The organism is Gimesia alba (assembly GCF_007744675.1).
In the GTDB taxonomy this organism is placed as follows: domain Bacteria; phylum Planctomycetota; class Planctomycetia; order Planctomycetales; family Planctomycetaceae; genus Gimesia; species Gimesia alba.
This window is the reverse complement of the sequence record NZ_CP036269.1, coordinates 6641761-6699431: the sequence shown is the minus strand read 5'-3', so window position 1 is coordinate 6699431 and position 57671 is coordinate 6641761. Positions and strand designations below refer to the sequence as shown.

The 57671-nt window shown below is 49.7% G+C and carries 41 protein-coding genes and 1 tRNA gene (2 of these 42 only partly in view); 26 read left to right on the top strand and 16 right to left on the bottom strand.

The genetic code is table 11. The features are described 5' to 3' along the window. Both Pan241w_RS24925 and Pan241w_RS24920 read right to left on the bottom strand, forming a co-directional pair. Nucleotides 1–732, bottom strand: the 5' portion of a protein-coding gene (locus Pan241w_RS24925) for a transketolase family protein (protein WP_145221141.1). 222 nt of this gene lie to the left of the window's left edge; the window shows 732 of its 954 coding nt (coding positions 1–732); the start codon lies at nt 730–732; its stop codon lies beyond the left edge, outside the window. A 104-nt stretch (nt 733–836) separates the two neighbouring features. Then, nucleotides 837–1679: a transketolase gene (locus Pan241w_RS24920; RefSeq protein ID WP_198000136.1), complete on the bottom strand. Its 843-nt coding sequence runs from the start codon at nt 1677–1679 to the stop codon at nt 837–839. A 468-nt stretch (nt 1680–2147) separates the two neighbouring features. Between Pan241w_RS24920 and Pan241w_RS24915 the strand changes: the two genes are divergently transcribed. Next, nucleotides 2148–2567, top strand: a complete 420-nt coding sequence (locus tag Pan241w_RS24915; protein ID WP_145221138.1) for an anti-sigma factor — start codon at nt 2148–2150, stop codon at nt 2565–2567. Between the two features lie 18 nt (nt 2568–2585). On the opposite strand, the gene Pan241w_RS24910 is transcribed toward Pan241w_RS24915, so the two are convergent. After that, on the bottom strand, nt 2586–4181 hold the full coding sequence (locus Pan241w_RS24910; RefSeq protein WP_145221135.1) for a sulfatase family protein: 1596 nt from the start codon (nt 4179–4181) through the stop codon (nt 2586–2588). A 164-nt stretch (nt 4182–4345) separates the two neighbouring features. Further along, nucleotides 4346–5053 (bottom strand): LON peptidase substrate-binding domain-containing protein, encoded by a 708-nt coding sequence (locus tag Pan241w_RS24905; protein ID WP_145221132.1) that lies wholly within the window; start codon nt 5051–5053, stop codon nt 4346–4348. Between the two features lie 135 nt (nt 5054–5188). Between Pan241w_RS24905 and nth the strand changes: the two genes are divergently transcribed. Both nth and dcd read left to right on the top strand, forming a co-directional pair. Beyond that, the gene (gene nth, locus Pan241w_RS24900; RefSeq protein WP_232107268.1) at nt 5189–5890 is read left to right on the top strand and encodes an endonuclease III; all 702 of its coding nucleotides are present in this window, start codon (nt 5189–5191) and stop codon (nt 5888–5890) included. Nucleotides 5891–6031: 141 nt separating this feature from the next. Continuing rightward, nucleotides 6032–6604 carry a dCTP deaminase gene (dcd, locus tag Pan241w_RS24895; RefSeq protein WP_145221129.1) on the top strand — a complete coding sequence of 191 codons (573 nt, stop codon included), beginning with the start codon at nt 6032–6034 and terminating at the stop codon, nt 6602–6604. 56 nt (nt 6605–6660) lie between these two features. Here dcd and Pan241w_RS24890 read toward each other — a convergent pair whose 3' ends face one another. Both Pan241w_RS24890 and Pan241w_RS24885 read right to left on the bottom strand, forming a co-directional pair. After that, the gene (locus Pan241w_RS24890; RefSeq protein WP_145221126.1) at nt 6661–7683 is read right to left on the bottom strand and encodes a 2-oxoacid:ferredoxin oxidoreductase subunit beta; all 1023 of its coding nucleotides are present in this window, start codon (nt 7681–7683) and stop codon (nt 6661–6663) included. 77 nt (nt 7684–7760) lie between these two features. After that, the gene (locus Pan241w_RS24885; protein WP_145221122.1) at nt 7761–9632 is read right to left on the bottom strand and encodes a 2-oxoacid:acceptor oxidoreductase subunit alpha; all 1872 of its coding nucleotides are present in this window, start codon (nt 9630–9632) and stop codon (nt 7761–7763) included. A gap of 236 nt (nt 9633–9868) precedes the next feature. Between Pan241w_RS24885 and Pan241w_RS24880 the strand changes: the two genes are divergently transcribed. Next, nucleotides 9869–10324, top strand: a complete 456-nt coding sequence (locus Pan241w_RS24880) for a hypothetical protein (RefSeq protein ID WP_145221118.1) — start codon at nt 9869–9871, stop codon at nt 10322–10324. 42 nt (nt 10325–10366) lie between these two features. Here the strand turns inward: Pan241w_RS24880 and Pan241w_RS24875 are convergent, their stop codons facing one another. Then, nucleotides 10367–11449, bottom strand: a complete 1083-nt coding sequence (locus Pan241w_RS24875; protein WP_145221114.1) for a class I SAM-dependent methyltransferase — start codon at nt 11447–11449, stop codon at nt 10367–10369. A 779-nt stretch (nt 11450–12228) separates the two neighbouring features. Here Pan241w_RS24875 and Pan241w_RS24870 point away from each other — a divergent pair. Together Pan241w_RS24870 and Pan241w_RS24865 are read left to right on the top strand one after the other, a co-directional pair. After that, the gene (locus Pan241w_RS24870) at nt 12229–12855 is read left to right on the top strand and encodes a hypothetical protein (RefSeq protein ID WP_145221111.1); all 627 of its coding nucleotides are present in this window, start codon (nt 12229–12231) and stop codon (nt 12853–12855) included. Between the two features lie 55 nt (nt 12856–12910). Next, on the top strand, nt 12911–13681 hold the full coding sequence (locus Pan241w_RS24865; RefSeq protein WP_145221108.1) for a hypothetical protein: 771 nt from the start codon (nt 12911–12913) through the stop codon (nt 13679–13681). A gap of 137 nt (nt 13682–13818) precedes the next feature. On the opposite strand, the gene Pan241w_RS24860 is transcribed toward Pan241w_RS24865, so the two are convergent. Next, complete coding sequence (locus Pan241w_RS24860) at nt 13819–14550, bottom strand: RraA family protein (protein ID WP_145221105.1); 732 nt, start codon at nt 14548–14550, stop codon at nt 13819–13821. Between the two features lie 112 nt (nt 14551–14662). Here Pan241w_RS24860 and Pan241w_RS24855 point away from each other — a divergent pair, with 112 nt between their 5' ends. The 4 genes from Pan241w_RS24855 (at nt 14663) to Pan241w_RS24840 (ending at nt 22302) form a co-directional block, all read left to right on the top strand. Then, nucleotides 14663–15376: a FadR/GntR family transcriptional regulator gene (locus Pan241w_RS24855; RefSeq protein ID WP_145221102.1), complete on the top strand. Its 714-nt coding sequence runs from the start codon at nt 14663–14665 to the stop codon at nt 15374–15376. A gap of 67 nt (nt 15377–15443) precedes the next feature. Next, a complete protein-coding gene (locus Pan241w_RS24850) occupies nt 15444–17003 on the top strand; it encodes a glycoside hydrolase family protein (protein WP_145221099.1) in 1560 nt (519 codons plus the stop codon). Between the two features lie 20 nt (nt 17004–17023). Then, entirely contained in the window at nt 17024–18715 is a 1692-nt protein-coding gene (locus tag Pan241w_RS24845) for a glycoside hydrolase family protein (protein WP_145221096.1), read from the top strand. A 278-nt stretch (nt 18716–18993) separates the two neighbouring features. Next, complete coding sequence (locus Pan241w_RS24840) at nt 18994–22302, top strand: DUF4838 domain-containing protein (RefSeq protein WP_145221093.1); 3309 nt, start codon at nt 18994–18996, stop codon at nt 22300–22302. Nucleotides 22303–22879: 577 nt separating this feature from the next. On the opposite strand, the gene Pan241w_RS24835 is transcribed toward Pan241w_RS24840, so the two are convergent. Continuing rightward, complete coding sequence (locus Pan241w_RS24835) at nt 22880–24301, bottom strand: sulfatase (protein WP_145221090.1); 1422 nt, start codon at nt 24299–24301, stop codon at nt 22880–22882. Nucleotides 24302–24590: 289 nt separating this feature from the next. On the opposite strand from Pan241w_RS24835, the gene Pan241w_RS24830 reads away from it, so the two are divergent. The 5 genes from Pan241w_RS24830 (at nt 24591) to Pan241w_RS24810 (ending at nt 31587) form a co-directional block, all read left to right on the top strand. Beyond that, nucleotides 24591–25139 (top strand): hypothetical protein, encoded by a 549-nt coding sequence (locus Pan241w_RS24830; RefSeq protein WP_145221086.1) that lies wholly within the window; start codon nt 24591–24593, stop codon nt 25137–25139. 584 nt (nt 25140–25723) lie between these two features. Beyond that, nucleotides 25724–26017: a hypothetical protein gene (locus tag Pan241w_RS24825; RefSeq protein ID WP_145221083.1), complete on the top strand. Its 294-nt coding sequence runs from the start codon at nt 25724–25726 to the stop codon at nt 26015–26017. Nucleotides 26018–26159: 142 nt separating this feature from the next. Continuing rightward, nucleotides 26160–26519, top strand: a complete 360-nt coding sequence (locus tag Pan241w_RS24820; protein ID WP_145221080.1) for a BlaI/MecI/CopY family transcriptional regulator — start codon at nt 26160–26162, stop codon at nt 26517–26519. Nucleotides 26520–26581: 62 nt separating this feature from the next. Then, a complete protein-coding gene (locus Pan241w_RS24815; protein ID WP_145221077.1) occupies nt 26582–30769 on the top strand; it encodes a M56 family metallopeptidase in 4188 nt (1395 codons plus the stop codon). 152 nt (nt 30770–30921) lie between these two features. Then, nucleotides 30922–31587 carry a hypothetical protein gene (locus tag Pan241w_RS24810; RefSeq protein WP_145221074.1) on the top strand — a complete coding sequence of 222 codons (666 nt, stop codon included), beginning with the start codon at nt 30922–30924 and terminating at the stop codon, nt 31585–31587. On the opposite strand, the gene Pan241w_RS24805 is transcribed toward Pan241w_RS24810, so the two are convergent. Then, nucleotides 31541–32812 (bottom strand): sialidase family protein, encoded by a 1272-nt coding sequence (locus Pan241w_RS24805; protein WP_145221071.1) that lies wholly within the window; start codon nt 32810–32812, stop codon nt 31541–31543. The genes Pan241w_RS24810 and Pan241w_RS24805 overlap by 47 nt on opposite strands. 237 nt (nt 32813–33049) lie before the next feature. On the opposite strand from Pan241w_RS24805, the gene Pan241w_RS24800 reads away from it, so the two are divergent. Beyond that, on the top strand, nt 33050–36169 hold the full coding sequence (locus Pan241w_RS24800; protein WP_145221069.1) for a DEAD/DEAH box helicase: 3120 nt from the start codon (nt 33050–33052) through the stop codon (nt 36167–36169). A 107-nt stretch (nt 36170–36276) separates the two neighbouring features. On the opposite strand, the gene Pan241w_RS24795 is transcribed toward Pan241w_RS24800, so the two are convergent. Next, on the bottom strand, nt 36277–40707 hold the full coding sequence (locus Pan241w_RS24795; RefSeq protein WP_145221066.1) for a PVC-type heme-binding CxxCH protein: 4431 nt from the start codon (nt 40705–40707) through the stop codon (nt 36277–36279). 312 nt (nt 40708–41019) lie between these two features. Next, nucleotides 41020–41104, bottom strand: a tRNA-Ser gene (locus Pan241w_RS24790). A gap of 512 nt (nt 41105–41616) precedes the next feature. Here Pan241w_RS24790 and Pan241w_RS24785 point away from each other — a divergent pair. The 8 genes from Pan241w_RS24785 to Pan241w_RS24750 all read left to right on the top strand — a co-directional run bounded on the left by Pan241w_RS24785 (nt 41617) and on the right by Pan241w_RS24750 (nt 52098). Next, the gene (locus Pan241w_RS24785; protein WP_145221063.1) at nt 41617–45240 is read left to right on the top strand and encodes a tetratricopeptide repeat protein; all 3624 of its coding nucleotides are present in this window, start codon (nt 41617–41619) and stop codon (nt 45238–45240) included. A 66-nt stretch (nt 45241–45306) separates the two neighbouring features. Then, on the top strand, nt 45307–46353 hold the full coding sequence (locus Pan241w_RS24780; RefSeq protein WP_145221060.1) for a tetratricopeptide repeat protein: 1047 nt from the start codon (nt 45307–45309) through the stop codon (nt 46351–46353). A gap of 164 nt (nt 46354–46517) precedes the next feature. Beyond that, nucleotides 46518–47420, top strand: coding sequence for a MotA/TolQ/ExbB proton channel family protein (locus tag Pan241w_RS24775; RefSeq protein WP_145221057.1), 903 nt, complete (start codon nt 46518–46520; stop codon nt 47418–47420). Nucleotides 47421–47492: 72 nt separating this feature from the next. Next, a complete protein-coding gene (locus tag Pan241w_RS24770) occupies nt 47493–47963 on the top strand; it encodes an ExbD/TolR family protein (protein ID WP_145221054.1) in 471 nt (156 codons plus the stop codon). A 61-nt stretch (nt 47964–48024) separates the two neighbouring features. Next, a complete protein-coding gene (locus Pan241w_RS24765) occupies nt 48025–48537 on the top strand; it encodes an ExbD/TolR family protein (protein WP_145221052.1) in 513 nt (170 codons plus the stop codon). Between the two features lie 858 nt (nt 48538–49395). Beyond that, a complete protein-coding gene (locus Pan241w_RS24760; RefSeq protein ID WP_145221050.1) occupies nt 49396–50415 on the top strand; it encodes a PIN/TRAM domain-containing protein in 1020 nt (339 codons plus the stop codon). A 39-nt stretch (nt 50416–50454) separates the two neighbouring features. After that, a complete protein-coding gene (locus tag Pan241w_RS24755; protein WP_145221048.1) occupies nt 50455–50868 on the top strand; it encodes a (deoxy)nucleoside triphosphate pyrophosphohydrolase in 414 nt (137 codons plus the stop codon). 168 nt (nt 50869–51036) lie between these two features. After that, nucleotides 51037–52098 carry a GNAT family N-acetyltransferase gene (locus tag Pan241w_RS24750; protein ID WP_145221045.1) on the top strand — a complete coding sequence of 354 codons (1062 nt, stop codon included), beginning with the start codon at nt 51037–51039 and terminating at the stop codon, nt 52096–52098. Nucleotides 52099–52129: 31 nt separating this feature from the next. Here Pan241w_RS24750 and Pan241w_RS24745 read toward each other — a convergent pair whose 3' ends face one another. Both Pan241w_RS24745 and Pan241w_RS24740 read right to left on the bottom strand, forming a co-directional pair. Next, nucleotides 52130–52525 (bottom strand): outer membrane protein assembly factor BamB family protein, encoded by a 396-nt coding sequence (locus Pan241w_RS24745; RefSeq protein WP_145221042.1) that lies wholly within the window; start codon nt 52523–52525, stop codon nt 52130–52132. A gap of 22 nt (nt 52526–52547) precedes the next feature. Then, the gene (locus Pan241w_RS24740; protein ID WP_145221039.1) at nt 52548–53996 is read right to left on the bottom strand and encodes a tetratricopeptide repeat protein; all 1449 of its coding nucleotides are present in this window, start codon (nt 53994–53996) and stop codon (nt 52548–52550) included. A 204-nt stretch (nt 53997–54200) separates the two neighbouring features. On the opposite strand from Pan241w_RS24740, the gene ispG reads away from it, so the two are divergent. Next, nucleotides 54201–55346, top strand: coding sequence for a (E)-4-hydroxy-3-methylbut-2-enyl-diphosphate synthase (gene ispG, locus Pan241w_RS24735; RefSeq protein ID WP_145221036.1), 1146 nt, complete (start codon nt 54201–54203; stop codon nt 55344–55346). A 71-nt stretch (nt 55347–55417) separates the two neighbouring features. Next, complete coding sequence (gene zwf, locus Pan241w_RS24730; protein WP_145221033.1) at nt 55418–56977, top strand: glucose-6-phosphate dehydrogenase; 1560 nt, start codon at nt 55418–55420, stop codon at nt 56975–56977. 28 nt (nt 56978–57005) lie between these two features. Here zwf and Pan241w_RS24725 read toward each other — a convergent pair whose 3' ends face one another. Both Pan241w_RS24725 and Pan241w_RS24720 read right to left on the bottom strand, forming a co-directional pair. Next, nucleotides 57006–57413, bottom strand: coding sequence for a VanZ family protein (locus Pan241w_RS24725; RefSeq protein ID WP_145221030.1), 408 nt, complete (start codon nt 57411–57413; stop codon nt 57006–57008). A 68-nt stretch (nt 57414–57481) separates the two neighbouring features. Continuing rightward, nucleotides 57482–57671, bottom strand: partial view of a pyridoxal phosphate-dependent aminotransferase gene (locus Pan241w_RS24720; RefSeq protein WP_145221027.1) — the end only. Its footprint extends 1073 nt past the window's final position; the window shows 190 of its 1263 coding nt (coding positions 1074–1263); its start codon lies beyond the right edge, outside the window — the gene reads right to left on this strand; it ends in the stop codon at nt 57482–57484.

Sequence of the window (57671 nt, the reverse complement as noted above, 5' to 3'; positions counted from 1 at the left end):
TTTCTGAATTGCATCCGCGTCGATCGGTTTAACAGTGTGCATATCAATCACACGGGCACTGATGCCTTCTTCTGCCAGTTTGGTCGCAGCATCAATGGCGCCGGCAACCATCAGTCCATTGGCAATAATGGTCACATCGTCGCCTTCTCGCACAGTGTTGGCTTTACCGATTTCGAAGGTATCTCCTTCGGAATAGATTTCTGCTACGTTTGGCCGACCCAGTCTGAGGTAGACAGGACCTTCATGTTCGATCATCGCGGCGGTTGCGGCTTTAGTCGAAACCGCATCAGCGGTCACGATTACGGATACACCCGGCAGGCTGCAAGCTAGTGAGACGTCTTCAATTCCCATCTGCGAAGGACCATCTTCACCAATCGAAATTCCGGCGTGTGTCCCTACGAGCTTGACATTCATGCCGGGAAACGCGATCGACATTCTGATCTGATCGTAAGCATTGCATAACAGGAACGCGGCAAAGCTGGCCACGACAGGGATGTGGCCGGTTGAAGCCAGGCCACCGGCAACGCTGACCATGTTACTTTCAGCAATGCCGACATTGAAACCACGTTCGGGGTAGGCTTTCGCAAAGACTTCCGTACGTGTTGAGTTTCCGACGTCACCATCAACGGTCACAATTTGAGGGTATTTGTCCCCCAGTTCTTTTAATGCATCACCAAACGCATCGCGTGTGGCTTGTCCGACTTTCAATCCACTGATTTCACCTAAATACATAATGATATGTCTCTTTTGTCTGTGTGTTGGACTTTTTAGATATTGATTTGACTCGAGCTGCTATCAGGTTTTCTCAGTTTCGAACTGAGAATCAGGAGCAGGTCCTAACTGAGTAACGCAAGTGCTTTTTCTGCCAACTCTGGCGAAAGCGGTTTGCCGTGATAGTTGGTATCTCCGGCTGCTTCGAGTACTGGCAAAATCCCATACCCTTTTTTGGTCTTCGAAATAATTGCTTTGGGACGATCGGTCACTTTCGCTGCGATTTCCAACGCTTCAACAACCGATTCCTGGCAGTTACCATCGATGGTTTGAGTGTGCCAGCCAAACGCGGCAATTTTTTCTTCGAAGGAACCCAGATCGAGTACTTCTGAGGTGGCTCCGGTTTGCTGATAGCCATTCTGGTCGATGATGGCAGTCAGGTTGCCCAGTCTGTATTTTTCAGCGGCACCCAGAGCTTCCCAAACCTGGCCTTCGCCCATTTCGCCATCGCCAATCACGACGAAGACATTGGAGCCGTTTTTATTCAAACGTGCGCCGAGAGCCTGGCCGATTCCCAATGAAAGTCCCTGTCCCAGAGAGCCGGTGGAGGCTTCAATACCGGGAAGGCGTTTCATGTTCGGGTGACCTTCAAACGGGCTCCCCAGTTTACGAAGCGACATCACGTCTTCTGTTGAGAAGTAGCCTGCTTCTGCCATCGCGGCGTACAGCACAGGCACGGCGTGGCCTTTGCTCAAGATGAAACGATCGCGGGCGTCCCAGGTCGGGTTTTGGGGATCATATTTCATGAATCCACCAAACCAGAGTGCGTTCACCACTTCCACAGCAGACAGGCTGCTACTGGGGTGTCCGCTACCGGCTTCGGTCGTCATACGGATGATCAGACGGCGAAGGACTTTCCCTTTTTCCTTCAATTCTTCCATTGATAAGGCATTTGCTTGAGCAGCCACTTTGTTTCCTTCAATTTCTTCTAAACAAACAAATAAATTTGCCACGCTCTCTACGATGATCCATCAATAATCTTTTACGTGTTGACTTCAACATGACTGATAGATGGGTGCGACCTGATATGGTACGCATGAATCCGAGCAGTGACAGCATTCCGGCGCCACCAGGCGCAACTTAAGCGCGTCAATTTCTAAGGGTATGCTAACGAGCAAACCTTCCAGCGACAACCATCCCGGCAATAGAAACCGTTTTGTCTCAGGGGAAAAACGCCCTGCCTCGCTCCTTTTTTTACTAAATTCACCGATCTCTCAAAAAAGTTTCATACCTGAGTGCTTTGATCTGCGTTTCTCTCAAAATACACAACTGTTTACAGAAAGAGTCTTTAAAGCCCGTTCTGCATGAGCAATAATGGGAAAAGGCGTTTCAGAATGTCCTTTATTTATCTTTGAGTTGATTGAGGCTCCCCACTGATGGAAGAAAGCCCTTTTACCGATCAGGAATTACTGGCTTATCTGGATGAATCACTCTCTATCGAGTTGATGTCTGAGATCGAAGCCACATTGAGGCACTCCGATGCGCTGCGCGTGCGTCTTGCCAGTCTGTCTCGTCAGCGGAATGAAGGCGTGCATTCAGTGGGTGAAATCTGGAGACGCAATCGTCTGAGTTGCCCCTCGCGAAGCCAATTGGGAGGGTATTTACTCGAAACGCTGTCTCCCGACTATCTGAGTTATGTCGAGTTCCATCTGAATCAGACCGGCTGCCGGTATTGTTCGGCGAATCTGGAAGACCTCAAAGCCGGCTTATCAAAAGCCTCAAATGAGACGGAACGCCGGCGACAGAAATATTTTCAGTCGTCCGCCGGATATCTATCGGCGAAAGAGGAAGACTGACTGAATCGTCGACTTGCCTTAGTCGAGTGGCCCGGATTCAAAATCGGATTCGTTGACCCATCCCGCTTTCGGCGCATCGCCTTTTTTGTACCGCTGGTAGAAATTACGCGTGCGGGGATCTGAGTACTGATATTTCTCAAACACAGAACCATTGCCCAGAACGCGCGGGTCTTTCTGTGCGGTCAGCTCGGCGTGCATTTGTTCTTTCAGCGCATGCTTGACGGCCTGATATTTTGGCAATGCAGCCAGATTCTGCATACATTCCGGGTCGTCCTGAATTGAGTAGAGTTCTTCCGCAGTCCGTTTGCCGAATGCCCACTGCCAGAACTGTTCCTGTTTTCCGTCGCGGCGGAGTTCCAGAATCGCCGTCTTGGTCGGACTGCCGTCACAATTCAAATATCCGGTTTCGGGATTGCCGGCAGGCCAGCGTCCCGGTTCATCATTCTTCAGATACAGCATGCCGTCTTTGACAATGCCACGAATCGGATAACCCCAGTCATGCGGTCTGCCGATATCGTGGCGTTCTTTGCCGATGAGCACATGATCGCGTTTTGGATTCACGATTCCCGATTTGTCTGATTCAAAAATGTCGGTCAGGCTGCGTCCCGCCGCGGGTTGCATGCCCGTCTGTTCCCACTTTAATCCGGCGGCTTCAACAAACGTCGGCGCGAAATCGATGAAGCTGACATAATCATCGATCACGCGATCTCCGGTCTTGATGCCCTGCTTCCACATGATCGCCAGCGGCAAATGATTCGAACGTTCGTACTCCTGCCCTTTCACGCGGGGAAACGGCATGCCGTTGTCGGCGGTGACGACAATGATAGTGTTGTCGAGCTGGTTTCGCTCTTCCAGCGATTTGAGCATTCGCACCAGGTGCTGATCGAAGTGTTCAATCTCAAACGCATAATCGAGCATATCATTGCGAATGACTTCGTTATCAGGCCAGTATGAGGGAACGCGGTCGATGTCGGAGATCTTCTTGCCTGCTTTTTTGACGCCGGAACCGTATTCATAACGGCGATGTGGTTCGAGTCCGCCGTACCAGAAACACCAGGCTTGATCCTGCGGGCAGGTTTTCAAGAACTGATCGAAGTTGGCTGCGTAATCGATGGGAGAAATGCCAGTGGCCGGCGGTTTCGCTTTTCGCTGATTGAACGCGGGACCTGCCAGATCACGGCGTTTGCCGTTGGCATCCACGGCGATCCCCGGTGCCCAGCCTTTGGCGGTCTTACCGACAACGTAACCGGCGTCTGCCAGCGCTTCGACATACGTTTTAAATTCGGGAGGGAAAAAGGCCATATGGTTTCCGGCTTCTTTTAACTGCCACGAATTGCGGCCCGTCAGAATGCAGGCCCGCGAAGGAGCGCATTTGGCGTTCGGAGTGTAGGCGTTGGTAAACAGCAGCCCTTCCCGTGCGACCCGGTCGAAGCCCGGCGTCTTGACCCACGAACAGCCGTACGCGCCCATGTGGGGAAAGGAAGCATCGTCGGCGATACAAAACAGAATATTAGGACGACTTGCTTTTGAGGTTGTCGACTCTGCCTGTGTGGTGCGCTCAGAAACCAGCAACACCAAAATGGCACACAGTAGAAAAACAGATTGCTTCTTCATTGCAGCGCGTCCTCAGCAGAAACTTCAAAGGCAAAAATCGGGCTGCATCAGGAGTCAGGCAGCCATTCAACAGAGAACCTTATCTTAAGTCACCGAGAGTGCTGTCACAAGGAGTTTCGCCAAAACGGAGGTAAGATCCGTCCGACCTGCATCCTGCCTTCTGTTCAGTTCCGACTGAATTCCAGCGAGCGTGCACCGGCGAATGGATTGCGCTGTTGTTCGCGTAATTTTGCTTTCAGAAAGCTCAGCAGGAGGTCACTGCGCAGGTCGACATCGTGTTCCTGCAGGATCAGCTGAGAGAGGACCGGCTCCAGATTGATCGTGCCGGCGAGAATGTCACATAGTTTGCCGAGTGTAATTTCACGCTGCAGCATGTGATAATAAATGGGATCATTTGCCTGTTCCAGAAAGATGCTGGCGTATTGTTGCAGTAATTCGAACTGGCGATGTTCGCGTTGAATGACTGGCTGATCGACATAAAAATCGGGTTTCAGTTCGAGAATTGCTGTTCGATACGGGCGATCTGAGTTTTGCAGTGTGACCGATTTCGCGCGGCAGATGCCTTGCAGGAGCAGAGAATAATCGCCCGACTCCAATTGGCAGGGCGCCACAATGGAGGCCAGGCAGACAGACTCAATTTCAGCGGAAGCGTTTTTGTTTGTTCGCGGATCGTAGCTTGTTCGTTTCAGGGAAACAGCGACCAACGCGTCTGCCGCCAAAGCTTCTGCGATCAATTGGCAATCAGCGGCTGCCGTGATTCTCAGTGTGAGCACCGATTCCGGCAGGAGCACACAATTCTCTAATTCCAATACGGGAACAGTTCCCGAAAAGGTTTTAAGATGTTGCTCTAAAGGATCGCTAAATGCTGCCATTGTATATTTCTATACTTCATTCATTGAAAAACAAACCGTGGTCCCACATACTGAGACGCACAACGAAACACGGCTGAGTGGAATCAGATATGCCAGTCAGACTAGCACTCCAATTTGGGAATTGTCACGGAAAATATGGCGAAAAAACAATCACAGTCTGCGAAGACTTCCGGTTATATCGGCTCACTTGATGACAAAAAGAAACATGCCCGCACAATCGCGCGCGGTCTTGCTAAATTATTCCCTGAACCGGAGTGTGCGTTGATTCATGATTCGCCGTTTCAACTGTTGGTAGCGACGATTCTGTCGGCGCAGTGCACTGACGAACGTGTGAATGCGACCACGCCGACGCTGTTCAAGAAATACCCGACCGCCGCCAAACTGGCTGCCAGCAAACAGGCGGATGTCGAAAAGATTGTTTATCCACTTGGTTTCTTCCGCGCCAAAGCAACGAATATCCGCAAGATGGCCCAGGCTTTGACGGATGAATATGCCGGCGAAGTTCCCCGCACGCTCAAAGAGCTGGTGGCGCTGCCCGGCGTGGGACGCAAGACGGCGAACGTGGTTTTAGGCACGGCGTTCGGAATTCCGAGTGGCGTCGTCGTCGACACGCATGTGAAACGCATCTGTAATATCTTCGGTCTCACCGCCAGCAAGAATCCGGAAATCATTGAGCGTGATTTAATCGAAGTCCTGCCCAAAAAAGAATGGATCGCGTTTTCGCATCGTGTGATTCTGCACGGCCGCGCCACCTGTGTGGCTCGAAAGCCGCGCTGCACCGAATGTGCTTTGTTGAAAATTTGTCCGCGAATCGGGTTGAAGCCTCTCAAAGAGTAGAACATCTATGTTACGCAATTCAGAGTACTTGGTACTGTTTCTGAAAACATCCGTCTAAACCGTTGAAAGCCACATCTCTGCGGTTTATGTTTCCTGTATGCAGAACCTATTTTCTACTTCTTCGCAGTTAATGAGAACCCCATGATTCTGACCGGGAAAGAGATTAAAGCACGCCTGGGAAACGATATTGTCATTGAACCTTATCATGAAAAGTATCTGAACCCAAACAGCTATAACCTGTGCCTGCATAACGAGTTGATGGTCTACGAAGAAATCGTGCTGGACATGGCGCGTCCCAATCGTCTGGGAAAATACATCATTCCGGAAGAGGGCATGGTGCTTTACCCGGGCCAACTCTATCTGGGGCGAACCATTGAGCGGACCGAAACACACAATCTGGTGCCGCTGCTCGAAGGTCGGTCTTCGATTGGCCGCCTGGGGATTTCTGTACACGCGACCGCCGGCGTCGGCGATATCGGCTTCTGTGGCTATTGGACGTTGGAAATCACCGTGGCACAGCCGGTTCGCATTTATGCAGGCATTGCGATCTGCCAGATCATTTACAATGTACCGGTTGGCGAAATCGTTGAATACAACAGCGACAAATATCAGAACAACAAAGGTATTCAGCCCAGCCTGTTGTTTAAAGAACTGGACCCGACAGAAACTCGCCAGATGCGACTCTCATTCGGTGAAGAAGAATCGGCGCAATAAAAAGACGTCACCGCAGAAAACGGTAACGTCTTTTTTCATGTCTTTGATCAGAACGCTTAAACGGTCCAGGTATCGCCGGTATTAAACAGCGCTTCCAGGTCCCCTTCTCCGCTGCGTTCGGTCGCGGATTCGACCTGCTGGTAAACCGCATCGTTGTAGGTTGGATGATCAACGCAACGGAAGACGCCCATCGGTTCGGGCATTTCCGGATGACGCATGCTGGCCAGGAGAAACGCCAGGTTCATGTCTTCTGACTTTTCATCGTGGAACAGCAGATCGTCTTCGGTGACTCCTTTACCCAGTTCAACGACTTCCGGTTGATCATGGCTGTTGAGACGAATCCCTTTATCCCGTTCTTTGCCGAAGATCAGCGGCTTGCCATGCTCCAGGTAGATCACGTTCTCTTCTTTTTTGCCTTTCTTGGAAGCAAATTCGAAGGCACCGGAGTTGAACACGTTGCAGTCCTGATAGACTTCAACGAATGCAGATCCTTTGTGCTTGGCAGCGCGTTCGAGTACGCTGCAGAGATGCTTGATGTCGACATCCACCGAACGGGCGGCAAACGTAGCACGGGCACCAATGGCGACCGACAGCGGGTTCAACGGACGATCAACCGAGCCGAACGGCGTACTTTTGGTTTTCGTTCCCATCGGGCTGGTGGGCGAGTATTGCCCTTTGGTCAATCCGTAAATCTGGTTGTTGAACAGAATCACTTTCAAGTCCACGTTACGACGCAGGACGTGCATAAAGTGGTTTCCGCCGATAGACAGCGAATCGCCGTCGCCGGTGATGACCCAGACCTGAAGATCCGGGTTTGCCAGTTTGACCCCGGTAGCGACTGCAGGAGCGCGACCGTGAATACTGTGCATTCCGTAGGTGTCCATGTAATACGGGAAGCGGCTGGAGCAGCCAATGCCCGAGACAAACACGAATTTCTCTTTAGGAATGCCCAGAGTCGGCAGAACCTTCTTCATCTGGGCGAGAATCGAATAATCGCCGCAGCGCGGGCACCAGCGGATTTCCTGATCGCTGGCAAAATCTTTAGGCGAGAGGACAGGCAGTGTGACGTCTACGCTCATTTTTTTCTATCCTTAAACGCAATAACTTGTTTCGTAAAGGGTCATGTTATTTGTAGGAGATCTGATGGAATCGGAAACTATTTCTCTTCAATCATCTCTCTGATTTTCTGTTTAACTTCACTGATCAGGAACGGTTTTCCCTGGACCTTATTCAAGCCGACGGCGTCAGCCAGATAAGTGCCGCGAATAATCATGCGTAATTGCCCGGTATTTAATTCGGGAATCAGAACTTTCTTGTATCGCTTGATCAGATCGCCCAGATTTTTGGGGAACGGATTCAGGTAACGAATGTGGGCGTGGGCCACAGATAAACCTTCCTGAATGGTCTGTTTAACCGCAGTACGAACCGCACCATAGGTTCCCCCCCAACTGATCACCAGCAGATCACCTGATTCAGGTCCTTCCACAGTCTGTTCGGGAATAAAGTCGGCAATCCCCGCAATTTTCTCTGCCCGGAGTGTGGTCATGTACTGGTGATTTTCGGGAGAGTAATTCACGTTGCCGGTCACATCTAATTTTTCCAGACCACCGACACGATGTTCACAGCCGGCCGTGCCGGGCACGACCCACGGACGGGCTTTCTTTTCATCCCGCAAATATGGCATGAATGGTTCATCGCCCTGTTGTTTATTCTCGTGAGAAACTTTGATTGGCTTCAAACTGGAAATTTCAGGAATCTGCCACGGCTCGGCTCCGTTGGCGATATAACCATCGCTGAGCAGCAGTACGGGTGTCATGAATTCGACGGCGATGCGTAATGCTTCTTGTGCCATCTCGAAGCAGTCGGCAGGTGAAGCCGGTGCGACCAGTGGCATGGGACAGTCGCCATTCCGACCAAACATGCACATATACAGGTCGGACTGTTCTGTTTTGGTGGGTAGACCAGTACTGGGACCGCCGCGTTGCACGTCGACGACAACCAGCGGCAATTCCATAATCGCAGCCAGACCCATGCCTTCGCCTTTGAGAGCAATTCCAGGTCCACTGCTGGCAGTAATCGCCAGGTCTCCCGCATAAGAGGCACCCACGACACTGGTAATCGCCGCGATTTCGTCTTCCGCCTGAAATGTGACGACGTCGAAATTTTTCAGTTTGGAAAGCTCGTGCAGAATGTCACTGGCGGGAGTAATCGGATATCCGCCGTAAAAGAGCTGTTTGCCAGCCAGTTTCGCAGCCGTCACAAAACCGAATGCCAGTGCTTCGTTTCCAGTGACCTTACGGTAGTTACCGGGTGGCAGATCAGCGGGGTCGACGCGGTAATGCACGGTGATCGCTTCGGTGGTGAGACCGTAGTTAAAGCCGGCGTGTAATGCTTTGAGGTTTGCGTCTACCAGTTCTGGTTTCTTGGCGAACTTGGTTTTGACCCATTCTTCGGTGGGTGTGGCATCGCGTTGGTAGAGCCAGTAGACCAGCCCCATCGCGAAAAAGTTTTTGCAGCGTTCGGCTTCACGCGGCGAAAGCCCCAACTCCGCGACGGCATCTCGCGTCAGGCTGGTCATCGGAACTTTTTGAACCTGATAGGGCGCCAGTGATTCTTCATCGTCGAGCGGATTACTTTCGTAACCGGCTTTGGAAAGGTTGCTTTTTTCAAAAGCGTCTTCGTTGACAATCAGAGTGCCGCCCCGTTTGAGGTCAGCGATATTAGTTTTCAAGGCAGCCGGGTTCATGGCAACCAGCGTGTCGACTTCATCCCCGGGAGTGAAAATATCACTGCTGGAGAAACAGATCTGAAAACCACTCACGCCGCCCAGTGTGCCGGCGGGTGCGCGAATTTCTGCAGGGAAGTCAGGTAATGTGCTGACGTCATTACCGAACACAGCCGACACATTCGTGAACTGCGTGCCGGCTAACTGCATTCCATCGCCACTATCTCCACAAAAACGAATTACAACAGCATCCAGCTGCTCGCTGAGTTTGCCATTTGCACCAGGCACGTCTGTGGTCGCCATTCTGTTTTTTACTCCCCGGTAGTCGCCTCAATTCAGGCGGTACAGTCTCAGTTGATTGAAAATATAATTGTTTGTTTTGGTGATCGTTGCGCCTGTTTTCCCTTTGACGGAAACTCAGGTCCCGAAGTCTGGCCCTGTTAACTGATAACGGAAAACCAGACAATCAATCACTGAAAATATGAAACCATGGAAAACGCGAGGTGTTCTCTCAGACATGATTCGAGTCACGTTTTACCGTGGCCCGCAAGGAGGGAAAGACGCAGGAGTATTTCACACTTGGTTTTCACAATTTAATGAATCGTTTCGTCTGGAAGGGCGATTCCCTCTCAAACACCATTTTGGAGATTGAGATTCCAGCTTCAGACGTCCGTGTTCTCCACTACTGTTTGTTCACCATTGCTCCGTCAAACGGTAAACTCAACGCAATAGAATTATTCCTTATAATCGGCATTCTTGCAGCAAAATCAACACCTGGAAAGGCCTTAAATAGCACATTCTTCAGTGATTCTCGAGATTTTTTCTCTTCCAAGACACGATTGTCTCAACTTACTGAGATTATAGGCATCGGCGTCTCACATCCAATTAAAAGTCTACATGAATATCCCATTTTAATCGCAATCGATTTTTCAGTTCAATCGGTGGCCGCTGATTTCAACGAAATTCCAAACAAACAGGGAGCAGAAATCGTTTAATTTCTGCTCCCTGGGAAGACACCGAATAAGGGGATTCGGTCATCACATTTTTGTCATCACATAAAAATAATTCATAATGTCGTGAGGTAGTTCCTGTACATCGATATTATTGAAGCCCGCCTCTTCCAGCATCTGGCAGGCGAGTTCTTTGCCCCAGCAGGTTCCCAGCCCCGCTCCACCCTGTGCCAGTGAGACGGTCATGCAGTGCATGGTTGAAATCGTATAAAACATCGGCCCCAGCGGATTATCGATGTTTTGCTCCACATGACTGGATGCAGCAATATCCTGCATCAGGAACGTTCCGCCCGGCTTCAGAGCGGCGTTGACTTCACGTAACACCTTGTCTGGTTTGGCCTGATCGTGAATCACATCAAAGGCAGTGATTAAATCGAAGGAGTTCGCCGCGTTCATTTGCGAAACATCCTGCACCTGAAACGTCACATTCGAGACGCCCCGCTCTGCAGCGAATTTTTGGGCCCGTCCAATCGATTCTTCCGAGATGTCAAAGCCGGTAAAGCGACTGTTGGGATATTTGGCTGCCATTTCGATCAAAGCCAGACCGCTGCCGCAGCCAATGTCCAGCGCATCAATGCCGGCTCTCAGTTTGTCTTCCAGTCCGGGTACCAGTGGTAGAATATGTTCGAACAGACCGCAGACGACCGTATTATAACTATCCTCCGCCATGACTTCATGGAAGCGGGCAAACTCGGAATAGGGAACGCCGCCTCCTTCTTCAAAGCAATTCAGAATTTTGTCTTCGACAGTTCCCAGCACGGAAAACCACTGCATCGTTGTGGCAAAATTATTGGAACCCGCAGCTCGCGTCAAAAGTGCTGCATGCTCTGCGGGTAGAAAATAGGTTTTTAATACCGGGTCGTATTCCACGATTCCGCCAGTGACCATCGCGCCCAGCCATTCGCGAACATAACGTTCATTTAAACCGGCCTGCTCCGCGATTTGTTCGCTGGTGGCGTGTTCCATCTCACTCATAATGTCAAACAGTCTTGCCCGGTGCCCCAGTGAAAGCATCAGCGAGATGGCGCTGTTGTTCACAATCTGCAACAGTTTCTGTCCGAATTCATCCGTGCGTTCCGCATCGATATTCAAATTACAGTTATTACACATCGTTAATCCCTCTCTCCTAAATTAGATCTGGCTTGAACAGCAAATTATATTTCCATAAACAAAGAGGCCCGCTGAACCCGCGTCTGAAGTACTGAGCGTAAAACGCGGCCAAATGTTACCACCTTTTCATCAGAAATCGAAGGATGGTGGACAAATAGTCGTAAGCAGCTTACGACAGACAACTTAGAACCGAGAGGTCTTAATTTCGAACGGAACCTGACACCTGCAGAATAACTCTGCTGCCTTGGACGCTTATTGACGAAACGATGACTCTGGTGGACGAATTGGTTCTTCTGAGCAGTTTCAGTCAGTCCAGGGCGCTGCACGTCTGGGCAAATTCGACGCAGCACGGACAGCGCTACAGCGGGCACAGATCGAAAAGCTCACAGGTACATGCCACCACACACTCTTACTTACAAAAGGCAACACCCTGACTGCTGCGGATAGAAAACAGAAAGTGCTGCAAACATTCCAGCAGATCGTCGATGATCCATCAGCCGCAGAACGACACAAGGCCGAAACCCGCGCAAATCGAACGGTTACAATAGATGTGAATGTATCATCATCCTTTTGCACTCCGGAAAACCAGGAACGACCTGAATCTCACTTACCCTGCTCGCTGTTAGTTCAGAATAATATTCACAGTACCGAACCTGCTTAGCCTTTTTCTGTCTCTACGAATTGGTGATCTGTCTCTACAATGGTTCGATGCTTTGTAAGCATCAAATTTTGAATCATGCAATGAAAAACTGGTTTTACCATTCATCGAAGAGCCGTCCATGATGCATCCGTTATCTCAAGATCAAAATCAAGCGATTGCTAACTCGCTGGATGGTATACGGGCCGCATACAACCAATACAATGTTGAGCCATGCCATTTCACCGGAATCCCAGATGATTTGTCATCTCTTGATTACATTCCCTATGAATTAGGCTTGTCGGGGGAATACGCTGATGGCTCGGTTCCGTTTAGCGTTGCTTGGGGGAACGTGTTAACGACTTCATTTGGTTTCTCGTGGGTGACTGATATGGAATGTGTTGACCCTCGATATTTCGCAGTTCGACACGAAAACCCTGCTGTATTGATTTTTCCATTCTACCGGCTGCTTGAGATCGTTCTGTCGTCGGGCCGTAATGACTCCCCTGCCGAATCTCTCTGGTTCGATACGATTCGATATTTTGATGTTTCTTCAAATGTCCCAGATGGCTGGCATCCGGTTTTTGATGCTGTGGAGTGTCCCGAGAAATCAGGCTGTCCCCCTTCTCTGACCAAGTCGTGCCAGAGACTCATCGATGTAATGCCAGAATTTTATTACATGATGAGCACCTACCCCTATTGCTGGTCACGAGAACAAAAGTGGAAAGAGCTCCAGAATTATGTAGATGAGCTAGTAAACTACCATTGACTTCGCAAGTACTGACTGGCTGCATAACAACGAAAACAACGGCACAGAACAAATCATGAAATCGCGTACTAAAAAAATTGTGTCTATTTCAGGCACGCTAATGCTCTTAGCGATGATGGCGTATGTATGGGTACTCTATTACCCGCAAGCCCTGTTTCAACATTCGCTCACCCATCGAAACATCACAGTTTATTCAGAAACAAAAATTGATTCTCGGTGGAAAAATGTAATCGATCAAAGTCTCTCGCTTATTCAAGATTCTGAGTTGATAGAAACTCAGCCCAAGATCAATGTATTTTTGGTTGCCAATTCAAAATACCGTCGTTTGGAAAGTCTGCTGGCCAGACCGGTCTTGGCAAAGGCTTCACAGAATAATGTCTTTCTGAATGGAGACATCTACTTGAATCGGATACGAATCAGGGGGCCTGTTCTGGAAATGCACCTGATTCGTACGCTAGCTCATGAGATGACACATTGCCTGGAGAATGCGCGTTATGGAATGAGTAGTACAGCTCTGGACTGGAAAAGAGAAGGATATGCCGAGTACATCTCGCACCTTCGAGATCGGACCGCACCTGATTACCGTCTTTCCACACTCCTGGAGCAGTACGAATCACATATTGCTGACTCAGGCAGCAGTTCGGAATGGATGAAAATTTCTGACGGAGTCCTTGTTCCGCCGCTCTATGTCCGCTGGCGTCTGTTGGTCGAATATCTAATGGACGTCAAAGGTATGTCGTATGATCAAATTAGAACGACCAGCGTGTCAGATGCTGAGGTCTATTATGAACTGCGGCAAATGATAAAACAAAAGAACGGGAAGTAGTTCACCATTGATACACGACCACTTCGTAAGGTTCATTGCGAGAGTTGCGAGTATTTTCAGGTATCACAACTCTTGGTAGAGGCTCTCTGTGCAGAACAGACTTTCATTTGTGTACCCGCTGTGATGTGATCGATTTTTCAGGAATTCAAACGGTTTTGTAATTCCACTTTGAGATCGTTGAGCCGCCGACTCATTTCCTGCAATGCCCGTTGATGCCCTGAAAGGTCGGTCTTACCCGCATGTAGACGATCGAGAACAGTGGCTTCGTGCTTGAGAAACTGTTCGCACGCATAAGGAACATCGGCTGCAATCTCAATCGGAATCGTGACGACGCCATTACAATCACCGTGCAGTAAGTCGCCGGGGTTGATCATTAAGCCGCCTACTTGTACGGGAATATTGAGGGATTCAAAATGACAGAATCCGTGGCCGCTCATGGTGCCGTGACTGAAGCAGGGAAAGTCAAGTTTCCGCACATTATCCAGATCACGGGCTGCGCCTGAAGTAATCAAGCCCGCAGCCCCGAACGTCTTGTAAGTCAAACACATCCCATCGCCAAAAGTGGCCCCTGCAGGCGGATGATCCAGATCCTCAAAGACAACAACTGCAGGTCCTGGTAAATCAGCAAAAGACTCCAGTTGTCTGAAAGACAGATTCGGATCGACGTCACTTTTGGAAGCCGGGGCAGACGAACGAAAGGTTGTTGTAACAGCGTAACCCACCATCGGCGCCAGCGCGGGAAAGCAGGCGGTTATCTCCCGGCTCATATAACCCGCGGCGGGCGAACGAACCTCGAATAACTCAATGGCATTACAGATTGTTGGTGTGTCAAAACGTTGCAATTCAGAAAGATCGGGCATCGAATTCATGATGGTTCTCAAAAATTGATTGACAGCAGAAAATGCAATAGATACTATTTATTGATAGAAATATTGTATATTTTAGATGTAAATAGCTTATTTTTACAAATAAATGGTATTTATGGCAACAGATATTCATAATCAAAGTACCCAGCCTGATGATCTTGCCGAGCGGTTACGTGCGCGAATTCAGTCCGAAAGACTGGCCGACGGCGCGTTTTTTATGACCGAAGCGGATCTGGCTGAGGAATATGACGTCTCGCGGACGGTAGCGCGCGAAGCGGTTGGCCGATTAGTGGCGCTCGGATTGCTTGAAGGTCGAAAACGCATCGGTCTGATTGTACGCCGTCCCGACCCGCTACGGCTGCTGAAACTCGGACTGCCGTCGCTCGTCGATTCGCAACAGGACGTTTCTGAGCTGGCGATGCTGCGCTATGTCATCGAAATGGGAGCCATTGATCTGGCAACCCGTAACGGGACCGACGAACAATGTCAGCAACTGTGTGAACTCGCGGATGAATTTGAAGCCGTCATTCGAAAAAAAGAGACCACCCGCATCTCTGAGTTGGATATCGCGTTTCACTCTCACTTATTGCAAATGACCGGATCAAAGCTGATCGCGGGCATGCAGCGCGTCCTAGTGAGTTTTTTTGAATCCGCCTATCACGATTATCAGTCCGACGAAATCAGTGGCGAACGCATGATCTGGGAGCATCAAGAACTGGCAGCCGCGATTCGCGATCGCGACTCCAACCGCGCCCGTACTATGATGCAAATGCAATCCCAGGACTGGCTGATTTCAACGGAAACAAAAGAGAAGCATGAACAGGGCTAATTCCACTTGCATCATCGTCAGCGTTGAGAGAACAATTCACGGTCACCGATGAGAGATAATATTTAATATGGTTCAGATCATATTCTTCAGCAGAACTGAAAACCGCTGGTGGAAACGAATCAGTCGAGTAGGATCATTGATTCTGGTTTTGCTCTACGGGGTTCCGCTGCTCGTCGCGCGCGACATTCATGTCGACCCGCAGCAGGGAAACGACGCTTCCACCGAGGGCCCCGTCAAAACGATCAAACAGGCCATTCGCATCGCGGAACCCGGCGATATGATTCATCTGCAGCCCATAATTTATCATGAATACGCCGGCTTTTATGGCAAAAGTGGCGCACCGGGAAAACCGATCACCCTGGATGGACACGGCGCAACACTGGAAGGTTCCGACCCGCTTGATCCCCGTCAATGGGTGGATAAAGGCGAAGGTTTATTTGAGTGCGACCAACTGCTGCCTCAGTTGAACGATGCCATCATTCAGCGCTGGTTTTTTCTCTGGAACGGTAAGATGGTTCACATGGGGCGGACTTCCAAAGGCCCGAGTGAACCACTCAAACAACCCGAGGCGCTGCAACCGGGCGAATGGACGTTCGTCAAAAACACAGACATCAAAATGCCAAAACCGTCACAGATTTCTGGTACGTTTTATTTAAAACTCCCCCCCGGCCAGAAACTAGACGAGCAAAATATTCGCGTGCCGACGCGCTCTGCCGGTGTGCAGTTCAGTAATTCGGGAACCAGGCACAACGCCCATTTAGTGATCCGCAATTTAACTGCGACACACGCTTATAACGATGGATTTAACATTCACGGACATTGTGAAGATGTGTTGTTCGAGAATATCCGGGCGATTGAGTGTGGCGACGACGGCATCAGCGCGCATGAGACAGCCCAGTATCGCGTCGATGGTTTTGTTTCGATCGGCAACTCGACGGGGATCTGCGATACGGGAGCCAGTGAAACCAGCTACAACCGGGTTCTGATCCGTGACTGTCTTGGTTTCGACCTTTATTTTCTTGATACGGGCCGGTATTCGCTCAGCAATTCGATAGTCCTCTCTTCCGCAGCGAAGACATTGTATCTTACAGGCCGCTCACCTCCCGAACGTCCCTGTTCGCTGAAACTGGATAATGTTTTCATTCGGCGCATGACCGGCAAAAACGAAGTCCGTATTTCAAAAAACTGTCGCTTTGAAGCGCGGCGCGTGACTTTCATGGGGCTCAACTTCCAGGCGACCGGAGGCGCAGTGCAGTTGAATGATTCCATTATCGCCAGCGCGCCAGCTCTGCCCGACTATCCCGCGGTCTATGATTATCTCGCAGCAATCAAGTATCCGCATGAGACGCTGGTTCCTGAAATACTCTTATGGCGCGATGTAAAATGGACCGCTGATCATAATCAGTACGAATTAAAGAGTCTGAGACTCGACAAAACATTTTATAACGCAGACCACTTCGGCCAGTTTCAAAAACAGACAGGTCAGGACGCCCATTCGCGCTGGGTCACACAAGTATTGAATGGTCACACATCTGGTGCTGATCTGGAACAGTTAAAAGACCTCATCATTCCCGAGAGTAAAACAAAAAACAACATATTGAATTCCCTCCTCCCGAAATGGGAGTGAACTGAAACGAAAGAGAAATCATGCTTTCATTAATATCACGGCGCCTGCGATCGACTTCTCTGGTGGGAACTTTGGCATTGGTCATTTACTGCCCGCTTTTTGTTTCCACGTTAATCGCTCAGGACGCCGTTCCCATCAGGCAGAGATCAAAGTCGGCAACGCCGCCTGCTTTGCCTGAGTCGTCCGGACGCGTCTCTGTATCCCGCGGCCCTGAAGTAGAGGAAGCGGTATTTTTTGCCTTCGACGATTACGCGATTCCCTGGCGAGACAATCTGGAATTCACGCCCCTGCAAGCGACAAAACATCCCGCGAACCCGGTGCTCCGTCGCGGTCCGAACGGGGCTCCCGATCATGGGCATGCGATTCTGTATGGCAGCGTAATACACATCAACGGGAAATTTCGCATGTGGTATCTTGGCATGTTCGAAACGGAAGTCAAAAGCGGGCAGGCCCCTGGCTGGTGGCGGCCGATGTGCTACGCCGAAAGTGAGGATGGCATTCATTGGACGAAACCGCAGTTGAATCTCGTTGACTTTAATGGCAATACAAAGAACAACATTTGCCTGATCAAATCTCAGGTTCCTGCCCTGGCAAAAGTGAATGATTTTCTGACAGTCCTTTATGAGCCCCATGACCCCGACCCGCAACGCCGTTATAAATGTGTTTATATCGCGCACCCTCCATTCGATGATGTGCGCGGCGGACGAAGTAAAATTGGACCGAATGAACGCAGATGGGGTGCCTTTATCAGTGCCACCAGCGCCGATGGTCTGACCTGGAATGTGGTCGGCGACCGCCCGATGAATGCCGGCGGCGAACGTTTCGAAGTCTCAGGTTTATATCGCTTCGGAAATTTTTACTACGCGAACGGCCAATTAATTTCTCCCTGGACCTGGCGCATGGATGGTAGTGACGTCGGTCGCGTAATGCTCTCTTATCGTTCCTCCGACTTTGATCACTGGTCTCGCGCAAAAGCACTTTCATTTGCGCGTCCAGGTCAGTTGACGGCCACACCTGTTACCGGTCAGCAAACACACATGGGAGCGGGGTTCTGGAATCGTGGTAATGTATTGGTGGGTCTCTACGGCATGTGGCAGGACGCAGAGAAAAAACCTGCCGATGGGAAATACTGGAACGAAGGTGTTTCAATTGATCTGGGCTTAATCGTCAGTAACGACGGAATTCATTTTCGTGAACCGGTCCCCGACCACAAGGTAATCGCGCGTGGCAGCAAAGGTGAATGGGACGACATCGCATTACTGCAGGGACACGCCTTTGCCAATGTGGGCGATCAAACGATGATGTGGTATTCACACTGGGATACTGGCGGGAAATTGAAGGACATGGAAATTGGTCTCGCGACCATGCGGCGGGACGGCTTCGGGTTTCTCTCGCGCAAAGTACCCGGTTCCGCCGCGCATTTTGTGACCGCACCGTTTGAAACACAGGGTGAGCTGAAATTGTTCGTGAACGTGGAAGGTGTCACACCCGCTGCGCCACTCACTATCGAATTACTCGACGAAAATGACAAACCGCTTCCCGAATTCTCAGGCACCAACGCAGCACAGATCTCCAAAGCCAGCACCCGCAGCCCGGTCATCTGGCCTGCACGGAAACGCAGTGCGATGCCTGATCAGCGAAAGCTCGCGGTACGAGTCAATTATCCCGACCAAGGCAAACCAAAGGTTTTTGCCGTCTACGTGGGAAACTAAAACAACCAGGAGGCATCGAAGGCTCTGGTCTGACTTTTAAATTCCCTGCTTTTTTCTGTCCTGGTAGTCATAAGTGACAAGTATTACTAATCTTAGGGTGAATGAAATGGTTTGTTCCTGCGGGGAGGCAATCGGCCTGATTTCGATTTAGGTTTCGTCTACAGGAGTTCCTCACAAGATTGAAAGCGTCTTTTCTCAACTCGGTTCTTGTACTCTTGCTGGTAGGGCTTCAAAATGAATGGCGCCAATTTCTCTTCCCTTGAAAAGTGAGACGCGCCATGATCAAACATGCTCTGCTGGCTGGTATTCTCTGTTGGGTTTGTCTTCACGCGGCACCCTCGTCTACCGCAGAACGTTTTCTGGTGGAACAGGGGCAGCCGCGCGCGGAAATTATCATTTCCAGCAAACCGCCGCGAACCACACGACTCGCGGCGCAGGAACTGCAGACTTATATCAAAAAAATATCGGGCGCGAAGTTGCAGATTGTGACGGAGCCCAGTGGTACGCAGCCAGTTCACATTTTCATCGGCCGCAGTGCGCATTTGGATCAGCGGGGGATTTCGGACGAGGGGCTGAAGTTTGGCGCGTATCGGATTGTCTCCGGAGAGAACTGGCTGGCGTTAATCGGCGATGATACCGACTTTATTCCCACCGAGCCCTGGCCACGCAATAACAGAGATGTTGTCAACGGGAAAGCACAACAGGCGTGGGATAAGATCACCGGGAAACACTGGGGATACCCACATTCTCAAATGTACAAGCATTACACCGGCCCTACGCAACTGTTCGGCACTCCGAAAGAGCAGCAGCTCGACAAAAACGGAAACGTGAATGTCTGGGGATTTGACGAGCGTGGTTCTTTCAACGCTGTCTGCGGTTTTCTGCGCGGCTTGGGGGTGCGTTGGTATCTGCCGGGCGAGTTGGGCGAGATCGTTCCCACAATGAAAACCATCCCCCTGCCCGTGATTGACGAGAGTGTGCATCCCGACTTTCCCTTGCGGGCCATCAATTATCGGTTTGGTACTTACGGTCGGGAGGCGGCGATGTGGGCCATGCATCTGGGAGTGCGACAACCATTTGGACGGCAGGCAGCGCATGGTCTGGATCATATGACACACAACGCACAGACGTTGAAAGATCATCCTGAATGGTTTGCTTTGTACGGAGGCAAGCGAGATACGCAGCCAGGTAAACGGCTCAATCAACTCTGTTACTCGAATGAAGAACTGTTCCAGGAAGCGGTCCGTTATGCGCGAGCGCAATTCGATCACTATGATATGGACGCCGTTTCGATCATGCCCCCCGATGGCTACACCGCCATCTGCCAGTGCGAAAAATGCAAAGGGAAAGACACTCCCGAACGCGGTTATCGCGGTGCCTTCTCAGATTATGTCTGGGAGTTTGTCAACCGCGTGGCAAAAGAAGTTCGTAAAACGCACCCGGATAAGATGATTTCCAATTGTGCGTACGGAACGTACACGCAGCCGCCGCTCCACATCGACAAGCTTGAGCCGAACGTGCAGGTCATCATTGTCGGCGGCCGTCGTCCTACGAATGCCAACCGCGACGAGATTCGCCAGCTGCGCGCGGACTGGGTCAAGAAGACCGATAACCCGCTCGTGATTTTTGAGAACTATCCTTTTACCGGTCGCGGATTTTATCTGCCCGCTTATATTCCCCGCACGTTAGGCGAAAGCATCAATGAGACCAAAGGCATTTCAAAAGGGGAAGATATCTGGCTCACGATGAACTTTCGCGAGGATGCCGTTGGCTTTAATCACTTTCTGATTTACTTCACCGCGCGGATGTACTGGGGCGGCAAGGATCAGAATGCGGTCGCGATGTTTGATGAATACTGCCGCCTGTTTTACGGACCCGCTGCGAACGAAATGCAGGCATTTTTCAGTTACTGTGAAGCGCACTGGCGCGAAATGGAAAAAGAAGCCGACAAAGCCAGTCGCGCGCTGGAACTGTTTGCGGTTGCGAAAGCGAAAGTCGGTGATAACTCGGTGTATGCCCAACGGGTGCAGTTGATTGATAACTACCTCAACGGACTGCGCAACAAAAGTCAGCAATTGGCACAGAAACGGGGACCGGTGCCCACACTCAGGCTGGTCGGTGATCCCCGGGGTGAAATTGTGATCGACGGGAGGCTCGACGATGCCCTCTGGCAGAAATGTCCCACCGCCTCGACCGGTCGACTGCGCGAACTGCAAACCGGTCAACAGCCCATCTATGGGACTTCGATTAAATCGACGTGGATTGGTGGCAACCTTTATTTCGCGATCCGCTGTGAAGAAGCACCGGGAGAAAAGCCCAATATTACGACTGCGAAAAATGGGGACCAGGCCCTCTGGTACGGCGATGCGATCGAAATTCTACTTGCAACCGAGTCGCACAACTATTATCAGATCGCCGTCAATCCTGCCGGCGCACTGGAGGATCTGGATCGCGGAACCGACAAGAACAACTGGTTCCGCTGGGACTCGCAGGCCGAAGTTGCCACGCAGATCGCCGACGATCACTGGACGGTTGAGATTCGCATCCCCATCGTGCAGGATGAAAACGACCCCCTGCATCAGGTCATCGGGCACAAGCCGACCGTCAGCCTGCCCTGGTTTATCAATGTCTGTCGCCAGCGCATCCGCGAGAACGGCACAGAGTATTCTGCCTTTGCGCCGACGGGGGCCTCAGGTTTTCACAAGCCGCTCAAGTTTGCACACTTTTATCGGGGGCTGTCACATCAGTTTGAAGCGGATCCGAGTGTCACCGATTATCTGATCGCCAACCGGGCTGCGGAGAAATTACTGCGACAGCGCAAAACGAAAGCCGCGCTGACCGCATTCCTCGCCTTAGCAGAACAGAAAAAAATCACAGACTTGCAGAAGGCAAACGCGTTGCAGCAAGCCGCCTTGTGTGCGCGCAATTTGAAGGACTATGAACAGGCTGCTGAAATTGCTGATCAGATTCGCCTGGATGCCGTCAGGAAAACGGTGCAGATGGAGAACCTGCTGGCGCAACGCGAATTCGAAGAGATCATCAATCAGTTCGGTGGAGAGAATTTTGTGGAGTGGCCGTTCTGGCAGAAGGGAGCCGTCGCTTTTGCCCGGGGGCGGGCTTATGTCGGTTTGAAAGCCGGTGAAAAAGCGGAAGCCGATTTAACCACTGCGCTCGAGTTCACGTCTGACAGTCGGCGCCGTACGAGCATTCTGCTCACTATGGCGATCAACCGCGAACGCAATCTGAAGGATGACGACGCTGCACTCGACGCGTATCGAAAGAACTATGAAACGGCGGGACGCGTTGGTTCTTCTGAGCAGTTCCAGTCTATCGAGGGGGCGGCTCGCATTCTGACGCGGCAGGGCAAATATGCTGAGGCACTGGCGGCTTTAGAGCGGGCCAACATCGAAAAACTCAAAGGAGTCTGGCGCGATACGATGCTATTATCCAAAGCCAGAACCTTGGCAGCCGCCGATCAGAAAGCCGCCGCCAGGAAACTGTTCCAGCAGATTCTGGATGACCAGTCCGCCGCCCCACGTTTCAAAACCGAAGCCCGCGAGCAGCTGGAACGATTGCCAGAGAAATAACGATGTCTTCGACGTTCCTATGTGCATTGTCGTAGGGGTAGACCTATGTGTCTACCCGCAGGGTTCGCGTTGATCTGCGTTGTCGTGTTCGAACGATGAAACTAGTCCCAATTGATCGATAAAGAGTCTGTCGATTTTCGCCAGGCGGGTGGGCACACAGGCACCACCCCTACCTTTCAATCACTGTGTCACAGTGAATTAGATTAGAAGCCCAGGCAAGCTGATCCGTGTTTTTTGAAGAGAGTTTCTTTTGTTTTAACTACCACGAAACCACACGAAAATATCAGAGAATGAGTGTGTGAAGTTATTGCATGTTCCTACTGATTTATGCTTGCGTGTGCCACCGTCGGCTTGACCGACGGTGCCGGTTTCGTTCACCCAGACAAGGTGACACAATGAAGTGAGCGGGTCGGTGCTAGCCGCCGGTTTTGTGTCAGGGTTCCTGGTTCAAAAACGGTGGCTAGCGCCATGCCGCTCATGTGTTCGAGGATCGCAAGTCCGTTGTCCAACGTCACAAGAATGAAGCACGCGAATAGATTGAGCTGCTGCAACTAAAGCGAAAAGCGTGAGACGCAGCTTAGTTCGCGGGTTTATAACCGGGATTGGGAACCGGCATTTGCGCTCCGACTTGTTTCAGATGGTCCTGCAACTGTTTCTGAAGCCGCGCGGTGATCTCTGGTTTCTCTGCTGACAGATCATGCGTTTCACTCAGGTCATGAGCCAGATCGTATAACTCGCTGTGATTGTCTTCGTAAAAGTGGATCAGCTTATAGTCGCCCGCCCGGATAGCACTATAGGGGACGCCGATGAAAACATTGTAATGCGGATAATGCCAGTACAACGCTTTACGGTCGAGTGAGGCTGCGGGATCTTTCAACAACCGAACAAGTGAGACGCCATCGACATTTTTATTGTGAGCTGCGTTTCCTTCGGCCCCGGTGATATTGAGCAGCGTCGGATAAAAGTCCATCGTGATGATCGGCTCAGAACAGACAGAGCCGGACTGTGTCACGCCAGGCCAGAGCACGATGGCAGGCACTCGCGTGCCCCCCTCCCAATGCTGTCCTTTTTCCCCGCGCAGGGGAACGTTGCTGCTGGTCTTGCGACAGACACCGCCATTGTCGGATGTAAAGACAATCAGCGTCCGGTCGGCGATGCCGCTCTGTTTCAGCTGTTTACGAACGCGGCCCACTGCTGTATCGACAGACTGAACCATCGCCGCATATTCAGGGTTTTTGTGGTGTTCCCCTTGGGGCAGCTGTTTATATTTCTGTACCAGATCGGGACGTCCCTGGATCGGTGAGTGTACCGAATAAAACGAGAAGTAGAGAAAGAAAGGGTTGTTCTGTTGCTGCTTGATCAGCGTCACTGCTTCATCGGTCAGCCGGTCGGTAAGATAACGCCCTTCGCGCTGTTCGACCGTCAGTCTGCTGTCCCACTTCAGAGCATCGCCACCATAGGGAAAGTGATAACTGCGTGGCAGTCCCCGCTTGGTGCCGGCAATATTAACATCAAAACCGTGATCCTGTGGAAGATTTCCTGCCCCGCCGAGGTGCCATTTGCCGATGTGCAGTGTTTTGTAACCAGCGTCGTGCAATGCTTCGGGAAGACTCGTATATTTTTGATCCAGGTGCTGCTTCCACTCCGGTGGTTTCAATGGAAAATCGCGGTATTGTTTCGCCCAGCCCGGAATCCAGTCAGTCAGATGCGTGCGGGCGGGATACATGCCGGACATCAAGGCGCCGCGTGTGGGCGAGCAGGCATTGCAGGCCGCATAGTTCTGCGTGAATTTCATTCCCTCAGAGGCGAGTCGATTGATATTAGGCGTCTGGTAATAGTCGCTGCCATAACAACCAAGATCCGTCCAGCCCAGATCGTCTACGAGAAAGAAAACCACATTCCACGGACGCTCGGCTGCGTTCGCCGGCGTGTTATAGCTGCCGCCTAACACCAGCAGGATTACGGTTGAACAGACAACACGTTGCAGCAGACCGATCATGGCTATTTCCTCGGGAGAGTAAAATGATCCCCGTTGAGTTTCAGAAGGACTTGAACAGGAAGCCGAGTCATCTATGATAGCAGGACCATGTCGCAGAAGATACGCTTCTGGCCTTTCCCCAATATCTCCTGCTCGCTGCGCTCGGCCCGGATAATATCCGAGCCCATCTGTCGCTTGAGACAGATGGGAAATGAGAATGTTGAGACTTGCTGCTATTGCAGAAATGTAAAGCAAGCCGGTTTCTTAAAAAAATAATCGAGTATTCATTTAATTTCTAGATTTGAGAAAAATGTTCAAAAATGCCATACGGGATTTGATTCAACTTATTCCCCCTTCAAATCATCAATCGAAGGGGGAATATGGACACTTTCTGAATCAGCAATTGGGGGGACCACTCAAGCTACCGGATGATTATATTGATTTCTTGAACCATTATTCCAGCGGTGCTTTTACAGAAGAAGGCTATCCTGCCTGGAAAATCTTGGATCTGGTTACGGATCAGGGCATTTCTTTCTCAAACGATTTCTTGTATGTGGCCAATGAAACCTGCTTATACGCTCCTGAAATTATATCTGCTGTCTACCCGACACTTCCTGGTGCGTTGCCATGGGGATCTTACGACCAGGGTTTAACATTTTACTGGTGGGTTAATGGGGATCCGAACACATGGGAGATCATTGTGGATACTCGTAGTGAACCAATTTGTTACCAGTTATCTATGACTGAGTTTTTAGTCGCGTTTTTTTCAGGGCAATTGCCTGAGCTACTTACGAGTAGTCACATCAGTGAGATCAAAATTGGGTTTATGACCTGGGATGAATTTTATGGTGCAAAGTAAGGTAAAGCGTTTTACAGAGTCAAATATGAGGGTTCCTGAAACCTTAAATCATTTTTTGCGATTCTATCGCTGGGTATCCGTGAACTACTTTTCACGGCCGGACAAGCCGGGCCGTGGCACACGGTGAGTATTCTATGAAGAGTGTTCTCTCTTGTTCCTTTTTGCTACCACGAAAAACACGAAACCTCACGAAAAGATCAGGGAATGAGTGTGCGAAATTATTGAATGTCCCTATTGTATTATGCTTGCGTGTGCCATTGTCGGCGTGTTCGACAGTGCTGGTTTCGTTCACCCAGACAAGGTGATACAAAGAGATGAGCGGCATGGCGCTAGCCACCGTTTTTGAACCAGGAAGCCTAACACAAAAACGGCGGCTAGCGCCGACCCGCTCACATTGAGGGACACAACCAGTGCGCATTGTTCATCTCTTGGTCTGCGTGTCTATTCGATATAACCTTGGTCGGTAGAGGATGCTTAGTGAATTCGCAGCCCTCTTCTGTGTTGGTTCATGTGATCTCTCATTTTCGTCACGATGGAATTTTCTTAATCGGCGTAGTGAGGTCAAGAGGAAGGATAATTTTATCATGCGTCAGAACGCGAGGAAACGGGTGCGAACGTGTTTGAATCAGAGTCGAGAGCGGTTGAATGCGGGCCGAAGTGCGTTGATGCGTCGGGTGCAGATGAGCAGCGTTTTGAAAAATCGCTCTGAAACCAGTCACTTTGATAGTGCTCCTTTTGAACCGATGCAGATTGATTCAACTGAATCTGTACTGTTCTCGCGCGCGACGCAGATCGGAGATCATCTGGAATGCCGCGGTCGCGTCAAGGGAGCTTTGATCAGCGGGAAATTGTTCCGGAAAGAAAATTTCGCCTTGTGAATTTTCTGTTTGGTGATTCCGGGTGAACTGATTTGAATCAATGTGTGGGAAAGTCACATATTGATCTTGTGTACTTGTGGAAAGTGTGAAAGAATCACAGTTCAGGGTTGTCGAACCGCATTCTATTTTGATCAGAGGCACTATGATGGATCAACCAAATCAAAATGAACTGGAAGTACTGCGTCTGTTATGGGAAGACGCGCCGCAAAAACCGGCTGAAATTCAGGCCGCGTTCGGCTGGGACATTGATAACGGCACGTTGCGAAGTGTGCTCGTGGGCATGGTTGAGCGCGGGCTGCTGACGCGAAAACGCGTCGGTCGTGCGTATGTTTATTCGCCTAAGTTGCGACGCGAGACCCATTTCCGTCAGATGGTGCGGCGATTGGCAGAAGTCTTTACCGGCGGGTCCACTGGGCAATTGCTGATGGAACTGGCTGAGAAAGAACGGCTCACTCCCGAAGAACTCAAACAACTGAAGAAAATTGCTAAAAGCGAGAAGTAAACGAGAAATGAATCACGTTCCTGCCGGTCGCATTGCGTTCTGGCTTTGAAAAGGACACGCAGATGCTGAATTCAATTCTAGCTATCGACATCATGATCCGTCTGAGCATAGTCCTGGCGATCGGCTGGCTGGCACTGCGGATTTCAGCGAAACAAAATCCGCGCTGGTCGGTGTTGATTACCCGCTGCATGATTATCGCCGGACTTGGGTTTCCCGTGGTTTATGTCTGTCTGCCTTCAACAACGCTCGCTGTCTTACCAGCACCGTCGACTGTGATCTCGGAAGACGCACAGACAACGTTGCCATCACCTGTCAAAGTAAATCATGAAGTCCAAGAGGAACCGGGACGTCAACCTCTTGCTCCAACAACAAACGTTATCAGTGAACCAGTCATCGTCGAAACAGAATCGCGCTTGCCAGTGCCTGCCTTGCGTGAATCTGAGACGGCGGTGATGGTTCCACAAATTGAAGTCGCCGACCTGCCTGTTGTTGACAGCGACCCCGTCAGCAATATCAGTGAAGCGTCGCCCGATGAGACACTTGTGAAAGATACAACGGCAACAGTCATTCCTCAGAAAACTCCTGCGACCCACTCGACCGTGTCTGGTTTTCAATGGCTTGGGTTCTGTTGGCTTGCGGGATGTATCCTGCTGCTATTGAAAATCGGGTTCCAGATCAGGCAGGCAAAACAGTTACTAAGGACTTCAGTCGCAGCCTCGGAATCGATTCAAGGCGAATGTGAAATGCTGGCGAGGAATCTGTCTCTGCGATCTATTCCCCGCGTCTGTGTTTCCACCGCCATTAATGGTCCTTGCACGGCTGGACTGCTGCGCCCCAGTATCTTCCTGCCGGATTCGTGGAGTGAGTCGCTCTCGGATGAAGAACGCCGTGCAGTCTTGATGCATGAACTTTCCCACATCGCGGGCCAGGATTCGCTGTGGGATTTAGTGTCTCGCATTGTTGCCGCCCTCTGGTGGTTTCATCCGCTGGTCTGGCGACTGACCTCACAACATCGACTGGCGTGTGAACATATGTCTGATGCACGTGCCGCCGATTCGATTGCCGGCTTTAAAGCCTATCGGCAAATGTTGGCGCAATGGACTTTACGTCGGCAGGGCGCAGAATCGAATTCGGCCGTCCTGGCCATGGCAGATCGATCGTTCATGCTGCGAAGACTAAAGTGGCTCGAAGCACCGCGGTCGTTTGAAACTCTGGGACGTGTCCGCCGTACTGCTTTTCTTTTCATTGCGGTGTTGATTTCCTTCAGTGTGGCTTCCATCAAATTCATTCCTCAAGCCGTTGCACAAAAACCTGAGGACGTCGAACAAACACAGAAACCGGAAGACTCGAAACCGATTTCAACGAAACAAGAGGACGTAAAAAAAGAGAACACAGAGAAAATCAAATCAGGGCAACCGGGACGAATCATCCACGTCAAAGCCGTCGATAGCGAAGGTAAACCACTGAAGGATGCCTATCCCCTGCTGGAACAATCGGATCTCTTTGGTCGCGAATTTAAACGCGACAAAGATCGCGTCGGTTATTTTACTTCGCCGATGGTGAGCCGAGACCGCCGCTGGATGCGGGTCGTTGATGGCAGTGGTGATGGACCGATTCTGTTTAGTGACCTGATCGATGTGACGAAGCCGGAACAGGTCACGCAGGAAGGGGCGATTGTCGCCACTTTGCGTCCCGGAATTCGACTGGAAGGACGCCTTGATGAGAGCGTCCCGCGACCGATCAAAAATGGATGCGTTGAATTATACATCAACGAGGGTGAAACACATCGTATTGGCGGGTGGAGCTGGCAGGATACGGCGTTCGTGCAGGAAGACGGGACCTTTGTATTCGAATCACTTCCCGCGGGCGGGCATGTGCAGCTGTTTGCTCTGGTCGACGGGTACCAGTCCATCAGGCGGTCTGAAGAAACTCTGGCTGAGTATCTGAGACTGCAAAACGCCGGCGATGTTTCATTACTGGAAGCGCTCAGCAAAGCTCCGAATGCGTTCCGGCCTCAATTGTTTCCGCTACCCAAAAGACAGGCAAAAACAGAAATCGTATTGCCGTGCACGCGTTCTGCTGCTCTGGATGTGACGGTGTTTTATCCGACGGGTTCCCCAATACGTGGAGCGGATGTGAAATTTAATCCGAGTGGTCTGTTTCTCGGCGGGAAAGAATTTTTTCCGACCCACGAAGTCATGGCCAAGGCATCGCTCGTCAGACATCCAGATCCGACGCAGGTGCAGCGACTACATGACTGGGCCAATTCCACCTTCTTAGAGGCGAAAACCGACTTCAATGGCGTCGCTCAGGTTCGAAATCTGCCGACCCAGGGGCGCCACAAATTTCGTGTCTGGGCCCCTGGGGTAAACATGCCTGCATATCCTACGATCGACACGCCTGCGTATCCCGTGATAGACATCCCGTTTACCAGTCGCTATGCCGAGATTGATTTGTCGGCGGATACAACACTACAGCGCACGATTACGATGGAGAAGTCGTTGCCGACCGTCTTTCACAAAGTGCTTGTGGTTGATGATCAGGGAAAACCACTTCCTGAGATGAAGGTGACAGTAAGTGAAATCACGTTTCAGAACGCACCTGACAACTGGCATGTCTGGTCGAAACAACGATTTGGATCGGTCCCTTCTGGAAAGACTGATGTCAACGGGCAGGTCAGTCTCCGCCTGCCTCTGAGAGTGTATAATCAAACGGTGACCCGGATGCGCGTGATATTGAAAGGCGACATCAGCCAGGACGTCCCGATTTACAAGCACTTGACGGTTCCCCTCGATTCTGACAAGCGAATTTACCTGTTGATCGTTTCCAAACCGCTGTTTAGAGAAATCCAGAACCTACACGATGTGGAAGTAGAAGTTGTGCCCTATGACAAATTTGGCGGTAACTCTTCTCAAAAAGTGATGCAACATTTTCTCAAATCGCCGTCGCTAGTGATACTCAACAAGCTTTTGGAACTGGCAAAGTTTGATGCAGCGACGCCGCTCCGGATTCGAAGACAAATGAATTGGCAGGCGAGAGCCACACGGAACGCAGCGGAGCGGGATGCATTGTTTTTCTCACTGAATCATATGAATTGGGACGAATTGAATAATCGAAAAAAATTAGGACAGGTTTCCTTTCTCCCCATGCCGAGATTTGAGAATCAGCCGAAGACTGCCCGGCAAACAGAAAAGGAGATGCCATCCTATCGTTTGATTCACACTGACCAGGGAGAACGCGTGGTTGTTCTCTGTGATGTACGTTCCAGGCATGCGATCAGGAAAGAGAAACCGAGCGATTTTTCAGCACCGGTTGCGGCGTTCATCTTTAATGTGTTAGATGGTTCGCTGATCCGAATGCTGGGAGGGAAGGGATCTTCAACTGAGAGTGAGAACGGCCCGATACTGATTTGCATGGGAGGCACGGACGACTTTTTCCTTCTCACTACGGAAAAGGAAAATTACGGTCCTTTTGACCAGACCCTGCGCTGGTATCGGATTGGGTTGGAAAACGAACCGGCGTTGACCGTGTACAATCACAAACACGCGATAGGTTGGTCTGGAACATTCAGCCCCTCTTCACCGCTGGCTGAATATGGAGAAGTCGATTATCGATTGAGTAGTGCTCTGTTGAAGGGCAAACCATTTGACCGAACACGTGGTGGCACATTGCCCGATGGGACACAGGTTCCTCGCAAAATGTACTGGGATGGAACTCGTAATCAGTTTATGAGCCCCGTGACGCAGAGTTATGACGGTCAGCCGCTGTACCAGGTTGTGCCGGAAGAGTCAGCCGAGTTCAAACCACTTGATGTCCAATCGGACGACCTCATCGTGGCCGGCGGTCGAACTATTTCTCGGAATTGGCATTCTTGGGACGTTGTGATACCTGCCGGGAAAACCGCTCAACTGCGATTGTTTTCTGTCGATGAAACAGGGAAGGAATCGGTTGAAACAGAACTTCAGACTCAAGACTTGTCTGCAGGCGTGCATAGTCTACGGATCAGGTTTAGATACAGTGGCCAGTTCAGATTCAACAAACAGAATGAACAAGTCACTGAGATTGATATGCGCGTTGATGAGTTGAAGCCAAAAGAGGTTACCATTCCCTACGTTCAAACGGACAGCGTTCCCTCCGTCAAAAATAAACCAGTGGTTCGCACATCGAAAACGACTTTGGATTTGCTCCACCGCGAAACGGTTCAGAGCAAACAGCGGCTCGTCTGGCGGGTGGAACTCAAATCCGATTGAGGTTTGTACGGATCCATTTACTAACAACTTGCAAAATCGGGGTGAAAATTTCAATCCGATGCACGCTTTGTTACGTTCTCACAGAGAAGACGGCATTCAAATGGTTCAATCCATGGATTACCTGATTGATCTTTTCTGAAGAGACAATTCCGATGAAACTCCTGTTAATCATTCTTCTGATCACCTTTGTGGCTTTGTGGCTGGTGAATATGATACTGGGGCGGATCTGGGGATTTTATGAACCGTTTGAGTGGTCGTCTGGTGGGAAATCAAATTTTGTCTCAGAACTTGCAATGCTTGTGTTTTTCTCCAGTTGTCTTCTGGGGATGGCCTTGAATTCTGAACTTTTGCCAATTTGTTTTACTTTTGCGGTTCCTGCCTGGCTGATCGGATTTATGTCGCAGGAACGAGCTCGGAAACGATTCCAGCTCAAAGAATCAGAATTGTATGAGGCAAACAAAAAAGAGCATCCCGGCATTTTCGACAGTCTGCCACCGGAGAATCTCGACGACTTTGATGATGAGATTTTCGATCTATATGATGCCGGGATCGCGACTTACCTGGGAACGATCAGCCGGGGTGACTTGCAGATTCTCATCAGTCGTTTTGAACTTGATGGAGAACAGGGGCCTAATGATATTTTTGTTTTCTATGAAATGGTCGAACTGGCTAAAGAAACTGGGATTTCGGATGAGCTGGAGGCTCTGCTCTATCAGGCACTGGAAAAACGTGATGCGCTCTATCTGCGGTGGCTTCCTCAGCTAAGCAGCCTCAACTCACAAAGGGAGGCAGATTGCGATTCGGTTGGTTCCATTTGATCCGACCGAGCAGCAGGTTTCCTTTTGCTCCATCGCGAGGCAGCCATTCGCCGACGGTGACGCAGGACTCCGCCGGACTGAGGTTCGTGACATCGAAGTTGCCCATCAGCGCGACCTTGTTGGGATCATTCACGCCGTCACCCACCAGCGGCAAGACCACGCGTTCTGTTTCGCGAATCAGACACAATTTCTCTGGATCGACTTGCGCGACCCACAACGGCGAACGCCAGCGGATCACGTTTTTGTTCGTCGCATCTTTGCGTGTATAAACCAGAAATAGACCGTCGGAATGGGTGAGCCAGTGCTGTTGAGTGGTCGACATGCCGATCGGCGTACCATCGTCAAACGCCCACGCCGTTTTTCGATTGTAATTCAAACCATCGAGGCTGGCGGCGACATAGCCGTGCCCATCTTCGGCACGGATCGTCATGAAGAACTGATTCTGGAAACGGGTGATCGAAGGTTCCAGCAAACCCCGGCCGACTTTATTCTTCAAAGGCGGCCCGACCTCGCGGATTTTCAGTTCCGACCCATCAAACGAACAGCGGACGCCGGCCACCATTCGCGGCTGTTTGCCGGGGCCGAACGTGAACGACATCAGAATATCGCCGTCGGGCATCACGAGCCGTTGACCGCAGTTATTGGTATAGATCTCCCCACCGCGGGGATCGTCCCATTGCAGAATCTTCCGTTTCGACCACCGGCCATCTTTCTGCCGTGTGACATAGACCGGATAACGGGCCAGTTGATCTCCTTTCGCAAACCGGGGACCACGATAAAAGACCACATGCCCCAGTGCGAGCACCGTCCCGGTCTGTGGATGGTATTGCGGCGTCACATCACACACGCCCGCTTTCAATCCCGGATGTTCTTTGACTGCATCGCGGCCCAGTGCAGCGATCGGCTTCGGTGGACTCCAGGTTTTGCCTTGATCCGTCGATTCGGTCCAATGGACCTGACCAAAATAATCAGAGCCCCCAATCTCCTGCAGGTTCATGAGAAAGGTCGACTTACCACCCACGCCGGGAACCAGGCATCCCCGCGGATGAAACCAGGTCACCCCGGAACCATCCCGATTCCGAAACAGCGTCTCTTTAGAAATCGACTTGATCAGCGGCCGTTGAGCCGCCTCAGCCCGTGCAGTTGAAACACCAGAAACCGCCGCAAGGGAACAGAGGGATGAGTGGAGGAAATCACGCCGGGTGAGGGGATGTTGATGTGACACCGAATCAACTTTCTATTTTATGACAAAGGAAAAAGTTACTACTAATGATATAAAAATTCATCATCAAATTCCAGAATTGATTCTCTGCGAAGCCATTTACTTCGTTTCTCAAACAAGACATTATCAATTTGTCCTTATGATGACATCACCCTAGTAGTCTTTTGGTCAAATTCTGTTTACAGTGATGCAAGAACAATTGAGAGCAGGCACCGAAGTGAAATAAAATCAGGACCTAAAATGACTGAAAACAACCAGCCGGGGTTGTATGAACAATTGCTGACGAATACCCTGCAGCGTCAATTAGAACAGTTGAGTGATCCCAGGCTTTATTCCACAGCGAGAGTGGATGCCGATGATGCGCATACTGCAATCTCGCAATTCCTAGAGCACGCACTCGCTTCTGGGCTGGCGAGTTTTCGTGGTGTTGAGGCAGTTGAACGACAGAAGAGAGTTGTAGATCGAATTCTATCAATTCTCGTTGATGAGCTGGGGCAGGATTGGGAACACCAATTTGATATTACGACGCCATTGCGTAGGCTGCTTGCAATTCACCGTACATCGGAGCAACCATTCGATCAGCGCCCTGATACACCACTATCGCGTTCGGCTCTGTTAACGGGAACACGACTCGATCCCAGTTTGGGAAGCCAGTTGAAAAAGGAGATCGCAACAGCAGATTCTGTTGACATACTTTGTTCGTTTATCAAGTGGAGTGGGCTGCGCGTGATTCTGGATGAATTACGAGCATTGGCCGAACAACCAGCTGACAATGGTCCAAGGATTCGTGTGATCACAACCAGTTATATGGGAGCCACTGATCCCAAAGCAATTGAAGAATTAAGCAAACTTCCTAATACCGAAATTCGAGTTAGCTATGACACGAAACGAACACGACTGCATGCTAAGGCTTATCTTTTTCATCGCTTGACGGATTTTGGTAACGCTTATGTTGGTTCTGCGAATCTTTCCAATGCCGCGTTGTCAGAAGGATTAGAGTGGACGACGAAAATTAGTCAGTACGAACTTTCGTATTTATGGGGAAAAATTACAGGGACATTTGAAACGTATTGGCAAGATGAAGAGTTTCAACGATTTACGGGAGCAGACCCGGAACGATTACGCCAAGCGATACACAGAGAGCGTTCGTCAGCTTCTGATCCTGAAATAAACGTGAAGTTTGACCTACGTCCTTATCCATTTCAGGAAGAAATATTGGACATTCTTAAAGCAGAACGGGAACTACAAGGTAAAAGACAGCATCTGGTCGTTGCTGCGACGGGGACTGGAAAAACTATGATTGCTGCGTTCGATTATGCCCGCGTCTGTCGCGAAAAGAATCGCCAGCCTTCGTTTTTATTCATTGTACATCGCGAAGAAATATTGAAACAGGCACTCGCATCATTTCGTGCCGTCTTAAGAGACCAGAATTTTGGAGATTTGCTAGTAGGGGGGAGAGAACCTGCACAGAATACCCATCTATTTTGTTCCATTCAAAGTTATAACTCTCGCGAGTTAGGTAAAAGTGCGGCAGATGCATATGAATATGTTGTTGTTGACGAATTTCATCACGCTGCAGCACCTAGTTACCGACGCTTGCTAGACCATATTCGCCCAGACATTTTACTCGGGCTCACTGCGACACCAGAACGATCAGACCAACTCGATGTCCTACAAAGGTTCGGTGGACGAACGAGTGCAGAAATCCGTTTGCCGGATGCTATCAACCGGAAATTGCTTTGTCCGTTTCAATACTTTGGTGTAGCAGATTCGGTAGATCTAGATGGTCTCACATGGCAACGTGGCGGTTATAGCATTGAGGAACTCGATCAAATCTATACTGGAAATGACGTGCGGGCTCGGCTAATTCTCGACAAAACACATCAGATATTATTACATCCTTATCAAGCACGCGGTCTCGGGTTTTGTGTGAGCAAAGCTCATGCTGAATTTATGGCGCGTTACTTTAATGAAAGTGGAATTTCCGCCGCCGCATTGACGGCAGACTCGTCTAATGAATTGCGGCGAGCGGTTCAAAATCAGTTACGCACGCGTGAAATCAACTTCATTTTTGTCGTCGACCTTTATAATGAAGGAGTCGATATTCCTGAGGTCGATACGCTGCTTTTACTCCGACCTACAGAAAGTATGATGATCTTTCTGCAACAGTTGGGGCGTGGCATGAGACTGCATGAAGAGAAAGAATGCTTGACAATTCTCGATTTTATTGGTGCACAGCGGCGTGAATTTCAATTTGCGTCCCGTTTTCGAGCGCTAAGTACCAAGCCTGCGCAACAGCTTGATCAAGAAATAGAACACGGATTTCCCCATTTGCCCAGTGGTTGTGTTATCCAGTTAGAACGCGTAGCACAGCAGCGAGTACTCGAAAATGTTAAAAATACAATACGACTACACAAGTCTAGAATAATTTCCAGTCTGCGTGAAATGGGGATTGGTTTTGGGTACGTACCAACTTTAGCGGATGCTTTGGACTATTTTAGTACCAATCTGGATGAATTGTTGAAACGAGGCCTATGGTCAAGTCTGTTAGCTGAGGCAGGGTTAATTGAACCCATGGACGATCCTGACCAAAAGCAGTTAGCAAAAGGACTTCGTCGAATCAGTCATGTAGATTGTGTATATCAAATTGAACAATGGCTTCAGCATATTGATCAAGTCGAGATTTCTAAAGGTGAAGATTCTCGGATATTTGAAATGTTGCATGTGAGTCTATGGGGAAAACAAAGTATAGGTTGGTCGATTTCAGAATCTCGAAAACGGTTGCTGGAAAATACGGGTGCTTGCCAAGATTTGAAAGCGATTTTAAATCATCAGCGGCAACGAGCTCTTACACATGAAGCGGGTAGATTACCTTCAGTCTCAGGTCCTTTGACGATCCATGCCCAGTACACTCGTGATGAAATTTTAATTGGTTTGGGGCATTGGTCTCTCAAAGATCGGCCCGACCAACGTGAAGGTGTATTGCATCTCAAGGATGCAAAAGTCGATGCGTTTTTTGTTACATTGCAAAAAACAGAAGCAGATTACTCACCGACCACCATGTATGAAGATTATTTGATATCACACAATTTGTTTCATTGGCAGTCGCAAAGTAATACTTCAGTATCCTCACCCACCGGACAGAGATATATCAATCATCGATCTATGGGGTATACACCACTTTTATTTGTACGTGAGACCAAAAAGCGAGCTTCGGGACTTACCACGCCATACTATTACCTTGGTCCTTGTGAATACGTTTCGCATTCTGGTAACCGTCCCTTGAATATAATTTGGAGACTTACTAATTCTGTACCAGCAAAGATTTACAGGCAAATGGCTCGGCAAGCTATAGGATAAGAAACAGGTAGACGTTTCAATTAACTTATTGAGTATCAAAAAGCACTTGGAAAGGGAATCTCTGCCCTCGTTGTTTTCCCTGATTTTGTGTACTGTCAGATTTGCTTCTAGCGTTCGATGGTCACGGCCATGACGATGGGGGCGGTGTTGTCGGTGCCTTTGATGAGTTCGATGTTTGTGATCTTGTCCTGACGCTTTGGTTTGACGCCGAGGTAACGTATTTGCTGGCCTCTCAGCATCCAGGCGAATTCGCTTTCCGGTACGTCGACGCGGCGGATGTAGTCGGCGAAGTGGGCTCCGTTGAGGAGCCGGTGATCTTCCGTCTGGCCGTCGGCGTAGTGCAGACGTACGATCATTGAAACCGACTTCTCTCTGCTGGCCGGGAAGCTCCAGCCGCCGACGCCGCTCAACAGGTGAATCGTTTTGGCTCTGGAATTGCACGGCAGGGAAACGGCCTTCGGCATCTTGGGTGGCAGGGGGCCGAAAGGTCCGTTGAGTAAAATTATATTGGGGGTCGACTGGCCGCGGGGATCAGTCAGGACAAAGGGAATCTCTTTGAAGGTTTTGGGTTTCCAGTCGGGGAAGATCATCTGATCCGGTCCGTTTTCGCCGTCGTGAAATAACGGTTTGGTGCTGACAGCGGTGGCGTAGCGGCCCAGTGGAATGGGTAGAAAACGCCCCTTGCTGGTGAGGAATTCCAGCAGGTCGGTCAGTTGCTGTTCGGTAATCTGCTTTTCAAATCCTTCGGGCATCACCGATTTGCGTGACGCGATCAGTTCGTCGATGTCTTCGCGGGGGACATCGAATTTCTTTGCCTGGGAATCTACGATCGTGATGCTGGTCCGGCTTTCACCCGCCAGCATCCCATTGATGATCTTGCCATCCAGCGTCAAAACTTTGTAGAGCCGAAAATTGCCTTCCACATTTCGTGACGGATCGAGAATGTGTGTCAACAGTTCGGCTTTAGGGTGAACGGCCATGCCGGTTAAGTTTGGTCCAATCGAATGGCCCAGCTCACCATGCTGATGGCAGGCCGCACAGACCTTTTTAAAAATTTCTCGGCCGGCATCAGAGTCACCTGTGACCTTGGTTACGTGCATTAACGACTGCAGTACTTTCTCACGATTGGCATCCGGAAGTCCTCCCCCCATTGCAAGAAGTTTCTCTGCTTGAAGACGAAGTGTTTCGTCTGGAAAAGATCGCAGTGCCTGCTTCTGTTCAAGCGATAAATCGTTCAGATCGAATTGGCGCTTTGCAGCGGCGTTCAACAACGATTTGGTCCAGGCAGGTTTACTGAGGATGATATTGATCGCCGTCGATTTCACTCTGGGGGTCAGCGTTGATAACGTTTCCACGATTACTTCTCCCGCCAGCGGCGATTGACTCCGTCCGATTACTTCAAAGAGCTGGTCCGCCACCTCGGGGGGCGTCTGTGCATGAATCTGTTCGATAATCTGGCTCACGACGTCGTCATCATTGACGCGAAAGCTGACCAGGTCGCGGGCGGCGGCCACACGCATTTCTGGTTTTGTGTTTTCGCTGCTGAGCTGATCGACGAGCGATTCTATCATTTCTTCAGCATAGTGAGCCAAGGCGTCGGTATGACACTGATTGGCAAGTTGGAGCAGCTTGAACCTGCTGGCAGGATCGATCCGTTCAAAGGCAGAAATCAGAGTCGCATCCAGTGAGTCAGACTTGGCAAGCGTAAACTTTGCTGGCAGACCCTCGGTCAAGCCGTTCAGAACGGCACTGACGATAGCAGGATTGGCCTCTTGCATCCCTGAGATAATGGATTGCAGAGTTTGCGCATCGGGTTTTCCGCGGCCAATATGCTCGGCGATGGTACGTGCGATCTGAATATTAGCATTCGCAGCAGGACGTGCCTTCTGTGAAGTGACCGATTGCAAAAAGGGAATGGCATGCGTCGCTGCGGCAGACGTCAAGCCATCAATCAAAATGCCATCGGTTTCTTTTGCAGCAAGCTCGGCGATCAGTTTACCTGCCTGGTCTGAAGCAGGCATATCAGCAAGTGTCAGAATCGCCTGCAAGCGTATCTGGACATCGCGGTCATCAAACAAACGGCGATGCGCCAGCAAGAGATCTAAGCCATTTTCGTCTGTCGGTAAAACGGCGATCGCATTTCGCCGGACTCCCGCTGACGGATGAGTCAGACCGTTTTTGAGACAACGAGTCACAAAGCCGGCAGCCTTGAACCGCGTATCAAGTTGAACGTATCCCAGGCCTTTCAAAGTGTGGAGTGCGTGGATGGCTCCCACGTTGAGGTCCACTTGATCAACGGCCTGATCAGCGGCCAGAGCAACTAACGGTTGCAGGACATCGTCTGCCTTACGTTCAATGAGCAGACGTTGTGCCTGCAGACGCCAGACGAAGGAGGGGTGCTTGAGTACTTCAATCAGTTCTTTGTTCGATTTATTTGCAAGGCTGTCAGCGTCGTGAAGATTGTCGCCTTTTTTTGAAACAGGCACGACGCGATAAATTCGCCCATGTTTTTTGTCTCTCAAATCACTTTCGTAGGCCCTGCCCTTGCCTGTTTTGAAGCCATGAGGCGTCGGGTTGTGTTGGACAATGTAGTTGTACCAGTCGATCACCCAGACCGCGCCGTCCGGGCCGACTTCTGCCAGGACGGGCGCACTCCACTCATCATCACTGGCAAGCAAATTGACGGGACTGGTCGATTCATAATTCGCACCATCGCGGCGAAGCACATATGTGCCGACGAGATGACCAGTCGGACCGCAGACGAAGGCGGTCTTGTTCCACCATTGCTGAGGAAATGTGCGGGCTGTGTAAAGTGCGTGGCCTGCTGCAGCCGTGTATCCGCCGTGGTGATCCACCTGGCGAATTTTGTCTGTGATCGGTTTGAAGAGATGAGAGTCTGCAATCGAATGCAGGGTCGAAGGCGCCCAGCCGCGAACCCGTTCATAGTACCGATTGGGAACCGGCATAAACATGCTGGGGTTTCCATTCGCAGTGGAACCAAAGATCAGACCTTCTTCGCTGATCCCCAACCCCCAGGTGTTATTATCACTCGAACGAATAAACTCCAGATCGGTGACTTGTGGCGGATCCGTCTGTGAGAGTTTGAAACGCCAGAATCCCTGTCCGAACGATTGTGTGGCCTGGCCGTTGAATTTGGGGGTGCTTTTGTTGTAGCCCTGCATCGCCCAGATCCAGTTATCCAGCCCGTAGCGGAAATTGCTGACGCCGCCGTGCGTGTCTCCCAGTGTCCAGTTTGAAATGAGTGTTGTCTGTTGATCGGCAACATCATCGCCATCGGTGTCTTTTAAATAGATTGTCTCCGTGCCATTCTGTACGACCGCGCCACCGCGAACAATGACGATGGCGGTGGGAATACTCAAGCCTTCTGCGAATACCGTGAATTTGTCAGCCACGTGGTCAGCATCAGTATCCTCACAAATTCGGATGCGGTCGCGATCTTTTCCTAACTCATTGGGGTAGTCGACGGTCTCGCAAACCCACAGACGACCTCGCTCATCCCAGGTCATTGCGATCGGTTTGGAATGAAAATCACGCTCGTCTGCATAACGCCGAACTGCTATGCCCTGGGGTGTGACAAAGTGCTTGATTGATTCTGCAACAGACAGTGGCTTCTGCATTAAGTTGCGTGGTGCGCTCTGAGTGCCCCATTTTTTACCCGGGGTGTAGTTGGGGATTTTTGGACCGACATCGACGTACTCGAATTTCTTCAGATCACGGCGGAGTTCTGTCATTGGGGGAGCGGTAAAGCTGTTGGGATCGCTGAACGCGGGGACTTTGGTGGGGTCATCGCCACACGCCCAGCGAATGCCACGTTCTACCAGATTTTGGAAACCGGGATTCTTAAACGTGCGCTGGTCATGCCCCCATGCGGTGTAAAAGACACGACCTTTACCATGTGTTTTAATCCACGTCCAGGGTTCGCGTTTCTTGCCTGCTGCCTGATCGCCCTGGACTCGGTATTCGAGCACGGTTCGATTTTTTTCATTGTGCAGGTGATGAATATAAGTCTCATCCCAACTGGTGAAGCTGTTGTAGCCCTGCATAATCGGGTGATTCGGGCGTGCGATCTCTGTGGTAAAGACCTGTCCGCCATGCTGTTGAAACTGAGCGCCCATCAAGGCCACGATTTCTTTATTGTTCCGCCAGCAATAACTCGCACAATGCAGCGGAATGAAGCCGTGTCCCTCCGCTATATAATTGAGCAACGCTTTCGCCTGCGCATCTTCAATGCGATCAATGTTCGCATACAGAACCAGCCCGTCGAATTGGGAGAGTGTTTCTGGATCGATGTTCTCCATGCGATCGGTGTATCGCAAGGTAATCCCGCGCTCTAAGAGTGCGGGAGCAAGTTCCTCGAATCGACGTGAGGGCTGATGATGCCCGTTGTCGCCGATAAACAACAGATCGAGTTTCTCAGCTGAGGCGGTTGTTGACGAAATCCCCAGCAGAATGAAAGCAACGAGGCAGGCAAAGAGACGAATGGTATTTCGGATGTAGAATGATAATGCGAGCGGCATAATAGATTCTCTGTCAATTTCAAAGAAAAGAGTCGATCCTGGAGACAGGATCGAGAGAAAAGGAACAGCTCGAATGAAGCTGTTTCCCATTTCATCTTAACATGACAGGAAACAAAGTAGATGGGATTTTGCGTATTTTTTCCTGCGATATTTTACCAGCTACCTGCTGTCGCAGTTTGTTACACTCCCGTGAGCGCAGCTCTCGTTTGCAGAACTGCAGGAAACAATTGACTCACGAACGGAAATCCAGCGGGGATAAAAAACAAGCTGAACCGCAGGAAACGATTCAGCATGTGTTTGATTCAATATAAGCGGAGAGAGGGGGATTCGAACCCCCGGTACCTTGCGGCACACCGGTTTTCGAGACCGGCACATTCGGCCACTCTGTCACCTCTCCGGTTGAATAGATTGACTGTAATTGATCCTCTTTATATAGACATCAGAGTCCAGCGTCAAATTCGAAGGTGATGCGAATTTTGGTTTGTGATTCTTAATTCCTCGGTATCTCTTTCTGAAGCAGTAAGTAAGTCACTGCCAACTATCTGCCAATGAGGGGCGTAGTAAACTCAGCGGGTCTGCGTTATTCAAACTGGGATTCTATGGTTTCATGGGCTGAACAGTTGGAATTATCAATGATTCCGGGCATCTTTCTTGCAGAGACCATCCCGCCGGGATATGCTGGTATTTATAGACATTTTCTGTAAAGAATGGTTCTCTCTCATCTTTGGAAAATCACCTCTCGCAGAAAAAACTAATCTGTCAGCGAACATTTAGTAAACGAAGTAGGTATAATGTATGCCAAGGTGTGTCCATTCTGTGTGGCTACTTTCGATTACGTGATTTCGTGGGTATAACTCCTTTCTTTCACGATCTTGGTTCATTCGTTCATTAGCGATGGAATTTATAAGTATGCGTCTATTCCATTTTGTTTCGATCCTGAGTCTGTTTACGATTCTGACTTTCGTGACCCCCTCATTTGCCGAAGAGCAGTATCTTGAGTTTATCGAGGGACTACGGGACAAAAACTATCACGATACCGCTCTGGATTATCTGAATCAAATTGAGGCAGACAAAGAAACACCCAAAGAAATTCGAGAGCTGATTCCCTTTGAACGCGCGATGACGCTGATGATGTTCTCGCGAACTCAGAAACTTCCCCAAGATCAGGAGGAAACGCTGAATCAGGCGCTGGCACAACTTGAGTTGTTCACAAAGCAGAGCCCGAATCACCCCAAAGCAGGGACGGCCAATACCGAACGTGGAAAGATTATTCTTGAGAAAGCGGAAGTTGAGGTTCGCAAAGCGCAGACTTCTGATCAAGTCAAGAAAAAAGAGGCTCAAACAGCCGCCCGCAAACTCGTTGCCCAAGCGCGGGCGATCTTTCAAAAAGCGTATAACCTGCACGAAAAAACCTGGAAATCATTTCCGGCCACATTCATTGATAAGCAGAAAGAGCCGGAAAAGTACGCAGCCCGTGCCAGAGCAGAAATTCAGTTCATGAGTGCCCAGCTCGACCTGGCACAGTGTACTTACGAAGAAGCGCAAACCTATGATCGCGGCAGTGCCGATTTTAATCGTCTGTTGAAAAAAGCGTCTGAAGAATATGCCAAAATTCACGAGCGTTATCGCAGTCAGGTGGGTGGGCTCTATGCCCGAATGTGGCAGGGAAAATGCTTTGAAGAGCAGGGAGAACTGGGACGCGCCCTGGGGATTTATAATGAACTGCTGGGCCACCCTGGAAAATCACAGCCCATCAAACAGTTAAAAGATAACATCTTGCAGTTTCGACTCATCTGTTTGAATGATGAAAAGAAAAAAGACTATCAATTGGTGATTAACGAAGCCGAGCAGTGGTTAAAAGAAAACCGGTCTCGAAGTCGAACTGCGATCGGCCAGGGAATTACCTGGGAGCTGGCACGTGCGCAGGAAGCGCTGGCGAATGTCGAGGGAACGAAAAAGAGTGACCAGGAACGTATTCTACGACAGGCGTTGACGAACGCTCGTTTTGTGAATGCCTTCCGAGGAAAGTACCGTGATGTTTCTCGTCTGATGGTGGGCCGCCTGAATGCGAAACTACAGGGCAATTCTGGCGGAGATCCCCAAGACTTTGAGACCGCCTACGGTTTAGGGCAGGATCGTATCAAACAGACCAAGTCCTTAAAAGATAAAGTCGCCGCAGCAAAATCGCCTGCTGATAAAAAGAAAGCACAGGTCGAACTAAATCAGTACATGGAAGAGACGGCACGTCTACTGAAAATTGCTCTGAGACTGGCAGACGGAAAAACCGATCCGAAGGAACTGGATCACGCCCGGTTTTTACTGTGTTACACCTATTATAATCTGCGACGCAGTTACGAGTGTGCAATTCTCGGTGAATACATCGCCAACAATCATCACAAAGACAGCGCCCAGATTGCTTTGGATGCTGCCTATCTGGCGCTGGCGGGTTTCCTGCAAGCCTATAACGATGCGCCGAAAGAGCAGCGGTATGTGGATAACCAGCACATGGAAAGCATCTGTAATCTGATCGCCACCAAATGGCCGGATAGCGACCGTGCGAATGATGCTCGGATTCAGCTGGGGAATATCTACAGCCAGACCGACCGACCAGCAGAAGCGGCAAAATGGTATTCTCAAGTGCCAAAGACGGCACCTCAGTATGTGGACGCACAAATCAGAGCAGGTCAGGCATATTGGAACAGTTATCTGACAGCGATGTCGCGTCGCTCTGAAACAAAGCCTGGAGAAGTGAATGAATGGGCGAAACTTGCTGAGAAGCATTTACGGACAGGGATTGCCGCGACAGAGAAATCGGTTCCACCCACCGCGGCGACGCCGGAAAATCTGACCGCGGCGAAAACATCACTGGCACAGATCGCGCTCAATAATGGCAACTATCAGGAAGCCATCGATATCCTGTCGAAAGACCCGCATTCCGTACTAAAAGCCATTCATCTTGCGAAAGGCAAAAAACGGCCTGCAAAAGGGGTGCAAAGCAGTGATTTCGCAAATCTGGTGTACCAGCTTCAACTACGCGCTTACATTGGCTTACAGCAGATTGACCTGGCCCGGAAAGCGATGAACCAGTTAGAGGAATCTGCATCGGGCACGGGAGGCGAATCGATTACCGACATGTATCGCCAGCTCGGTGAAAAGATCACAGAAGAGATCGAACGTCTCAAAGCCGCCGGGGATACTAAGCGAATCGACGATGTCCGTAAGTCACTGGAAACATTCCTGACGGATATCTTCAAACGGAAAGATCAGACGTACGGATCGCTGGTCTGGATTGGTGAAACCTATTATGGAATGGGACAGGGTGCCAGCGAGAATCCGGCAATCGCCCGGGGCTACTTTGACAAAGCCGCCGCCGCCTTTGAAGAAATTCAGAAACGACAAGACGCCTCCGGAGATTTTATTCCGGGGAACTTCCAGGTCGGAATTACACTGCGATTAGTGAACTGTAAGCGGCAGCAAGGCGAATTTGAAGAAGCGTTGAAACTGATTACACCTGTGCTCAAAGAAAAAGATAATTCTCCCGAAGTGCAGTTTGAAGCAGCTTCCATTCTGCAGGACTGGGCCGGCAGTGGTCAGGGGGACTCCAACAAAAAATATCTGGAAGCGATCAATGGAATGGAGCTTGAGGGGGGAGCCCTGCTTCGAGGCTGGGCTTATCTCACTCGTATCTTACAGACTTCCATTGCTTCCACGGGACGTGATGATTTGAAGAAAATGTACTATGACGCCCAGTACAATAAAATCGAGTCTCGCCGAAAATACGGAATTGCCATCAACGATACCAAAGAACTGGAAAAAGCAAAATTAGAGACCAACGTCTTCGGTCAGATAAGTGTCGATTTGCCAGATGATGTCTGGGAACGGTTTAACCAACTGTATCGACAAATTCAGACTGACATGGGTGAAGATCCTGTCGATCTGGAACGGCGTCAGACTGCGACTGAGACAGTGGCTGCGAATGATGCAAAACAGTTAAAAACAGAATCACCAGCAAATACTCAGCAGAAAGTCGCACAACAGTCAGCGGCTGCAGCAGAGGCACCAGGTGGTTCGAATACGATGTTATTCCTGGCCGTGATTGTCTTGGGGATCGGTGGTGCTGTTGCGTTTTATTTCTTCGGATTGAAGCCTGGGAAAAAAGCACGTCCGTCGTATCAACTTGCTTCAAATGTGACAATGCCTTCGGAGATTCCGGCACCACCAGCGCCAGCTCCCAAAACGAGTCGGTCGGCGTCTCCGAAGTCTGCCATGCCGAATGTGGGCACTGAGAAACCACGCACGAAAGCAGAACCTGAAAAAGAAAAACGGAAAAAAGCACCAGAACAAAGTGGAACTGGTAAAGAGAAACGAAAATTAACACCGGAGCAGATTGCCGCCCGTAAGGCCAAACTGGCGCAGATGTCACCGGAAGAAATCGCAGCCCGTAAAGCGGCGATTGCCAAGAAAAAAGCCGCACAGGCGAAACAGCAAAAACAGTCAAGACCTCGTCCGGAAGGTGAATCCAAAGACGCCTGAGTTTCTCAGGCTGACAACAACATCTATCTGTGATGAGACCAATTATTGTTGAGGAGCAATAAACTGATGAAACGCCCGATCTGGTTAAGTTTGATTCTGTTGGCAGGTTTGCAAGTTCTGACCATTACCCATCTGGAAGCTGCCGACACGATTTATCAATATAACAGCAACAGCCCGCAGTTAGGCGATATCAAAGGCTACACAAAAACGGAACTGACTTTGCAACGGGGCACAAAGAGTGTCAAAATTCCTGCAAATGAAATTCAGCGTGTGCGTTGGAATGGCGAACCCCCCCAATTGAATATTGCCCGAAATCAGGAACAAAACGGGAACTATGCTGCCGCCTTGGATGAGTATAAAAAAGCGCAGGCTGGCGCCAGTGCCAATCTCAAAACAGACCTGCAGTTTATGATTGCCCGCGCTACGGCCAAAAGTGCCCAGTCAAATGCGGCTGATCTGGACAATGCTATTAAATTCCTGTCTGATTTTATCAAGGCCAATGGCGATCACTATCAGTACTACGCGGCAACGAAACTGCTGGGAGAAGCTTATCTCGCCAAGAAAGATTACGCGGCTGCAAATAAAGAGTTTGGAACTTTAGAGCGTTCTCCCTGGAAAGACACCCAGATGAACGCCAAAAATCTGAAAGCGCGTGTTTTGTTGGCACAGGGAAATGTGAAAGGTGCTCTGGCAGCCTTTGATGCCGTTGCCAAGATGGATGCCAAGTCACCAGCAGAAATGGCCAGTAAGCGTGCTGCTCAATTAGGTAGTGCAGTCTGCCTGGAAAAAGAAGGCAAACAAAAAGAAGCGATTACGGTGCTTGATCAGATTATTAAAACAGCCGACCCTCAACAAACCGCACTCCTGGCAGAAGCTTATCTGCGCAAGGGCGACTGCTTCCGTGAGATAGGAGAAGCGAAAGAAGCTTTAATCGCTTATCTGCACATTGATGTTCTGTTTCCGTCGCAACCTGCAATTCATGCTGAAGCATTGTATCACTTATCCACATTATGGGGAAAAGTTCAGAAACCGGAACGTGGCGCCGAAGCCCGTGCTGTGCTGCAGCAACAGTATCCAAACAGTGAATGGACCCAAAAAGCGGAAGGAAGCTGAGAAATTGACACGAATGTCAGATTGCTGGGCAGATTCGTTAAGTCTACCCTTTACAATGCAATTTTGACCTATAAATAATAACGGGCACTTGAAAAAAGACTTCCCAGTCCGATAGCAAGAGATCCACGATTAACACTCCTTTCAGTAGACCGGAGACCACAACGATGATGATGGGGAATTCCTTGGAACGGAATCAGACTTCACTGGCTTATCGTAGCCTGAGCATATTATTACTTTGCGCAGTCGTGTTTACGCCACTTGGTTTGAATACAAACAGCTGGGCGTATCAGGATGAAGCTGCTGCACCTGCGACAGGCGAAGCACCGGCAGCGAGCGAGGCACCTCCCGCGGGAGAAGGCGAAGCGCCAGCTGGTGAAGCACCCGCAGGGGGAGATGCTCCGGCAGCAGCGCCTGCAGGTAATGGTGCTGCTCCGGCTGCAGCGTCGGAAAGCTTTCTGTCCTGGATGATTCGTGCTTCCGGTTTCTTTGGTCTGATTCTGCTTTTGCTTTCATTTTTGATGGTTGCTCTGATCATGGCCAACGTGCTCTCAATTCGTCGAGATAATCTGATGCCACCCGATCTGATTGGTGCCTTTGAAGAAAAGATCAATAACAAAGATTATCAAGGGGCTTTCGAGTTGGCAAAAAGCGATGATTCCTTTGTCGCGCGAGTTCTGGCAGCAGGTCTGAGTAAACTGAATCAAGGTTACGCAGAAGCCGTCGAAGGTATGCAGGAAGTCGGCGAAGATGAAAACATGGCCATGGAACACAAGCTGAGCTATCTGGCATTGATTGGCGCCATCGCTCCGATGATCGGGCTGATGGGTACTGTGTATGGTATGATTTTGAGCTTCCAGACCATTGCGAGTTCCGCAACATCTCCTAAGCCTTCAGAACTGGCGGATGGGATTTCCACCGCGTTGTTTACAACGCTGGAAGGTTTGACAGTCGCGATTCCTGCAATGATTTTCTACAGTCTGCTAAGAAATCGTGTTGCTCGTTTTTCACTGGAAGTTGGCATGATCAGCGAAAGTCTGATGAACCGATTCTCTTCGAGCGGCAAATAGCACAAGGAACGATCAAACTGTTTTATTCCTTCTGTTGGTTGGAGCGAAACTGTTTGAGGGGAGAGTATTTCAATGAAAATCAAATCTCAAAAGCCGGCAGTTGCTGACGTTGATATGACGCCGATGATTGACATCGTTTTTCAGCTAATTGCGTTTTTCATGGTGATTACCAACTTTGAGCAGATCCAGGCAGACGAACGTGTCAAGCTGCCTTCCGACTCTCTGGCAAAACCACCGGAAGTCAAGGCAGCCGACGAACTGGTTTTGAATATCGGTTTTGAACGCAACAAGGCGGGAGAAATAACCGATCCCCAGGCATATATTTTTTATACCGGTGAAAGAATTCCGGTATTAAAGTTCGGGCCCAAGTTTGAGCAGGAAGCACGTATTTACAAGCAGAAAAATCAGGATCCGAAAGATGTTCCTGTGATCTTAAGAGCTGATGCGCTCGTGAAAACAGGACAAATACAAGATCTGATTAAGATCGCTCAGGAAAGTGGTTTTACAAAGTTTGCCTTCAAGGCGACACAAAAGACGCAATAGCGACGATTTTTGAAACTTTCTGTCAACGTGACAGATTTCATTATTGCAGGATAGAATTCCTATGAAGTTACGTAGTTCCGGTCGAGAAGCAGAAAAGATCGAGCCTCAGATGGCGCCGATGATCGATGTGGTTTTTCAGCTTTTGATCTTCTTTATGTTGACGCTGAATATTGTGGAACCGGAAGGGGATTTCAATGTCAACATGCCGATCACAGACAATTCGGATGCTTCTCAAGACCCTGATATTTTTCCAGATATTAAAGTCCGTCTGGTTGCCAATGAAGATGGTTCACTGAATACGATTCGTCTGGGACAGGTAAATCTCGGAAACGGGCCGAATGTGTTTGCCGGCCTGAACAATGAGATATTGAAGATCATCGGAAAACCCGGTAATCCGATCACGAAAGATATGGAGGTTGAAATCGAAGCTGATTATAACCTGCATTATGAGTATACGTTGAAGGCCGTCAGTGCCTGTACCGGCCGGCTCGATTCCTCGGGTAAGCACATTATCCGTTACATCGAAAAGATCAAATTCGCGCCTCCCGTGGGGGGGCCAGCCGCTGGCAGTTAGAGCACGTTCCAATTCCCCCAAAAAGCTCACAGTTATGAAGAACTGTGAGCTTTTTTTATTGAATTTGACTTAGAAAAACTGGTTCGCTGAATGTGACATCAAGTACAACGGCTATCAAAGTAGTCCTATGTCTAGTTCCTCTGGGACAGAAGTGCTTGACTCTCAAGTTCAGGTTGGATTGTAGTGAAGCAAGTCTGGATCTGGACTCAGTATAAGCACTTATGACATGACACTCATTCCCGATTAAGTTCCAGAATCGGTTCTTACAGATTCCTTTTGAGTAGCGTGAGTAATTTGGTTTGGGTATAGTGAACGATGATCCTTTTGCTCACTTAGAGAAAAGGTTTGTAATAAAAGCTGAAAATTTCAAAGTTAATGTAACCGAGAAATGAATGCTGCAATGTGTTGTGTGTTTGGGAGATCACACAATGATTTTGTTGCATCGGTACCTGTGAACGAGACTGCCGTTGAGAAGTTTGTTTCAAAAATGAAGTTTTAGTGAAGGAATAGACGAGGTCCTGATCTGAATCGAAATTTCTCTATCGGGTTGAATTGTAAACGGGTTGAACAAAGTTGGTTCTGGAATGAGCAGAGTCTCATTCTTAGAGCTGTTCATCAGGTAAGCTGAATTCCATCGTTGAGATCAATTCGGATTAACCTGAGGCGCCGATATCAAAATCATTCCCAAACTCTCTGGATGTCTGACACCCCTTTCCGGAGAACAGGAATGTTTCTGGATCACGTTCGAGCCAAACCGCCGAATGTGAAAATCTGTTTTTAAGGTGAGTGTTAGCACAGTAGAGTCTTTGGGAACAAATAACTAGAAGTTTTTCTTAGACTTAAAGTGACTCATTTACAATGTTGTTAATCAGTATCCGAGTGCTCTACGCTTTTGTATGCGCAGGAGCCATCGCCACCTATGTTAGTTCCAACCCGCCCAGCCCCGTTGATCAGTACCCTCTGATTGCATTTGTCCTGTTGATGATTTTTACTCAGGGTGTGACCTGCCTGGATCTCCTCATCAGTCGCAAGCGCATCGAAGTCATGTCCGCCATTTATTTCGGGCTGTTAGTTGGCGTGCTCCTCAGTTATCTGTTGATCCAGGCGTTAACGCCTGTGATTTCGAAAACGCCTTGGGGAGAGGGAGTTGTGATGATTACCACACTCACCCTGCCCTACCTGTGTATTTCTTTTCTGCTGCAAACCAAAGATGATTTTCGGTTTATTGTGCCTTACGTTGAGTTTTCGCGTGAGTTGAAAGGGGGCCGTCCTCTGGTGCTTGATAGTAGTGCCCTCATCGATGGTCGAATTGCCGACGTTGTGGAAACCAAAATTCTGGATTCCGAGATGGTCGTTCCCGACTTCATCCTGAAAGAAGTCCAGGATATCGCTGACAGTAGTGATAAAGTCCGGCGTGTCCGCGGCCGTCGTGGTCTGGATATTCTGTCCACGTTACAGAATAATCCGAATGTTGACATTTCGATGTACGATGCGAAAGAGTCGGAAAAAGAAAAAGGTCTGACGGTTGACCAGCGTCTGGTGGTGGCCGCGAAGAAGCTCGGCGGTAAAGTGGTAACCAACGACTTCAATCTGAATAAGGTCGCCAGCGTTCAGGGAGTGGATGTGATCAATCTGAACGATGTGGCGAACTCGCTCAAACCACGTTATCTGCCTGGCGAACATATCCAGTTGAAAATCATCAAAGAGGGAGAATCGCAGGCGCAAGGTGTGGGCTATCTGGATGATGGCACGATGGTAGTTTGTGAACAGGCCAATCACCTTGTAGGCCGTGATGTTGACGCGGTTGTAACCAGTGTGCTCCAGAGTAGCGCGGGGCGGATGATTTTTGGTCGAGTCACAGATAGCCGACAACTTTGATCAGATCAGAACGTTCTCGGAATAAAACGGATTGCTGTGATGAATTCCCGGAAAACAAACCGAATCGGAATTGCCGTTGTCGAACATCAACGGCAATTCCTGATAGGTGTTCGCCCTGCAGGTGTCGCTCTGGCAGGCTTCCATGAATTTCCTGGAGGGAAATGTCAGCCAGAGGAGTCGACGGAAGCTTGTGCTGTCAGAGAGTGCAAGGAAGAGACCGGCCTGGAGGTCATTGCGATCAACGAATTACTCTATGAAGAGCATTCATATGATCATGCTGACGTGAAACTACATTTCTGGTTATGCCGACCAGCTCAGCTCCCGTCAGATCTCACGACCTGCAATCTGCAGGGTTTTCACTGGTTTCCTGTCGAATCTCTACCGGAACTACAGTTTCCGGAAGCCAACGCGAGACTCATTGATTTGCTCGTAAGTGCTTTCTCAGTCTCTTAATTACGACTGCCATTGCATCCCATTGCCTCTGGTTGTGCATGTGCTCGATCACTAATATCAGCCGACTTTGATTTAATTTGACTTCCGTTAGTCGTGGCCTAGACTTCATGAATGTTAAATTCGGCTTTTTTTCACTCCCGTCAGAATGTATGAACAGGTTCTTTCAACATGGGTTATTCAATCACTCAGGCGACCCCGAGTGACAATCAGGATGAACTACTATCTTTGATTAATCGGAATTTCAAGAAAACCGATTCTCATTGGTTCAACTGGTCTCATCAGCAAAATCCGTTTGGGGAGAACTATTGCTGGCTGGCAAGAGAGGATGAAGCCGGGCAACTGATCGGGTCTACCGGCCTGTTAACACGCCGCATGAATTATGACGGGCACCCTTTCGCTGTGGGGCAAGCCGAATCAATTAATATCGACAAAGAGCATCGGTCTGCTCAGGCCGCGTTAAAGTTGCAACGCGCTCTGATTTCACATTTACCAGAAACTGATTTCAATTTTGTATATGGCATGACCGATACGGCTTCAGCGATCTTCAAGCGTTGTCGCTATAAGGAAGTGGGCACATTCCAGCATTGGGTCAAGCCCATTCGTTGTGAGTACAAACTCAAAGAGCGAATCCGTTCTACCGTGTTACGAAAAAGTGCCTCCTCTGTCCTTGACCTGGCTTTACGTGCTTATTCACTTGAGTCGCGCACTTTTTTGTCTCACCGGAATATCGTGAATTTTGACGCACCCATCGACGATCGCTTTGAAACTCTGTTCAATGATAATTCCAAAGGCACCGTGATGGTCGAGCGGACGCGTGATTTTCTGGAATGGCGTTTTCGTCGTGAGCCCAGCACACGCTTTCATATAATGACCTTGGAAAATCGAGATCACGAACTATTGGGATACATGATTTATGTACTGGGGGAGACAGGTCGTAGCGGTGACTATGCGGCTGGTATTCAGGACTTTTTTTATCGAGATCTGAAATCACTGAAACAAATGCTGGCGGCGTTTTGCCACCACAGTCGACAGATCGGCTTGGAGTCGATTGTGATCAACTATTTCGGGCGGGAAGAGGTCTCCCGTCTCCTGTCACGGTTTGGGTTCTTTCAACGGCACTCAGAGACAAAAGTCTTTGTGTACGCCAATCCGAAATACCCGGATTTCAAACTGGATTCGATTATGGATCCGAATCGCTGGCACCTGACAAACGCCGAACTCCTCTCCTGAAGCAACTTAACTGCTTACCTGTCGGATGCTTCTATTGCGCTCCGTTGTCCTGTCTCCGCTGCTCGCGTGAGATGATCTCCGCTGCCGAAGCATTGTTGGTATGCAAGTCCGCGGTTGCCAGCGTGGGGATGCCATAGCCAAATCCTTTGAGTGCATTGAACCAGATTTGACGGCCCGTATAAGGATCCAGGCAATAAGTATAACCATCGATGGACGCAAATAACTGTTCGTCGTCGACCAGGATCGAGACATAATTCGAACGGCCTTTGGGGGCTTTCCAACTCCAGAGCAGCTTTCCCGTATCCCGATCCAGAGCAAGCACACGGGAATTAAAACTGACGAACAGGAAGTCGGTAATCAAGAGTTGATCCGATTCCTGAGGCCGACTGTCTGTGAAATTTGTATCGTCCAGAAACCCGCCGCTCATTCAAAGCTCCTTGAATCTCTGACTAATCAATGGGGCGAATCACTGGTTTTGCGGCTGTATTTTCTTTCTTCAGTTTCGCGGGGCCCAGAGAAGGATCAATGGCAACAGCGCGTTCAAAATCTTCCGCTGCCTTTTTCAGTTCACCTTTTTCTTTGAACGATTTCGACCGCATCAGATAGGCTTTTGCCACAATCGCATCAATGCGTTTAGCTCGCTCAAAATCACGCAGTGCGTGTTCCACATCGCCACGCTTCATGAATGCATCCCCACGAACCGAGTAGGCTTCAGGGTTCGGCTCAATATTAATCGCCCGGGAGCATTCCTGGATGCAGCGATCAAGTTTATTTTCGTCCAGATACAGCGCACCACGGATATAATAGCCGCGTCCGGTATCCTGAGTCAGTTCGACGATCTTTGCGTAATCCTTCATGGCAGTTTCACGCATCTCAGACTCCAGATAAAACTGAGCCCGTTCAAGAATCAATTCTGTGTCTTTCGGCGCTTTGGCAATCCGCTCGTTAATCGACGCCAGTTTTTGCAGCCAGACAATTTTTTCGGCATCCGCTTTGGCTTTTTTCGGTTCTTTCATTTTTTCGTAGGCGATCATCCGCTGGCGATAGAATTTCAATTTCTGCGGACTCAGTTCAATGGCTTTGGAAAAGTCCTCTGCTGCTTTGGCGTACTCCTCTTGTTTCAACCAGGCCAGGCCTCGGTTGTCATAAGCATTCAGGTATTTCGGATCCAGTTTGATGACCTGATTCAAGACCTCAAACGCTTTGTCGATTTCGTTAAGATTCATCAATGCAAATCCCAGATTGTTCATTGCATCAATGCTTTCGGGTTTGATTCTCAAAACCTGCTCAAAGTCGGCACGGGCCTCCTTCAGTTTTCCCGATGTCGCGAAGAGTAATCCCCGGTTATTGTATGCCTGATGGTCTTGGGGATTGAGTTCGATGGCTCGTGAAAAGTCCTGAACCGCCAATTGAGCGCCGCCCCGTGTCATGAAAAATAGCGCTCTCGTATAAAAATATTGCGCATTCTTCGGGCTCATTTCGATGGCTTTGGTTAAATCCACGATGGCATTCGCGTCTTGCTTCAGATCAGCCCAGACACTGCCGCGGTGAAAGTAGTATTTGGCTTCCTTGGGATTCAGTTTAATGGCAGCAGAAAAAGCCTTTGTCGAATCAGGCAGGTTACCTTGCTTGAGGAGTTTCATTCCCTGATCGAAGAATTCCTCTGCTTTTTTCAGAGTCGCTTCTGGTATGGGAGCCTGATTCAACGCGACCTGTGCGTTCACTTCAGATTGCGCGTTCTTTTTTTCTATCGTCTTAGACGCTTTTGCCTGATCTTGTTGGACAGCGGCTGCTGTTTGATTTGGTTTAACTTCTTTCTGCGAAGTTGTTTGCGCTTCGTTTCCACATCCGTTTAATACACAGAAACCGAGAAGCATCCCTGCAATCTGACGATTCATTTTTCTTCCACCTACTGTATGTACTCGCTAATTTTGCATAAAATGCATTAATTGCTCGAGGGCTTGTAAATCGACATCAAAATTCTGTCAATCCCAATTGACTTTTGACCATTTTTCATGAATGGACGTTAAGCCCGGTATCTCATACAATTCGTGAGCTTGAACGCAGAGATGAACTCAATTTATTCTAGAGGAACAAACAACTTGCAGTTACCACGAAATCCAACCAGAGAAGTGAAGATTGGTGCAGTTGTCATTGGGAACGCCCACCCGATCGCAGTCCAGAGTATGACAGCGACCAAAACCAGTAACATTGATGCGACTGTGGCCCAGATTCACTCGCTGGAGCGGGCTGGCGCCGATATCGTGCGAATTGCCGTCGATAATAAAAGGGAAGCAGCGGCACTGATAGAAATCCGTAAACAGACGAGCGTTCCTTTGACTGTCGACTTGCAGGAGAATTATCGGCTGGCAGAAGTCATCGCGCCTTATGTAAATAAGCTGAGATATAACCCCGGGCACCTGTACCATCACGAACCGGAAAAACCCTGGCAGGAGAAAGTTCGCTTCATTGCCGAAGTCGCTAAAGCCAATGATTGTGCGCTCCGGGTCGGTGTCAACTGCGGGTCGGTCGATCCGGCGAAACTGGAAAAGTATGATCCCAATGATTCGATTTCCCCCATGCTGGAAAGCGCCCTGGATCACTGTGAATTTCTGGAATCAATTGACTTCACCCGTTTTTGTGTTTCTCTTAAGGATTCCGATCCGGCGAAAGTGATTGAAGTCAATACCCGCTTTGCTGCGCAGCGTCCTGATATTCCACTTCATCTGGGTGTCACCGAAGCAGGCATGCCTCCTGATGGTGTGATCAAAACCAGAATGGCGTTCGAGCAATTGATCAGTAAAGGTATTGGGGATACGATTCGCGTTTCTCTGACAGTTCCCAATGATCGCAAGGGAGAGGAGATTGAAGCCGGACACACGATTCTGAATGATATTGCCGCCGGTCGCGTACGGACGGTTGTTGATTTTGACCAGAAAGGGTTGAACATCATCAGCTGTCCCAGTTGTTCGCGCGTCGAAAACGAAGTCTTTGTTGATCTGGCAGCTGATGTCAAGAAAATGACTGAATATGCCAAAGACCATAAAATTACGATTGCGGTCATGGGTTGTCGGGTGAATGGCCCGGGGGAGACCGATGATGCCGATCTTGGTCTCTGGTGTGGTCCCAATTATGTCAATCTGAAAAAAGGGAGCGAATCGCTGGGCCGTTACTCCTATGATGAAATATTGCCGCGGCTGAAAGGCGAACTGGATTCTCTGATCGAACAGCTGCCGACAAACGTCTAATCTCAGGCTATTTTAGAGCCACTTATTTACAGTTTTAGAGTGTCACTTTTTTAAGGCATGGATGTTAAGACATGGCCAACGCAAATTCTTCAATCGATCTGACTACGGCAACCATCCTGATTTTTGGAGCCTCAGGCGACTTAACGGCCCGCAAATTAATTCCTGCGTTGTATGATTTATGGAGTGAAGGGTTTCTGTCTGCCGACCTTCCGATCATTGGTCTCGCACGGCGTTCAAAAACGGACGAACAATTTCGTAACGAACAGCGCGATACGGTTGCGCAATTTACCCGTACCGGAACGGTGACCGATGAAAAATGGGCTACGTTTTCCAAACGGCTGTTTTATCGTGAAGTCGACATCACAGACGAAAGCGATCATGCGAAACTCAAAGATTCAATTGAAGCAGTAGAACGCGAAACCATTGGCGATATCATCACCAAACGGGTTGCCTATCTGGCGACAGCGCCCTCTTTATTTTATCCCGCGGTACAGGCATTGTCTCGGGCACAGATGGTGCCGCGTAATTCAGATGATGAGTGGTTGCGGGTTGTCATTGAAAAACCGTTTGGGCACGACCTGGAATCGGCGCAGCAGCTGAGCCAGCAGTTGAGTGAGCTGTTAACCGAAGACCAGATTTATCGCATTGATCATTATCTGGGGAAAGAAACGGTTCAGAATATTCTGTTATTCCGATTGAGCAATTCGATCTTTGAGCCGTTGCTGAATCGGAATCATGTTGATCACGTTCAGATTACAGTAGCTGAATCGCAGGGAATCGAACACGGGCGAGGTGGCTATTATGATCGTTCTGGCGCCCTGCGGGATGTGTTACAAAATCACGTACTGCAATTGTTGTGTCTGATCGCGATGGAACCTCCCGCCTTGTTCAGCGGAGAGGAAATCCGCGACGAGAAATTGAAAGTATTGAAAACACTGGCACCCGGGACGAAAGGCCCTGTGTCTGAATGGGCGGTTGCTGGCCAGTATACCGCCGGGCAATCATTTGGGCAGGCGGTTCCCGGCTACAGAGAAGAAGAGAGAGTGCCCCCCGACTCCACACGGGAAACTTTTGTGGCGATGGAAGTCATGGTAGAGAACTGGCGTTGGGAAGGTGTGCCGTTTTATCTGCGGACAGGTAAACGCATGCCCGAGCGCGTGAGCGAGATCGCCATTCAGTTTAAGCATCCACCAATGAATCTGTTTACGACCGTCGAATGCGATGGCGATATCTGTTCGCTGGTGGAACGTAAACCGAACGAATTGATTTTCCGGATCCAGCCCAAAGAGTCGATTTCCATGAAGTTCTCAACGAAACGGCCCGGTATGCAATATCAGATCCAGCCGGTGACGATGGATTTTGCGTTTGAGGATGCCTACCATAAAAGTCTGCCTGAAGCGTACGAGCGGTTGCTGATGGATGTTTTGCGTGGCGATTCGACTCTATTTACTCGAAGCGATGAACTGGAAGCAGCCTGGAAGTTTGTCACACCAGTATTGGATGCATGGGAAAAAGCAGATCATACACCCGAGCCGTATTATGCGGGAACCTGGGGACCCGCGGGAGCCGCGGCATTACTGAATAAGTCAAATCGACGCTGGCGTACACCTGCGACCAGTAAAAAAGAGTAATGGAGAGCGGCACGAAGCTTTGTCGACTTTATGGCTTCTCATCATGCTTCTTAAACTTCCGCACAAGATGCTGAAGTGGCTTGTGAACCAGCAGGTAGAGTGTAATCCCCAGCAGACCACCCAGCGTGTCGGCCACCCAGTCATCGAGACTGGGTTCACGTTGTAACACGGGGATTCCCTGCAGTAGCTCATCCAATATACCAAACAGGCTGACCCCAACAAAGACGGCGAGCAGCCGTTTGAGAGTCAGCTTGTCCCATCGGAGAGAGAGCCACCAGGTCAGCAGAAAGGAAAGCCCCGCGTAAGCAATAAAATGCAGAGGCACATCAGTGCCCTGCGGGAGCGTTCCCTTTTTCAGTGGGATGTGAGTCGCAGTAAACAGTAGAACCCAATATAGAATGAGTCCCGTGCGGATCAGTGTCTGATAACGATTCATAACATCCCTGAAATTCCGTTTCCCTCTATTCCTGACTCGTCTGAAAAGCGAACGGATTACGTATTGGCTTAAACCGGGTAAGGTGCTTCCAGTCGGGTCGCCGGGTGTGACTCCAGATAACTGGCAATGCGGTCTTTACGCGAAATTGCTTCCGGAATAAAGTCGATCGCCTGTTCCAGGCGGTCATTGGGTTCTGCACAACTGAAGCGTAAGAATCCGTGGCCTGCGTCACCAAAACACTCACCACCCAGGCAGGCG

What these genes read in the sequence shown, in the direction of transcription:
- Pan241w_RS24915 (WP_145221138.1), top strand. Translation starts at nt 2,148, where the DNA reads ATGGAAGAAAGCCCTTTTACCGATCAGGAATTACTGGCTTATCTGGAT.
- Pan241w_RS24910 (WP_145221135.1), bottom strand. Translation starts at nt 4,181, where the DNA reads ATGAAGAAGCAATCTGTTTTTCTACTGTGTGCCATTTTGGTGTTGCTG.
- Pan241w_RS24905 (WP_145221132.1), bottom strand. Translation starts at nt 5,053, where the DNA reads ATGGCAGCATTTAGCGATCCTTTAGAGCAACATCTTAAAACCTTTTCG.
- nth (WP_232107268.1), top strand. Translation starts at nt 5,189, where the DNA reads ATGGCGAAAAAACAATCACAGTCTGCGAAGACTTCCGGTTATATCGGC.
- dcd (WP_145221129.1), top strand. Translation starts at nt 6,032, where the DNA reads ATGATTCTGACCGGGAAAGAGATTAAAGCACGCCTGGGAAACGATATT.
- Pan241w_RS24890 (WP_145221126.1), bottom strand. Translation starts at nt 7,683, where the DNA reads ATGAGCGTAGACGTCACACTGCCTGTCCTCTCGCCTAAAGATTTTGCC.
- Pan241w_RS24885 (WP_145221122.1), bottom strand. Translation starts at nt 9,632, where the DNA reads ATGGCGACCACAGACGTGCCTGGTGCAAATGGCAAACTCAGCGAGCAG.
- Pan241w_RS24875 (WP_145221114.1), bottom strand. Translation starts at nt 11,449, where the DNA reads ATGTGTAATAACTGTAATTTGAATATCGATGCGGAACGCACGGATGAA.
- Pan241w_RS24870 (WP_145221111.1), top strand. Translation starts at nt 12,229, where the DNA reads ATGATGCATCCGTTATCTCAAGATCAAAATCAAGCGATTGCTAACTCG.
- Pan241w_RS24865 (WP_145221108.1), top strand. Translation starts at nt 12,911, where the DNA reads ATGAAATCGCGTACTAAAAAAATTGTGTCTATTTCAGGCACGCTAATG.
- Pan241w_RS24860 (WP_145221105.1), bottom strand. Translation starts at nt 14,550, where the DNA reads ATGAATTCGATGCCCGATCTTTCTGAATTGCAACGTTTTGACACACCA.
- Pan241w_RS24855 (WP_145221102.1), top strand. Translation starts at nt 14,663, where the DNA reads ATGGCAACAGATATTCATAATCAAAGTACCCAGCCTGATGATCTTGCC.
- Pan241w_RS24850 (WP_145221099.1), top strand. Translation starts at nt 15,444, where the DNA reads ATGGTTCAGATCATATTCTTCAGCAGAACTGAAAACCGCTGGTGGAAA.
- Pan241w_RS24845 (WP_145221096.1), top strand. Translation starts at nt 17,024, where the DNA reads ATGCTTTCATTAATATCACGGCGCCTGCGATCGACTTCTCTGGTGGGA.
- Pan241w_RS24840 (WP_145221093.1), top strand. Translation starts at nt 18,994, where the DNA reads ATGATCAAACATGCTCTGCTGGCTGGTATTCTCTGTTGGGTTTGTCTT.
- Pan241w_RS24835 (WP_145221090.1), bottom strand. Translation starts at nt 24,301, where the DNA reads ATGATCGGTCTGCTGCAACGTGTTGTCTGTTCAACCGTAATCCTGCTG.
- Pan241w_RS24830 (WP_145221086.1), top strand. Translation starts at nt 24,591, where the DNA reads ATGTTCAAAAATGCCATACGGGATTTGATTCAACTTATTCCCCCTTCA.
- Pan241w_RS24825 (WP_145221083.1), top strand. Translation starts at nt 25,724, where the DNA reads ATGCGTCAGAACGCGAGGAAACGGGTGCGAACGTGTTTGAATCAGAGT.
- Pan241w_RS24820 (WP_145221080.1), top strand. Translation starts at nt 26,160, where the DNA reads ATGATGGATCAACCAAATCAAAATGAACTGGAAGTACTGCGTCTGTTA.
- Pan241w_RS24815 (WP_145221077.1), top strand. Translation starts at nt 26,582, where the DNA reads ATGCTGAATTCAATTCTAGCTATCGACATCATGATCCGTCTGAGCATA.
- Pan241w_RS24810 (WP_145221074.1), top strand. Translation starts at nt 30,922, where the DNA reads ATGAAACTCCTGTTAATCATTCTTCTGATCACCTTTGTGGCTTTGTGG.
- Pan241w_RS24800 (WP_145221069.1), top strand. Translation starts at nt 33,050, where the DNA reads ATGACTGAAAACAACCAGCCGGGGTTGTATGAACAATTGCTGACGAAT.
- Pan241w_RS24795 (WP_145221066.1), bottom strand. Translation starts at nt 40,707, where the DNA reads ATGCCGCTCGCATTATCATTCTACATCCGAAATACCATTCGTCTCTTT.
- Pan241w_RS24785 (WP_145221063.1), top strand. Translation starts at nt 41,617, where the DNA reads ATGCGTCTATTCCATTTTGTTTCGATCCTGAGTCTGTTTACGATTCTG.
- Pan241w_RS24780 (WP_145221060.1), top strand. Translation starts at nt 45,307, where the DNA reads ATGAAACGCCCGATCTGGTTAAGTTTGATTCTGTTGGCAGGTTTGCAA.
- Pan241w_RS24775 (WP_145221057.1), top strand. Translation starts at nt 46,518, where the DNA reads ATGATGATGGGGAATTCCTTGGAACGGAATCAGACTTCACTGGCTTAT.
- Pan241w_RS24770 (WP_145221054.1), top strand. Translation starts at nt 47,493, where the DNA reads ATGAAAATCAAATCTCAAAAGCCGGCAGTTGCTGACGTTGATATGACG.
- Pan241w_RS24765 (WP_145221052.1), top strand. Translation starts at nt 48,025, where the DNA reads ATGAAGTTACGTAGTTCCGGTCGAGAAGCAGAAAAGATCGAGCCTCAG.
- Pan241w_RS24760 (WP_145221050.1), top strand. Translation starts at nt 49,396, where the DNA reads ATGTTGTTAATCAGTATCCGAGTGCTCTACGCTTTTGTATGCGCAGGA.
- Pan241w_RS24755 (WP_145221048.1), top strand. Translation starts at nt 50,455, where the DNA reads ATGAATTCCCGGAAAACAAACCGAATCGGAATTGCCGTTGTCGAACAT.
- Pan241w_RS24750 (WP_145221045.1), top strand. Translation starts at nt 51,037, where the DNA reads ATGGGTTATTCAATCACTCAGGCGACCCCGAGTGACAATCAGGATGAA.
- Pan241w_RS24745 (WP_145221042.1), bottom strand. Translation starts at nt 52,525, where the DNA reads ATGAGCGGCGGGTTTCTGGACGATACAAATTTCACAGACAGTCGGCCT.
- Pan241w_RS24740 (WP_145221039.1), bottom strand. Translation starts at nt 53,996, where the DNA reads ATGAATCGTCAGATTGCAGGGATGCTTCTCGGTTTCTGTGTATTAAAC.
- zwf (WP_145221033.1), top strand. Translation starts at nt 55,418, where the DNA reads ATGGCCAACGCAAATTCTTCAATCGATCTGACTACGGCAACCATCCTG.
- Pan241w_RS24725 (WP_145221030.1), bottom strand. Translation starts at nt 57,413, where the DNA reads ATGAATCGTTATCAGACACTGATCCGCACGGGACTCATTCTATATTGG.